This window comes from Azospirillum picis (assembly GCF_017876115.1).
Classification (GTDB): Bacteria; Pseudomonadota; Alphaproteobacteria; order Azospirillales; family Azospirillaceae; genus Azospirillum; species Azospirillum picis.
Map to the genome: position 1 here is coordinate 1 of NZ_JAGINO010000016.1, position 53564 is coordinate 53564.

General features: G+C 68.2%; 69 protein-coding genes and 1 pseudogene (1 of these 70 running past the window's edge). 54 read left to right on the forward strand and 16 right to left on the reverse strand.

Features of this window, described 5'->3' with window-relative positions:
* The 3 genes and pseudogenes from J2850_RS31830 to J2850_RS19700 all read right to left on the reverse strand — a co-directional run.
* Positions 1–122: pseudogene (locus tag J2850_RS31830) on the reverse strand (electron transfer flavoprotein subunit beta/FixA family protein); the annotation flags it as partial.
* Between the two features lie 155 nt (positions 123–277).
* Positions 278–847, reverse strand: a complete 570-nt coding sequence (locus J2850_RS19695; RefSeq protein ID WP_209985072.1) for a cob(I)yrinic acid a,c-diamide adenosyltransferase — start codon at positions 845–847, stop codon at positions 278–280.
* A 7-nt stretch (positions 848–854) separates the two neighbouring features.
* A complete protein-coding gene (locus J2850_RS19700) occupies positions 855–1049 on the reverse strand; it encodes a twin transmembrane helix small protein (RefSeq protein ID WP_209985075.1) in 195 nt (64 codons plus the stop codon).
* 184 nt (positions 1050–1233) lie between these two features.
* On the opposite strand from J2850_RS19700, the gene J2850_RS19705 reads away from it, so the two are divergent.
* Both J2850_RS19705 and J2850_RS19710 read left to right on the forward strand, forming a co-directional pair.
* Positions 1234–2694 carry a GH1 family beta-glucosidase gene (locus tag J2850_RS19705; protein ID WP_209985078.1) on the forward strand — a complete coding sequence of 487 codons (1461 nt, stop codon included), beginning with the start codon at positions 1234–1236 and terminating at the stop codon, positions 2692–2694.
* 164 nt (positions 2695–2858) lie between these two features.
* A complete protein-coding gene (locus J2850_RS19710) occupies positions 2859–3272 on the forward strand; it encodes a hypothetical protein (protein ID WP_209985081.1) in 414 nt (137 codons plus the stop codon).
* A 3-nt stretch (positions 3273–3275) separates the two neighbouring features.
* On the opposite strand, the gene J2850_RS19715 is transcribed toward J2850_RS19710, so the two are convergent.
* Positions 3276–3545, reverse strand: a complete 270-nt coding sequence (locus tag J2850_RS19715) for a hypothetical protein (protein WP_209985083.1) — start codon at positions 3543–3545, stop codon at positions 3276–3278.
* 251 nt (positions 3546–3796) lie between these two features.
* Between J2850_RS19715 and J2850_RS19720 the strand changes: the two genes are divergently transcribed.
* Positions 3797–4741 carry a peptidoglycan-binding domain-containing protein gene (locus J2850_RS19720; RefSeq protein ID WP_209985086.1) on the forward strand — a complete coding sequence of 315 codons (945 nt, stop codon included), beginning with the start codon at positions 3797–3799 and terminating at the stop codon, positions 4739–4741.
* Between the two features lie 86 nt (positions 4742–4827).
* On the opposite strand, the gene J2850_RS19725 is transcribed toward J2850_RS19720, so the two are convergent.
* The 7 genes from J2850_RS19725 to J2850_RS19755 form a co-directional block, all read right to left on the reverse strand.
* Complete coding sequence (locus tag J2850_RS19725; RefSeq protein ID WP_209985089.1) at positions 4828–5076, reverse strand: DUF1178 family protein; 249 nt, start codon at positions 5074–5076, stop codon at positions 4828–4830.
* Between the two features lie 80 nt (positions 5077–5156).
* A complete protein-coding gene (locus J2850_RS19730; protein ID WP_246513265.1) occupies positions 5157–5837 on the reverse strand; it encodes an endonuclease III domain-containing protein in 681 nt (226 codons plus the stop codon).
* 144 nt (positions 5838–5981) lie between these two features.
* Complete coding sequence (locus J2850_RS19735; RefSeq protein WP_209985092.1) at positions 5982–6770, reverse strand: ABC transporter ATP-binding protein; 789 nt, start codon at positions 6768–6770, stop codon at positions 5982–5984.
* Positions 6771–6781: 11 nt separating this feature from the next.
* Positions 6782–7558: an MlaE family ABC transporter permease gene (locus tag J2850_RS19740; RefSeq protein ID WP_209985095.1), complete on the reverse strand. Its 777-nt coding sequence runs from the start codon at positions 7556–7558 to the stop codon at positions 6782–6784.
* Between the two features lie 156 nt (positions 7559–7714).
* The gene (gene alr, locus J2850_RS19745; protein WP_307354493.1) at positions 7715–8848 is read right to left on the reverse strand and encodes an alanine racemase; all 1134 of its coding nucleotides are present in this window, start codon (positions 8846–8848) and stop codon (positions 7715–7717) included.
* A 13-nt stretch (positions 8849–8861) separates the two neighbouring features.
* Positions 8862–10367, reverse strand: coding sequence for a replicative DNA helicase (locus J2850_RS19750; RefSeq protein WP_209985101.1), 1506 nt, complete (start codon positions 10365–10367; stop codon positions 8862–8864).
* Between the two features lie 121 nt (positions 10368–10488).
* Positions 10489–11073 (reverse strand): LOG family protein, encoded by a 585-nt coding sequence (locus J2850_RS19755; RefSeq protein ID WP_209985104.1) that lies wholly within the window; start codon positions 11071–11073, stop codon positions 10489–10491.
* A 147-nt stretch (positions 11074–11220) separates the two neighbouring features.
* Here J2850_RS19755 and J2850_RS19760 point away from each other — a divergent pair, with 147 nt between their 5' ends.
* The 3 genes from J2850_RS19760 to J2850_RS19770 all read left to right on the forward strand — a co-directional run bounded on the left by J2850_RS19760 (position 11221) and on the right by J2850_RS19770 (position 13882).
* Positions 11221–11706: a c-type cytochrome gene (locus J2850_RS19760; RefSeq protein ID WP_209985107.1), complete on the forward strand. Its 486-nt coding sequence runs from the start codon at positions 11221–11223 to the stop codon at positions 11704–11706.
* A 2-nt stretch (positions 11707–11708) separates the two neighbouring features.
* Entirely contained in the window at positions 11709–12617 is a 909-nt protein-coding gene (locus tag J2850_RS19765; protein WP_246513267.1) for a cytochrome c, read from the forward strand.
* A gap of 155 nt (positions 12618–12772) precedes the next feature.
* Positions 12773–13882: a LysM peptidoglycan-binding domain-containing protein gene (locus J2850_RS19770; protein WP_307354494.1), complete on the forward strand. Its 1110-nt coding sequence runs from the start codon at positions 12773–12775 to the stop codon at positions 13880–13882.
* A 98-nt stretch (positions 13883–13980) separates the two neighbouring features.
* Here J2850_RS19770 and J2850_RS19775 read toward each other — a convergent pair whose 3' ends face one another.
* From J2850_RS19775 to J2850_RS19790, 4 genes are all read right to left on the reverse strand, one after another.
* Positions 13981–14400 carry a hypothetical protein gene (locus J2850_RS19775; RefSeq protein ID WP_209985112.1) on the reverse strand — a complete coding sequence of 140 codons (420 nt, stop codon included), beginning with the start codon at positions 14398–14400 and terminating at the stop codon, positions 13981–13983.
* Between the two features lie 29 nt (positions 14401–14429).
* On the reverse strand, positions 14430–15458 hold the full coding sequence (gene corA / locus J2850_RS19780; RefSeq protein ID WP_209985115.1) for a magnesium/cobalt transporter CorA: 1029 nt from the start codon (positions 15456–15458) through the stop codon (positions 14430–14432).
* A 163-nt stretch (positions 15459–15621) separates the two neighbouring features.
* Positions 15622–16032, reverse strand: coding sequence for a hypothetical protein (locus J2850_RS19785; RefSeq protein ID WP_209985118.1), 411 nt, complete (start codon positions 16030–16032; stop codon positions 15622–15624).
* Positions 16033–16417: 385 nt separating this feature from the next.
* A complete protein-coding gene (locus tag J2850_RS19790) occupies positions 16418–16975 on the reverse strand; it encodes a helix-turn-helix domain-containing protein (protein ID WP_209985121.1) in 558 nt (185 codons plus the stop codon).
* Positions 16976–17084: 109 nt separating this feature from the next.
* Between J2850_RS19790 and J2850_RS19795 the strand changes: the two genes are divergently transcribed.
* Complete coding sequence (locus J2850_RS19795; protein WP_209985124.1) at positions 17085–17384, forward strand: helix-turn-helix domain-containing protein; 300 nt, start codon at positions 17085–17087, stop codon at positions 17382–17384.
* Here the strand turns inward: J2850_RS19795 and J2850_RS19800 are convergent.
* Positions 17381–17575, reverse strand: coding sequence for a hypothetical protein (locus J2850_RS19800; RefSeq protein ID WP_209985127.1), 195 nt, complete (start codon positions 17573–17575; stop codon positions 17381–17383). The genes J2850_RS19795 and J2850_RS19800 overlap by 4 nt on opposite strands.
* Before the next feature lie 64 nt (positions 17576–17639).
* On the opposite strand from J2850_RS19800, the gene J2850_RS19805 reads away from it, so the two are divergent.
* From J2850_RS19805 to J2850_RS20030, 47 genes are all read left to right on the forward strand, one after another.
* Positions 17640–18113 (forward strand): phage regulatory CII family protein, encoded by a 474-nt coding sequence (locus J2850_RS19805; protein ID WP_209985130.1) that lies wholly within the window; start codon positions 17640–17642, stop codon positions 18111–18113.
* A 5-nt stretch (positions 18114–18118) separates the two neighbouring features.
* Entirely contained in the window at positions 18119–20305 is a 2187-nt protein-coding gene (locus J2850_RS19810) for a Mu transposase C-terminal domain-containing protein (protein WP_209985132.1), read from the forward strand.
* A gap of 77 nt (positions 20306–20382) precedes the next feature.
* Positions 20383–21147, forward strand: coding sequence for an AAA family ATPase (locus tag J2850_RS19815; protein WP_209985135.1), 765 nt, complete (start codon positions 20383–20385; stop codon positions 21145–21147).
* A 53-nt stretch (positions 21148–21200) separates the two neighbouring features.
* Positions 21201–21719, forward strand: coding sequence for a hypothetical protein (locus J2850_RS19820; protein ID WP_209985138.1), 519 nt, complete (start codon positions 21201–21203; stop codon positions 21717–21719).
* The gene (locus J2850_RS19825; RefSeq protein WP_209985141.1) at positions 21716–22066 is read left to right on the forward strand and encodes a hypothetical protein; all 351 of its coding nucleotides are present in this window, start codon (positions 21716–21718) and stop codon (positions 22064–22066) included. The genes J2850_RS19820 and J2850_RS19825 overlap by 4 nt, the downstream gene beginning before the upstream one ends.
* On the forward strand, positions 22063–22413 hold the full coding sequence (locus tag J2850_RS19830; protein WP_209985145.1) for a hypothetical protein: 351 nt from the start codon (positions 22063–22065) through the stop codon (positions 22411–22413). The genes J2850_RS19825 and J2850_RS19830 overlap by 4 nt, the downstream gene beginning before the upstream one ends.
* Positions 22410–22805 carry a hypothetical protein gene (locus tag J2850_RS19835; protein WP_209985148.1) on the forward strand — a complete coding sequence of 132 codons (396 nt, stop codon included), beginning with the start codon at positions 22410–22412 and terminating at the stop codon, positions 22803–22805. The genes J2850_RS19830 and J2850_RS19835 overlap by 4 nt, the downstream gene beginning before the upstream one ends.
* On the forward strand, positions 22802–22975 hold the full coding sequence (locus tag J2850_RS19840; RefSeq protein WP_209985151.1) for a hypothetical protein: 174 nt from the start codon (positions 22802–22804) through the stop codon (positions 22973–22975). The genes J2850_RS19835 and J2850_RS19840 overlap by 4 nt, the downstream gene beginning before the upstream one ends.
* A gap of 5 nt (positions 22976–22980) precedes the next feature.
* A complete protein-coding gene (locus J2850_RS19845) occupies positions 22981–23628 on the forward strand; it encodes a DUF3164 family protein (protein WP_209985155.1) in 648 nt (215 codons plus the stop codon).
* Between the two features lie 9 nt (positions 23629–23637).
* Complete coding sequence (locus tag J2850_RS19850; RefSeq protein ID WP_209985157.1) at positions 23638–24012, forward strand: hypothetical protein; 375 nt, start codon at positions 23638–23640, stop codon at positions 24010–24012.
* A complete protein-coding gene (locus J2850_RS19855) occupies positions 24002–24379 on the forward strand; it encodes a hypothetical protein (protein ID WP_209985160.1) in 378 nt (125 codons plus the stop codon). The genes J2850_RS19850 and J2850_RS19855 overlap by 11 nt, the downstream gene beginning before the upstream one ends.
* Positions 24376–24708, forward strand: a complete 333-nt coding sequence (locus tag J2850_RS19860) for a hypothetical protein (RefSeq protein WP_209985162.1) — start codon at positions 24376–24378, stop codon at positions 24706–24708. Before J2850_RS19855 ends, J2850_RS19860 begins: the two co-directional genes overlap by 4 nt.
* Positions 24705–24986, forward strand: a complete 282-nt coding sequence (locus tag J2850_RS19865) for a hypothetical protein (RefSeq protein ID WP_209985165.1) — start codon at positions 24705–24707, stop codon at positions 24984–24986. Before J2850_RS19860 ends, J2850_RS19865 begins: the two co-directional genes overlap by 4 nt.
* A 275-nt stretch (positions 24987–25261) precedes the next feature.
* Positions 25262–26104 (forward strand): DUF6551 family protein, encoded by an 843-nt coding sequence (locus J2850_RS19870; protein ID WP_209985168.1) that lies wholly within the window; start codon positions 25262–25264, stop codon positions 26102–26104.
* Positions 26104–26382: a hypothetical protein gene (locus tag J2850_RS19875; protein ID WP_209985171.1), complete on the forward strand. Its 279-nt coding sequence runs from the start codon at positions 26104–26106 to the stop codon at positions 26380–26382. Before J2850_RS19870 ends, J2850_RS19875 begins: the two co-directional genes overlap by 1 nt.
* Positions 26382–26648, forward strand: a complete 267-nt coding sequence (locus J2850_RS19880) for a hypothetical protein (protein WP_209985174.1) — start codon at positions 26382–26384, stop codon at positions 26646–26648. Before J2850_RS19875 ends, J2850_RS19880 begins: the two co-directional genes overlap by 1 nt.
* Positions 26645–27097, forward strand: coding sequence for a regulatory protein GemA (locus J2850_RS19885; protein ID WP_209985177.1), 453 nt, complete (start codon positions 26645–26647; stop codon positions 27095–27097). Before J2850_RS19880 ends, J2850_RS19885 begins: the two co-directional genes overlap by 4 nt.
* A complete protein-coding gene (locus J2850_RS19890) occupies positions 27094–27657 on the forward strand; it encodes a hypothetical protein (RefSeq protein ID WP_209985179.1) in 564 nt (187 codons plus the stop codon). The genes J2850_RS19885 and J2850_RS19890 overlap by 4 nt, the downstream gene beginning before the upstream one ends.
* A gap of 148 nt (positions 27658–27805) precedes the next feature.
* Positions 27806–28342 carry a hypothetical protein gene (locus J2850_RS19895; protein ID WP_209985182.1) on the forward strand — a complete coding sequence of 179 codons (537 nt, stop codon included), beginning with the start codon at positions 27806–27808 and terminating at the stop codon, positions 28340–28342.
* Between the two features lie 13 nt (positions 28343–28355).
* Complete coding sequence (locus J2850_RS19900) at positions 28356–28838, forward strand: hypothetical protein (protein WP_209985185.1); 483 nt, start codon at positions 28356–28358, stop codon at positions 28836–28838.
* Between the two features lie 9 nt (positions 28839–28847).
* Positions 28848–29051, forward strand: a complete 204-nt coding sequence (locus J2850_RS32345) for a TraR/DksA C4-type zinc finger protein (protein WP_209985188.1) — start codon at positions 28848–28850, stop codon at positions 29049–29051.
* Entirely contained in the window at positions 29051–29350 is a 300-nt protein-coding gene (locus J2850_RS19910; RefSeq protein WP_209985191.1) for a DUF2730 family protein, read from the forward strand. The genes J2850_RS32345 and J2850_RS19910 overlap by 1 nt, the downstream gene beginning before the upstream one ends.
* Complete coding sequence (locus tag J2850_RS19915; RefSeq protein ID WP_209985193.1) at positions 29347–29643, forward strand: VpaChn25_0724 family phage protein; 297 nt, start codon at positions 29347–29349, stop codon at positions 29641–29643. The genes J2850_RS19910 and J2850_RS19915 overlap by 4 nt, the downstream gene beginning before the upstream one ends.
* A 2-nt stretch (positions 29644–29645) precedes the next feature.
* Positions 29646–30221, forward strand: coding sequence for a DUF3486 family protein (locus J2850_RS19920; RefSeq protein ID WP_209985197.1), 576 nt, complete (start codon positions 29646–29648; stop codon positions 30219–30221).
* A complete protein-coding gene (locus tag J2850_RS19925) occupies positions 30218–31822 on the forward strand; it encodes a hypothetical protein (RefSeq protein WP_209985200.1) in 1605 nt (534 codons plus the stop codon). The genes J2850_RS19920 and J2850_RS19925 overlap by 4 nt, the downstream gene beginning before the upstream one ends.
* Positions 31823–31836: 14 nt before the next feature.
* Positions 31837–33426 carry a DUF935 domain-containing protein gene (locus J2850_RS19930; protein ID WP_209985202.1) on the forward strand — a complete coding sequence of 530 codons (1590 nt, stop codon included), beginning with the start codon at positions 31837–31839 and terminating at the stop codon, positions 33424–33426.
* Between the two features lie 146 nt (positions 33427–33572).
* A complete protein-coding gene (locus tag J2850_RS32350; RefSeq protein WP_209985207.1) occupies positions 33573–33749 on the forward strand; it encodes a Com family DNA-binding transcriptional regulator in 177 nt (58 codons plus the stop codon).
* Positions 33742–34500 (forward strand): DNA-methyltransferase, encoded by a 759-nt coding sequence (locus J2850_RS19940; RefSeq protein ID WP_246513281.1) that lies wholly within the window; start codon positions 33742–33744, stop codon positions 34498–34500. Before J2850_RS32350 ends, J2850_RS19940 begins: the two co-directional genes overlap by 8 nt.
* Before the next feature lie 3 nt (positions 34501–34503).
* Positions 34504–35787 carry a phage head morphogenesis protein gene (locus J2850_RS19945; protein WP_209985214.1) on the forward strand — a complete coding sequence of 428 codons (1284 nt, stop codon included), beginning with the start codon at positions 34504–34506 and terminating at the stop codon, positions 35785–35787.
* 360 nt (positions 35788–36147) lie between these two features.
* Positions 36148–37296: a phage protease gene (locus J2850_RS19950; RefSeq protein WP_209985216.1), complete on the forward strand. Its 1149-nt coding sequence runs from the start codon at positions 36148–36150 to the stop codon at positions 37294–37296.
* 3 nt (positions 37297–37299) lie between these two features.
* A complete protein-coding gene (locus tag J2850_RS19955; protein ID WP_209985219.1) occupies positions 37300–37710 on the forward strand; it encodes a hypothetical protein in 411 nt (136 codons plus the stop codon).
* A 13-nt stretch (positions 37711–37723) separates the two neighbouring features.
* The gene (locus J2850_RS19960; protein WP_209985222.1) at positions 37724–38617 is read left to right on the forward strand and encodes a Mu-like prophage major head subunit gpT family protein; all 894 of its coding nucleotides are present in this window, start codon (positions 37724–37726) and stop codon (positions 38615–38617) included.
* A 26-nt stretch (positions 38618–38643) separates the two neighbouring features.
* On the forward strand, positions 38644–38898 hold the full coding sequence (locus J2850_RS19965) for an HI1506-related protein (RefSeq protein ID WP_209985225.1): 255 nt from the start codon (positions 38644–38646) through the stop codon (positions 38896–38898).
* 67 nt (positions 38899–38965) lie between these two features.
* Positions 38966–39391 carry a gp436 family protein gene (locus tag J2850_RS19970; protein ID WP_209985227.1) on the forward strand — a complete coding sequence of 142 codons (426 nt, stop codon included), beginning with the start codon at positions 38966–38968 and terminating at the stop codon, positions 39389–39391.
* Entirely contained in the window at positions 39391–39990 is a 600-nt protein-coding gene (locus J2850_RS19975; RefSeq protein WP_209985230.1) for a phage virion morphogenesis protein, read from the forward strand. Before J2850_RS19970 ends, J2850_RS19975 begins: the two co-directional genes overlap by 1 nt.
* A complete protein-coding gene (locus tag J2850_RS19980) occupies positions 39987–40463 on the forward strand; it encodes a phage tail terminator protein (RefSeq protein WP_209985234.1) in 477 nt (158 codons plus the stop codon). Before J2850_RS19975 ends, J2850_RS19980 begins: the two co-directional genes overlap by 4 nt.
* Complete coding sequence (locus tag J2850_RS19985; protein ID WP_209985238.1) at positions 40460–40642, forward strand: hypothetical protein; 183 nt, start codon at positions 40460–40462, stop codon at positions 40640–40642. Before J2850_RS19980 ends, J2850_RS19985 begins: the two co-directional genes overlap by 4 nt.
* Positions 40643–40648: 6 nt before the next feature.
* Positions 40649–41950, forward strand: a complete 1302-nt coding sequence (locus J2850_RS19990; RefSeq protein WP_209985241.1) for a hypothetical protein — start codon at positions 40649–40651, stop codon at positions 41948–41950.
* A 32-nt stretch (positions 41951–41982) separates the two neighbouring features.
* Positions 41983–42486, forward strand: a complete 504-nt coding sequence (locus J2850_RS19995) for a hypothetical protein (protein WP_209985243.1) — start codon at positions 41983–41985, stop codon at positions 42484–42486.
* Positions 42487–42575: 89 nt separating this feature from the next.
* Positions 42576–42932, forward strand: a complete 357-nt coding sequence (locus J2850_RS20000) for a DUF1799 domain-containing protein (protein WP_209985246.1) — start codon at positions 42576–42578, stop codon at positions 42930–42932.
* Entirely contained in the window at positions 42932–48763 is a 5832-nt protein-coding gene (locus tag J2850_RS20005) for a tape measure protein (RefSeq protein WP_209985248.1), read from the forward strand. The genes J2850_RS20000 and J2850_RS20005 overlap by 1 nt, the downstream gene beginning before the upstream one ends.
* Positions 48760–50328 (forward strand): hypothetical protein, encoded by a 1569-nt coding sequence (locus tag J2850_RS20010; RefSeq protein WP_209985251.1) that lies wholly within the window; start codon positions 48760–48762, stop codon positions 50326–50328. Before J2850_RS20005 ends, J2850_RS20010 begins: the two co-directional genes overlap by 4 nt.
* On the forward strand, positions 50325–51185 hold the full coding sequence (locus tag J2850_RS20015) for a hypothetical protein (RefSeq protein ID WP_209985254.1): 861 nt from the start codon (positions 50325–50327) through the stop codon (positions 51183–51185). The genes J2850_RS20010 and J2850_RS20015 overlap by 4 nt, the downstream gene beginning before the upstream one ends.
* Positions 51182–52438 (forward strand): hypothetical protein, encoded by a 1257-nt coding sequence (locus J2850_RS20020; protein WP_209985256.1) that lies wholly within the window; start codon positions 51182–51184, stop codon positions 52436–52438. The genes J2850_RS20015 and J2850_RS20020 overlap by 4 nt, the downstream gene beginning before the upstream one ends.
* An 83-nt stretch (positions 52439–52521) precedes the next feature.
* Positions 52522–52878 (forward strand): hypothetical protein, encoded by a 357-nt coding sequence (locus J2850_RS20025; RefSeq protein WP_209985259.1) that lies wholly within the window; start codon positions 52522–52524, stop codon positions 52876–52878.
* 8 nt (positions 52879–52886) lie between these two features.
* Positions 52887–53510: a glycine-rich domain-containing protein gene (locus J2850_RS32355; RefSeq protein ID WP_370878955.1), complete on the forward strand. Its 624-nt coding sequence runs from the start codon at positions 52887–52889 to the stop codon at positions 53508–53510.
* Positions 53510–53564: the beginning of a hypothetical protein gene (locus J2850_RS20030; RefSeq protein WP_209985262.1), read on the forward strand. 524 nt of this gene lie beyond the right edge of the window; the window shows 55 of its 579 coding nt (coding positions 1–55); the start codon lies at positions 53510–53512; its stop codon lies off the right edge, out of view. The genes J2850_RS32355 and J2850_RS20030 overlap by 1 nt, the downstream gene beginning before the upstream one ends.

A 53564-nucleotide genomic window follows, 5' to 3' on the forward strand; every position in this document is an offset into this window, starting at 1 on the left:
ATCTCGTCGAAGGGGTTCATGCTCATCTTCACGTTGGCGGTCTCGACGCCGCTGCCGTCCGCCTTCACGCGGACCTTCACGTTGTAGTCGACCACTCGCTTAACGGGGACGAGGACTTTCATAACTCACCCTGGCTGCTGGACGTGCGCCTGTTACGGCGAACACCGCGAAAATTGCTGTGGTTGCGAACGGACCATAGGATCTGGCATTACCACTGTCAATGACGCCCCGACATGCCGCCGACCCGTTCCGGTCGCTCTCTTTGCGGCAGCTTTCGTCAGCGATTGGCCCCCGGAACCCATAGCACGTCATCGGCACCATTCCGGTTCGCGACGCGACTCAGCACGAACAGGTGGTCGGACAGCCGGTTGACGTATTTCAGCGCCGCCGGGTTCACCGGCTCGTGCCGTGCCAGGTCGGTCATCAGCCGTTCCGCCCGGCGGGCGACGGTGCGGGCGAGGTGCAGGTGGGCGGCGGCCGGCGAGCCGCCGGGCAGGATGAAGGAGGTCAGCGGCGCCAGGTCGGCGTTCATCGCGTCGATCTCCGCCTCCAGCCGGTCGACCTGGGCCTGGACGATGCGCAGCGGCGGGTATTTCGGCGCCTCCTCCTCCGGGGTGCACAGGTCGGCGCCGAGATCGAACAGGTCGTTCTGGATGCGCCCGAGCATGGCGTCGGCGTCGGGCAGGTCGCGGGTATGCAGGCGGGCCAGCCCGACGGCGGCGTTCGCCTCGTCCACGGTGCCGTAGGCGGCGACGCGGCGGTCGTGCTTGGGCACCCGGCTGCCGTCGCCGAGCGAGGTTTCGCCGGCGTCGCCGCCGCGCGTGTAGATCTTGGTCAGCTTCACCATGGTCGCGTCAGCCCTGGGTCAGGATGGCGAGGACGAACAGCAGCAGGGCGGCGCCCTGCAGCATGACGCGCAATCGCATCGCCTTGTTGGAGCGGCGGGGATCGCCCTGGCCGCCGCGGGCCATGAAGAAGAGGCCGACGAACAGCGAGCCGACCACCGCCAGCATCGCCAGGACCAACAGGAAGGGGAATAGCTCGTGCATGCCGCCATCATAGCCCAGCGGCTGTGCGTTCGCCTATGGCGATGCCGGCGCCTTCGCGGCTGTCGGCGACGATTCCGGCGAGGTGAAGCCCATAAGAATCACGACACTGGGGAAACCCGCCGTTGCCAAAGCCGCCGGACCGCATAGAGTGCGCCTCCGGGATTTGGAGCGATGGGGCGAGGCGATGAAGCGGCGGGCTTTCCTGAAGGCGGCCATGAAGGGTGCGGCGGCGGCGACGCTCGGCGGCGGCACGCTGGCGGCGCTGACCCGCGGCGGCGTCCAGGCGGCGCCCGGCGGCCCCGCGGTGGAGCGGGTCGCCTTTCCACAGGGCTTCCTGTGGGGCGTCTCAACCTCCTCCTACCAGATCGAGGGGGCGGTGGCCGAGGATGGGCGCGGCCCCAGCGTCTGGGACAGCTTCAGCCACTCCTTCGGCCGCATCGCCAACGGCGACACCGGCGACGTCGCCTGCGACCACTACCATCGCTACGCGGAGGATGTGGAACTGATGGCGCGGGCCGGGATGCAGGCCTACCGCTTCTCCATCGCCTGGCCGCGGGTGCTGCCGCAGGGGACAGGCTCGGTCAACGCCAAGGGCCTCGACTTCTACGACCGGCTGACCGACGCGCTGCTGGCCCGCGGCATCCAGCCCTGGCCCTGCCTCTTCCACTGGGACCTGCCGCAGGCGCTGCAGGACAAGGGCGGCTGGACCAACCGCGACATCGCCGGCTGGTTCACCGACTACGCCCTGGCGGTGACGGCGCGGCTGGGCGACCGCGCCAAGCACTGGGTGATGCTGAACGAGCCGTCGGTGGTCGCCATCTTCGGCCACGGCACCGGCGGGCATGCGCCGGGCATGACCGGGCGCACGACCTGCCTGAAGGCGATCCACCACCAGAACCTCGCCCAGGGAACGGCGCTGGCGGCGCTGCGGCAGGCAGGCGGCAAGGGGTGGCAGCTCGGCACCGTGCTGTCGCTGCAGCCCTCCTGGCCGGTCGGCGGCCTCGACTCGAACTATCCGGCTTCGCTGATGTGGGACGCGGTGTGGAACCGCTCCTGCCTCGACCCGCTGTTCAAGGGCAGCTTCCCGGAACTGCTGGCCGCCGAGTTCGGCGCCATCGCCCGCGCCGGCGACCTGGAGCGGATCCGCCAGCCGGTCGACTTCCTCGGCGTCAACTACTACAGCCGCATGCACCAGCAGCCCGATCCTGGCGGGCTGTTCGGCACCGGCTACGGCTCGCCGCCGGAAGGCACGCGCAAGACCGGCATGGACTGGCCGGTGGAGCCGGACGGGCTGTCCGAGATCCTGTCCGATCTGCAGGAGAGCTACGGCAATCCGCCGGTCTATGTGACGGAGAACGGCGCCGACTATCCCGACACGCCCGGCCCGAACGGTCAGGTGGATGACGGCGACCGCATCGCCTATCTGCGCGGCCATTTGCTGGCCGCCGCCAAGTCGATCGACGAGGGCTGCAACCTGAAGGGTTACATGGCCTGGACGCTGCTGGACAACTTCGAGTGGGCGGAGGGCTACCGCCGCCATTTCGGTCTGGTCGAGGTCGACCGCAAGACGCTGGCCCGTCGGCCGAAGGCAAGTTACGACTGGTACGCGTCGGTCATCCGCAACAACGCGGTTCCGGTGGCCTGAGCGGGATTTCCGAACAGCGCCCCCTTGTGGGCGGGTCCGGGAGCGCTGCATGACCATCGGGTCCGCAGGCTTTTCGGGGCTTGGCCACGAGTGGCGCGATCCGGGCAAACCTTCCCGGGGGCCGGGTGTGGTACCCTGCGGCCGATTTCCAGACCGTGTGAGCCATGCCGCCTCCCCGCCCGCCCCAGCCGACCCGCTACGCCATCCAGAAGGCGCGCGGCCAGGGCTGGAAGACGCTCGAGGTCGGAGAGGACCTGCCGCAGGCCAGGGCACGGTTCCAGCAGATGGTCGGCGTCAACCCACGCGCCTATTTCCGGCTGATCCAGCTCGATTACAATGCCGACTCCGCCTATGACGGGATGGAGTTCACCTGGACGCTGATCGAGCTGCACGACCCGACGAGGGGCCGGCCGCCGGCCAAGGCCGCGCCGGCGGCGGTGCCGCGCCGGACGAGGGCTGCCCGCCCGCGCAAGGCGAAGGAAACCGTGGCGCTGCCGCTGCGCATCTATCTGGCAGTGATCCTGGTCGGCACGCTGGCCGGGGCGCTGGCCTACCTGCATTTCGCCGGCGGGCGGTAGGCGTCAATTCTCCTGGCTGTAGCCCTTGCGCCGCATGCACTGGGCGAAGATCGCCCTGCGGTACTGGAATTGCGGCGTCTCCGGCAGCGGGCGCAGCGGATAACCGCGCAGGCGCATGCTGTCGTCCACCTGTTCGTTGCATTCGTCGAACGCGATGGTCGGCACCTGCTCGCCGGCCGCCCAATCGCGATAGGCCGGCGGGCCGCCGCAGCCGGACAGTAGGGTGACTGCGGCCAGCGCAGCCAGGGGGCAAGCGATCCTGAACCCGGTCATGCTCCTCGGCCTCCTCCCGCTACCCCGGATTTGTCTCCGAAATGACGGTAGCACGTGGCGGCCCGGCCGATCCATTTTCGCAGGCGATTTCGGCAGCGCGCCTTTTCGGCAACGCTGCACGGGGGACAACACAGACTCACCAAAATCGCCAGCGGAAAAGTGCCGCAATCTGGTAACACGGTCGTTGCCCCGGCGAGCGGGGCATGTCGTGGCTCTGTGGTCGGTGTGGTGTCACGGACGGAGGAATGGGCATGTCTGGGATTGCGCGGCGGATGCAAGGTGGCGCCGCGGTTGCTGTGGTGATCGCATCGGCTCTGGCACTGGGCACGCCGGCAACCGCAAGGGCGGAGCCGGGGGCGGCCGACATCCAGTGGGCGCAGATCATCCTGAAGGAGAAGGGGTTCGACATCGGCGGCCGGCCCAAGGGCCAGATGACGCCGGAAACCCGCGCCGCCCTCAGCGCCTACCAGAAGTCGGTCGGCCTGCCGGCCACCGGCAACCTCGACCAGGCCACCGTCGGCAAGATGATGGCGGAGCGCGAGAAGAAGGCGACGCCGACCATGGGCAGCCTGTCGAAGAGCCAGGTCGGCCAGACCCACCGTGACAAGGAGGTGGCACCGCGCGCCGCCCCCACCGGCCGGGTTTCCGCCGGAAACGAGACGGTCGGCGGCATGGCGCAGTTCGGCGGCGCTCCGGTGTCCTCCTCTTCGTCCTCTTCCTCTTCCTCTGCGTCCTCCTCCGCCAGCCGCACCGAACCGGCCGCCCCGGCGGCGCGTCCGGCACCATCCGCCGTGGCATCCTCTGCCGCTCCCGCTGCGGGTACCGGTGCCGCCCCGGCGGCCCACACCGCCGCCGACGGGCCGGTGCCGCAGGCGGCGCCCCGTGGGGCCGTGTCTGCGACCACGCCGGACGGGCGGCCGGCGGTGGTGGAAGAGGCGCCCGCGATCGGCAGCGGCACGCCGATCTGGCAGTCCAACGCCGCACGCTACGGTGTCGCCGGGTTGGTTGCCGCGACGCTGGGCGGCATCGGCTTTGCCTGGTGGCGCAGTGGCCGTGGTGCCGATCCGCTGCGCGGCGCCCCGGCCGGCGACGACCGGCCGCGCGACACCCGCGTCGAGCCGAGCTTCGGAGGCCCCCGCCGCCGCGAGGAACTGACGACGGGACCGCGCCTGACGGCCGACGCCCGGCGGCGCTGACGGCCGAGCCTTCCGGCTTTCAGACCTCTGCCCCTTCCCTGACCCTTCGCCGCTTCACGGGAGAGGATCAGGGAAGGGGCGCCCCATCACATCATCGACATCACCGGGCACCCGCCGCCGCCGCAACCGCCGGGGGCGCAGGCCGGCGTGCAGGCGGGAGCCGGGGCGGGTTGCGCCTTGCCGACGCGGGGCGCCATGATCGCCTTGGCAACGTCGGTGCCGCCGCAGGACGGGCAGGGAAGGCCGGCGGACTTCTTGGCATCATAGTCGGCCATATTGTCGAACCAGCGGTCGAACTCGTGGCCGCAGGCGCAGCGCAGGGCATAGACGATCATCGCGGAGCCTCAGGAGGGATGGAAGACGGCGCCCTTCTACCGGCCAGCCGGCACCTCCGCCAGGATCTGCATCAATCGGTTCAGCGGGAACCGGTGACGCCCACCCGTGCGCACATCGACAACAGCGGGCAGGTCGAGCAGCGCGGACGCTCGCCGGTGCAGATCCATTTGCCGAAAGGCACCAGCCGCTCGTTGATCTCCACCCAATACCGCTTGGGCAGCACCGCCAGAAGGGCGGTCATCGTCTTCTCTGGCGTGCGCGCGGCGACATAGCCCCAGCGGTTGGTGACGCGGTGGACATGGACATCGACCGCCAATGCGGGGATGTCGAAGCCGACCGCCAGCGTCAGCGCCGCGATCTTCGGCCCGACACCGTGGAAGCTCATCAGCGCGTCTGGCGTGTCGGGGACCTCGCCGTCATGCTCCTCGACGATGCGGCGCGACAGTTCGCGGATGTCGCGGGCCTTGGGCTCGGGAAAGGTGGCGCCGTGCAGGAGCTCCACCAGCCGCTCCTCCGGCAGCGCAGCCATCGCCGCCGGGGTATCGGCGATGGCGAACAGGCGCTCCGACACCTCCAGCGTCGTCTCGTCGCGCGTGCGGGCGGAGATCAGGCTTGCCACGAGCTGCTCGAAGGGAGAGGCACGGCCGCGGTCGCGCAGCTCGAACATCGCCGCCTTCGGGTAGGGGGCGACGGCGACGCGCAGGCGGCGGAACGCCTCGTCGATGTCGAAATCCGGAGCGGTCGCCGGGTGCAGACTCAAGGATGGAGCCCTTCGGGGAAACGGGAGGTCCGTGGTGAACAACTCCCGAAACCCCGGTGCGTTCCCTGCGGGTGCGGCTCGCGCGGGTATGCCGGCATGTGCGGGCGCAGCCGGGGCAGCGGCCGGCAGCGGCGACCGCCGCCGTTACAGGGCGCGCACCTGCATCTTGATCGGCCCCTCGGCCCGGCCATGGACGAACTGGTCGACATGGGCGTTGCCGGAATGGTCGATGTCGCCGGCATGGCCGGTCCAGATGATCCGGCCCTCGTAGATCATGGCGACGCGGTCGGCGATCTTGCGGGCCGAGGCCATGTCGTGGGTGATGGTGACCGCGGTGGCGCCGAGGTCCTTCACGCACTGAACGATCAGCTCGTTGATGACGTCGGCCATGATCGGGTCGAGGCCGGTCGTCGGCTCGTCGAAGAAGATGATCTCCGGCTCGTCGGCGATGGCGCGGGCCAGGCCGACGCGCTTCTGCATGCCGCCCGACAGCTCGGCCGGCGACAGCTCGGCCACGTCGGGGCTGAGGCCGACGGCGCCGAGCTTGGCGATGGCGATCTCCTTGGCCTGGGCGCGCGGCATGTGCTCGCCCTGGATCAGGCCGAAGGCGACGTTCTCCCATACCTTCAGGCTGTCGAACAGGGCGGCACCCTGGAACAGCATGCCGAACTTGTGCAGCAGCTTCTCGCGCTCACGCGTGCGCAGCTTCGTCGTCTCGACGCCGTCGACCATGATCGAGCCGGCATCCGGCGCCAGCAGGCCGAGAATGCATTTCAGCATCACCGACTTGCCGGTGCCCGAGCCGCCGATCACCACCAGCGACTCGCCCTTGCCGACCTCCAGGTCGATGCCGTTCAGCACCTTCTTCGGGCCGAACTGCTTCCTGACGCCCTTCAGCGCGATTTTCGGGAGCGCGATCTTGGGATCGGTCATGGCTTCAGCGCTCACTTCGTCGAGAAGAAGATGCCGGTGATCAGGTAGTTCCACACCAGGATCAGGATGGAGGCCGACACCACCGCGTTGGTGGTGGCCGCGCCGACGCCCTGGGCGCCGCCCTTGGAGTGGTAGCCGTGGTAGCAGCCCATCAGCGCGATCAGGAAGCCGAAGATCGCCGCCTTCACCAGGCCGGAGATGACGTCGACCGGCTGCAGGAACTCCCAGGTGCGGTTGATGTAGCTGGCGGCGTTGAAGTCCAGCCGGTAGACGCCGACCAGGAAGCCGCCGAACACGCCGATGACGTCGGCGACGATCACCAGCAGCGGCAGCATGGTCAGGCCGGCGATCAGGCGCGGGGCGACCAGGTACTTGTGCGGGTTGGTCGACAGGGTGGACAGCGCGTCGATCTGCTCGGTCACCCGCATGGTGCCGATCTCCGCCGCCATCGCGGCGCCGATGCGCCCCGCGACCATCAGGCCGGCCAGCACCGGTCCCAGCTCGCGCGTCACCGACAGCACCACCACCGTGGCGATGGCGCCCTCCGCCTGGAAGCGGGAGAAGCCGCTGTAGCTCTGCAGCGCCAGCACCATGCCGGTGAACAGCGCCGTCAGCCCGACCACCGGCAGCGAATAATAGCCGATGTCGATCATCTGGCGCAGGATCTGCCGCGGGTAGAGCGGCGGGCGCACGCAGTGCGACAGGGCCGAACCGGTGAACAGAGCAAGACGGCCGGTCGCTTCCAGGAAGATCAGGAAGGCCCGGCCGGTGGCGGCGAGGAAACCCATCAGTCGGCCCGCATCCTTGTTGAGGTTCGTTGGGGCGATGCGGTCATAGCACCGATGTGCGCTGCGGTCATCCTTGGACTTCGCATTGGTGCAGCGACATCCTCGCCGCGGCGTGGGCGCCCGCGTGCGATCCATGCCGGTCCTGCCGCCGGTGCCTCAGGCGCCGGTATGGACCCGGTGGTAGCGGCGGCCGAGCGAGGTCAGGATCTCGTAGCCGATGGTGCCGGCTTCGGCGGCCACCTGATCGACCGGGCGGCTCGGGCCGATCAGTTCGACCATTCGCCCGGGCCGGGCCGCCGGTTCGGGCAGCCCGGTGACGTCGATGGTGATCAGGTCCATGGAGATGCGGCCGACGATCGGGGCTGGAGTCCCATCGACATGCACATGGCCCTTGCCGCCGAGCGTGCGCAGGTAGCCGTCGGCATAGCCGACGCCGATGGTGGCGATCCGCGCCGGTCCGGCAACCGCGTGGGCGGCGCCGTAGCCGACCGTCATCGGCGGCGCGCAGTCGCGCACCTGCAGGATGCGGGCGTCCAGCCGCATCACGCCGCCCATCGGGTTGGGCAGATGCGGGGTCGGGTTGATGCCGTACAGCGCGCAGCCCGGCCGGGCGAGGTCGAAATGATGGTCCCGGCCGTGGAAGATGCCCGACGAGTTGGCAAAGCTGGCCCGCGCCTTGGGCAGGCGCGCCAGCGCCGCGCGGAAGCGCTCGCGCTGCGCTCCGGTCATGGGGTTGTCGAACTCGTCGGCGCAGGCGAGATGGGTCATCCAATAGCGGACGTCGATGCCGTCCAGCCGCTCCGGGTGCCCGGCCAGGTCGTCCAGTTCGTCCGGGCCGAGCCCGAGGCGGTTCATGCCGGTGTCGATGTGGATGATCGCCGGCAGCCTTTCGCCGCGGCTGCGGGCGAAGGCGCTCCAGGCGGCGATCTCGCCGGCGTGGTTCAGCACCGGCAGGATGCGGGCGGCCAGGAAGTCGGCCTCGCAGCCGGCCGGCAGGCCGCCGAGCGAGGCCACCTCCGCCTGCGCCGCCACGGTGCCGCCGGTGCCGTCGAGCGCCCGGCGCACGGCCAGGGCTTCCGAGAACTGGGCGACGAAGAAGCTGCGGCAGCCGGCCGCCGCCAGGGCGGGCACGATGCGTGCAGCGCCCAGCCCATAGGCGTCGGCCTTGACCACGGCCGAACACTCGGCCGGCGCCACCCGGTCGCGGAGTTGCATCCAGTTGGCGACGACCGCCCCCACGTCGACGGTGAGGATGGCGCCGGCGCTGGCGGAAGGATCGGTCGCGGACACGTCTGTCGTCCTGTTATTCGTCGTCGTGATTGCGCTGGTCGAGGTCGCCGAACTTGGTGAACTGGCCGTCGAAGTAGAGGCGCACGGTGCCGATCGGACCATGGCGCTGCTTGGCGATGATCACCTCGGCGGTGTTGTGCACCTCGCCCAGGCGCTGCTGCCAGCGCTGGTAGCGGTCGTTGAACTTGTCGTCGCTCTCGTCCGGCCGGCGCGACGGCTCGGCGCGCTCCAGGTAGTACTGCTCGCGGAACACGAACATGACCACGTCGGCGTCCTGCTCGATCGAGCCCGACTCGCGCAGGTCGGCGAGCTGGGGCCGTTTGTCCTCGCGCAGTTCCACCGCACGGCTGAGCTGCGACAGCGCCACCACCGGCACGTCGAGTTCCTTGGCGATGGCCTTCAGGCCGCGGGTGATCTCGGAGATTTCCTGCACCCGGTTCTCGGACCCGCGGCTCGACGAGCCGCGCAGGAGCTGCAGGTAGTCGACCACCACCATGCTGAGGCCCGAGGTGCGCTTCAGCCGGCGGCAGCGGGTGCGAACGGCGGCGACCGACAGGGCCGGCGTGTCGTCGACGTAGAAGGGGCAGCGCGCCAGATCCTGGCTGGCCTGGACGAATTTCGGGAAATCGGTGTCGCGGATCTCGCCGCGGCGGATCTTGTCGCCCGGCACCTGCACCTCGTCGGCGAGGATACGGGTGGCGAGCTGCTCCGCCGACATTTCCAGCGAGAAGAAGCCGACGACGCCGCCTTCCTGCCCGCTGGAGCGCATGTGCGCCTTGGCGGCGTTGAAGGCGATGTTGGTGGCGAGCGCCGTCTTGCCCATCGACGGCCGGCCGGCCAGGATGATCAGGTCCGACGGGTGCAGGCCGCCCAGCTTGCGGTCGATGTCGATCAGGCCGGTGGTGACGCCGGTGACGTGGCTGGAGCGGCGGAAGGCCACCTCGGCCGTGGCGATGGCGTGCTTCACCGACTCGCCGAAGGCGACGAAGCCGCCCTGGACGTCGCCGGTGGAGGCGAGGTCGAAGAGCTGCTTCTCCGCCTCGCCGATCTGGTCGAGCGCGGTGATGTCGAGGTCGTGGCGGTACGCCTCGTTCACCATGTCGGTGCCGACCTCGATCAACTGCCGGCGGATGAACAGGTCGTGGATGGTGCGGCCGTAGTCGCCGGCGTTCACCACCGTGACGACGTTGGCCGCCAGCTCCGCCAAGTAGGCGGCGCCGCCGTCGACCGCCAGGTCCGGGTCGTTGTCGAACACCGCCTTCAGCGTGACCGGGTTCGCGATCTGGCCGCGGTCGATCATCTTGGTGATGGCGCCGAAGATCCGCTGGTGCGCCGGATCGTAGAAATGCTCCGGCCGCAGGAACTCGCCGACCTTCTCGTAGGCCTTGTTGTTGACCAGGATGGCGCCCAGCAGCGCCTGCTCCGCCTCCTCGTTGTTGGGGGGCGTTCGGTACTCCGCCGTCGGCTTGACCGCGGCGGAGGGGCGGGGATCGAACAGCGAGGAGGTCTGGTTGCTCATGGCGGCTACAATAGCAGAAACATAACGCGAACGCTCTGCGAAGGGCGGGGTACCCTCCACAAAAGCTGTGCACAGAAGTTATCCACAGGATGGGAAGTCCGGGGATAACCGCGGGAAGCCGTTACAGCTTGCGGGGCTGGACCGGGTGGGACGGCTGGGGCATCCCCTCCAGCGCCTCGAACACTCCGTCGACATGGTCGGCGACGCGGTAGAGGGCGGAACGGTCGATGCGGGCGAAGCCCTGGGCGACCATATGGTCGATCAGCCCGAGCAGCGGGCGCCAGTAGCCGTCGACGTCGGCGACGACGATCGGCTTGTCGTGCAGCCGGAGCTGCTTCCAGGTCAGGATCTCGAAGGCCTCGTCGAGCGTGCCGAGCCCGCCCGGCAGGATGACGAAGGCGTCGGCGCGCTCCACCATCATCCGCTTGCGGGTGTGCATGCTGTCGACGACGTGGAGTTCGGTCAGGCCGGTGTGCTCGACCTCGGCCGACTGGATGTGCTCCGGGATGATGCCGACCACCTCGCCGCCGGCGGCCAGCGCGGCGTCGGCGCAGATGCCCATCAGCCCGACCCGGCCGCCGCCGTAGATCATCCGGATGCCGCGCCGCGCCAGCCCGTCGCCCAGCGCATGGGCGGCTTCCTTGTGGACATCGGCGACGCGGCTGGAGGCGCCGCAATAGACGCAGACGGACGACAGGCTCTTCATCGCGGGTCAACCTTTCCCACCCCCGCCTCATCCTGAAGAGGGAGCGTCAAAAATCCTGGTGAGCACCATGGAATATCGGGTGAGGGCGCCGCGTCAACCACGGCACAGCCACCGTTTCAGGGCCATGGCTTCATCGGGAGGGACCACATGAACAACCGCGTCGTCAACGTCCTTGCTGCGACATCCGTCGCCGGCCTGCTTTTCGCCCTGTTCGGCTTGTCGTCGGGCACGGCCGGCGCGGCCGATCCGGCCGCGCAGGTGAAGGAGCGCCAGCAGACGATGAAGGCGATGGGCGGCGGACTGGGCGCCGTCGCCAAATACGTGAAGGGCGAGGGGGCAACCGCCGAGGACGCGTCCAAGGGGGTCGCGGCCCTGGTGGCGGCGTCGGGCAAGGATCCCAAGGCGGTCTTCCCCGAAGGCACCGAGGTCGGGGTCGGCGACAGTGCCGCCAAGCCCGAGCTGTGGAAGAACTGGAGCAAGGCGCAAAGCGACTGGGGCGCCGTGCAGCCGGCGGCGCAGAAGCTGCAGGCGGCGCTGCAGGGAGGCGACCGTGCGCAGGTCGCCCAGGCGCTCGCCGCCACCTCGAAGACCTGCGGCGGCTGCCACGAGGACTTCCGCATCAAGAAGAACTGACGATGGGTCGCACACTTCCGGTCGTGGTCCTGGCGCTGCCGCTCGCGTTCGCGGGCGGCGCCGCAGCCGATGACGGAGCGCCCGGCGGAGCGGTCGCCAGCATGCCCGCCACCACGGCCGGCAGCGCGGCTGAGCGCGGCGCCTACCTCTTCCATGCCGCCGGCTGCCAGGGCTGCCACACCGCCTCCGAGGGCGGCGGGGAGCCGCTGGCCGGCGGACGGGCGCTGAAGACGCCCTTCGGCACCTTCTACACCCCGAACATCACCCCAGATCCGGCCAACGGAATCGGCCGCTGGAGCGATGCCGACTTCATCCGCGCCTTCCGCGAGGGGGTGCGGCCGGACGGCACCGCCCTCTACCCGGCCTTTCCCTACGCCAGCTACACGCTGATGACCGACGGCGACCTGCTGGACCTGAAGGCCTACCTGTTCGCCCAGACGGCGGCGGCGGCCCCCAACAAGCCGCACGACCTGTCGCCGCCCTTCTCCTGGCGGTTCCTGCTGCCGGCCTGGCAATGGATGTACCTGACCCCCGGGCCGCGGCCCGACGAGCCTGCGCGGCCGGCGGCCTGGAACCGCGGGCGCTACCTCGTCGACGCGTTGGGCCATTGCGGCGAATGCCATACGCCGCGTAACCTCCTCGGCGCCATGGAGGCCGACCGCTATCTGGCCGGCAATCCCGACGGTCCCGACGGCGACAAGGTGCCGAACGTCACCGGCGCGACCGGCAAGGGGATCGGCGGCTGGTCGGACGGCGACCTCACCTTGCTGCTGGAAACCGGCCTGACCCCGGAAGGCGACGTCGTCGGCGGCGCCATGGGCGAGGTGGTGCGCAACAGCACCTCGAAGCTCACGGCCGAGGACCGGGCGGCCATCGCCGCCTACCTCAAGACGGTTCCGGCGGTGGAGTAAGCTGCCGGAACCCGTGCATGCATCCTGCTTTGGTAGGGGCAATCCGCCTCTTCAGGCGGACGCACGTGCTCCAACGGCACCATTCTTTTGCGCCCTTGAGTTCTGCTATGATCGGCCATCCGCCTCTGTTGGCGGGCCGCCGGATGGGTGCTCAGGTGAAACGAAACGCGCTGTTCGCAGTTGTGGGCGTGGCTCTGCTCGGCGGAGCCGCGGCGGTGGCCCTGTGGCCGGTGGCCAATCCGGTGCCCGGAGCGCAGCCGGCGGAGCGAGGCCTGACGTCGGCCGCTCCGGCGGTCCAAGGCGTGGCGGCGCGGATCCCGGCGGACGCGCGGAAGGAACAGCTCAAGGAGCGGCCCGGGGACCCGGCAAGGGATCAGGCGGCCGGCACGCCGCCGGCGCCCAGCTTCGACGTGGTGCGGGTGGCTCCCGATGGAGCGACGGTGATGGCCGGACGGGCGGCTCCCGGCTCCGAAGTCGCGGTTAGCGAGGGCGGTGTCGCCATCGCCACCGCCAAGGCCGACCAGCGCGGTGAATGGGTCATGCTGCCGGACAGGCCGCTGGTTTCCGGCACCCGCGAGTTGAGCCTCTCGGCGACGGCCCCCGGTGCCGGTGCGCCTGTTCCTGCCGACAAGGTGGTGGTGGTGACGATCCCGGAGGCCCAGAGCGCCGGTTCGGCCGCGGCCGCGCAGGCGGAGGAGCGGACGGCGGTCGCGGTGGCGGTGCCGCGCGACGGTCTGGCCGGCGTCGTCCCGTCAGCCGGCGGCAGCTCGGTCCTGCAGGCGCCACCGGTGCCGGACCGCGGGGCGCCCGCCCCTCCCGGTGGCGTGACGGTCGAGACGCTCGACTATGATCCGGCGGGGCGGGTCGCCCTCGGCGGCCGGGCGACGCCGAACAGCGCGGTGCAGCTCTATCTCGACAATATCCTGGTCGGCAGCGCCCACACCGATCCCAAGGGCAACTGGCGCCTGTCGCCGGAGAAGCTGATCGACCCCGGCCTCTACACGTTGCGTGCCGACCAGGTCGCGCAAAGCGGCAAGGTGATCGCCCGCGCCGAACTGCCTGTCCAGGTCTCGGCCATGCCGGCGGACCTCACCGACGGGCGCAAGCTCGTCGTCCAGCCCGGCAACAGCCTGTGGCGCCTGGCCCGCCGCACCTACGGCGACGGCATGCTCTACACCACCATCTACACCGCCAACCGCGACCAGATCCGCGATCCCGACCTGATCTATCCCGGCCAGATCTTCGCTCTGCCGCAGGTGAACTGACCCCGATCCTGGGCGCCGGCGGCGGCCCGCTTCCGCTCCACCACCATAGGGCTCACCGAGGCATACCCGCAGCGCCCGGCGCCGCCGGGCGGCGATGATCACGCCGGCGGTGCCTTCCCCAGCGCCGCCCAGCCGAGCGGGGTCAGGCGCAGCAGCTCCGGCCCCTTGCCGGCGGGGTTCGGCTCCAGGCTCACCAGTTCGCGGTTCTCGAACCAGGCCCAGCGCTTCACGTCGGCGGTGGTGCCCATCCAGCCCTCGGCCAGCCTCGACAGCACCTCGATGTCTGCAGCGGCGATCGGGAACTTCGGCCTGTCCACCGCAGGCTTGGCGGGAGGAGCCGCCGGGGCCGGGGCCAGGGCGGGGGCGGGAAGCGGCGGCGCCTCGTCCCCGGCGCGGGCGCGGATCCACTCCGTCTGGTAGCTGCGGAGCGCCTGCTCCAGGTCGCTGCGGGCGGCCTCCACCGGGCAGCGCAGATAGGCGTCCAGCAGGACGTGCAGTGTATCCCTAGACTCTTTCATCGTCCCACCCCTCGCACCACGATCCACTGTCACAGCCAGCCCGCCCGCTTGAAGCGGACATACAGGGCGACGCAGCTCACGGCGATCACCGCCAGCACCGCCGGGTAGCCGTAGCGCCAGTGAAGCTCCGGCATATGCTCGAAGTTCATGCCGTAGAGGCCGGCGATCGCCGTTGGCACGGCGAGGATGGCAGCCCAGGCGGCCAGTTTGCGCGTCACGTCGTTCTGCCGCCCCGCGGCCAGGATCATACTGGTTTCGAAGGCGAAGGACAGCACCTCGCGCAGCGAACCGATCTGGTCGTTGACGCGGATCACATGGTCCTGGACGTCGCGGTAATAGGGCCGCATCACCGGATCGATGATCGGCAGGTCGAAGCGCTCCAGCCGCGAGCACACCTCCAGCAGCGGCGAGGCGTTGCGGCGGAGCCGCTCCATGTCGCGTCGGAGCTGGTGGATGCACTCGACGTCGTTCATGCCGGGGGGGCGCGAGATCAGGCGGGTATCCAGGTCGTCGACCGTCGCGGCCAACTGGTCGAGCACCGGGAAATAACAGTCCACGACATGGTCCATGATGGCGTAGACGACGAAATCCTCCCCATGCTTCAGCAGGCTCGGCGCGCTTTCGACCCGCGCCCGCACCGTTGCGTAGCTGCTGGACGCGCCATGGCGGACCGTGACGACATAGCCCTTGCCGGCGAAGACATGGGTTTCGCCCAGCATCAGTTCGTTGTTCTCCAGGCGTGCGGTGCGCAGGACCATGAACAGGCTGTCGCCGTAGACCTCCACCTTCGGGCGCTGGTGGGCGTGCAGGGCGTCCTCCACCGCCAGCTCGTGCAGGCCGAACTGGTGCTTCACCTCGTCGAGCAGTCCCTCCTCCGGCTCCAGCAGGCCGATCCAGACGAAGGTGTCCGGCATCTTCGCCCAATTGCCGGCCTCGGCAATCGGGACGTCGGCGATGCGGCAGCCGGCACGGTAGGCGGCGCTGGCCACCACGCCGTTCCGGGTGGCGGGAGGTTCGATGGGGTGGGCGGTCGGTTCCGGGGGAGGGAGCGGCGTCATCGTCGGTGAAAACCCTATGGGGGTGTGACAGGACCAATGGTTTGACGTAGTTGGACACCGGGATCCGGTGGGATTTGCCGGGACCGCGTGGGACGGACGCCTTGCAACAGTTGGGATTTGTGCGCCTCAAATCCCGGTCACGTCAAACCATCCGTCGCCGGCCTCACCCGTCCATCTGCGCAGTATGGTTTGACGTCACCGGTTTGGCCGCCGCCCGTAGTTCGAAGATGACGTCGCCCAGCGCCTTCCGGAGGCTGCCGAGAGCGAACACGATCAGGCCACCGATGATCACACTCAGGCCGGCGAACATATCGCCTCGTGGGTCGAGTGCCAGCAGTGCGCCGACCAGCACCACAAGCGCGCCAAGCACCCGAAGGAAAGTGGCGGCGGCCGACGGGTACCGCAGTGCGTCCTCGCGTAGGTCTTTCATCTTGCCTCTCAGTATAAAAATGCTGACCCAAAATGGGAATGACGACGCGACCGGCTTAAAGCCGCCCATTGTCGTTGATTGCAGCCGGCGCTTGAATATCACGAACTGAGAGTTGAGAAGAAGGGAAAGAACCAGTTCGCTCACACGCGATGGTGAACATTTTACTTTGCCGGCGCCTGTCTCGATCGGCCATGGCTATCGCGAAGATTTGGCGAACTTCAGCGGCTTCGGGAAAACCGTCAGCCGCGGGGTAACGACACATTGGCACACTCCGTGCTATCCCACTCTTGCCGCGTGGCCGGTGGGGGGAGGGGTCTCATCGAGACCGGGTCGATGTTGCTCCTCAGACGGGTTGTGCCATCATCCCGCGACCAGGGTCACCAGCCCTGGCCCCCGCTGCTGGCGGCATACGTCGGTATGCCGTTGAGGTTGCAGCGGTGAAGCCAATATGCCACCTAAGGCATTAAGCGCGCAAGATTTGCGCGACCAAATGATTCAATGTTTCGCGCCTGCAACGAAACGTAATCGGTTACTGAACCAAGCGCACAATGTCGGCAAGGTCCGGATCGGCGGCGATGTCGATGGGGTGACCGGCCGTCGAGAGTTCCGGCGGCACATCCAGTCCGTCCGCAAGCATCTTCGCGCGGCGCCGATCGAGCAATCGCCGGAATAGGACGACCACCCGCGCCTTGTGGCGCGGATGCAAACGCAGGTCTTCGGCTAGCAGATAGCTTTCCAAGCCCTCAATCAGGTTGCCGAGAAGCGCCTCGTCCGACGCTGTCGGCAAGGCCGGCGCATGGTCGCCATCCCCCAGTCGCATTGGGCCTTCACCGAACGCCAACCATTGCAGGGACACGCCGTGCGGGTCCGCCAGTCGAACCGCGACCTCGAATGGCAGCCGATGCACCCCCTGGACATACCGTGCGAGCATCTCAGGCGTCGTTTTGGCGACCTTCGCCGCCGATCTCTTCGTGTCGAACAGGCCGACGACGAGGGAAAGGCGCTGTCCAACTTGGATATCCGAAGCTGGACGTTCATCCCTGACCTCGTCGCCGCTGCCGCTTGTTGGCTTAGTTGTTGATTTCATTGAAAAACCCGCTTTACGGCACCCGGTCAAGCGTCTGCCGAAGACGGACAGCGTCCAAGATCCATAATTCGACTGGTGCGCGTCGAAAAAGACGTGTATGACAGTAGAAATGTCGATTGAAGCAAACGTGATGACACGACAAAACGACGTCCCCTCCGACCCGCTTGCTCGCCGCGAATGGGTGTTGGCCCGTTTGAAGCGGCGAGGAACCAGCCTCCGGAAGATCGCCTTGGAACTGGGGGTTTCGCCTCAGGCTGCCGCACAGGCCCTGATGCTGCCCTCCGTCCGGCTCGAAGAGGCTTTGGCCGGCGCCCTGGAGATCGAAGTCCATCGCCTCTTCCCCGAACGCTACCGCGCCGACGGAACGCGGATCGCCCGCACCCGTCCACCGGATCGCAGGGTGGCTTAGAAGCGGCGGCGGTAGAGCCGCCCGATCGCCAGCGAGGACGCAGCCCACCCCAAATGTGCGTCCGCGATGTCGAGCAGGACACCGGCAAACGGCCGGGCGACGTCGATCAAAGCCACCGCCATCGCTGCCGTAGCCAAGTCCAGATGACGCAGCGCTGCAGCCGAAAAGACCTCTTCATTCAGTTTCATCATCAACCTCAAGCGTCGCTGTAAACGACGGTCGCAGAGCACTGATACAGCCACAACGGGAACATCAATGCCCAAATCTCCCTACATGCAACGGCGCCCCGGAACGCTGAAGGCTGCGGTAGCCGATCTGATCGAGCGCTGCGGCGGGTTCGCGCGGTCGGCCGAACTCGCCCGTGTCAGCCGTTCGCAGCTATTCCGCTATTCGAACGACTCCGAAGATGACGCGAGCACGCATATGCCCGCGGACATCGTTGCGGCATTGGAACGCTACTGCTCCACCCCCGTCGTCACGGAATGGTTGGCAGCCGAAGCCACATGCACGCTGCTGCGCGTCGAGATCGACGCGTCGGAAGAGACGATCCCGCAGAACGTCGCAGAGATCGCGCAGCATGCCAGCAAGCTCTTTGCGGAGTTCGCCGCCGCCTTCACGGACGGCCTGATCGACGGTCCCGAAGCGGCCAGGATGTTGGCCGCCGGCGATGCCATGATCCGGGAATACATGCACTTGCGGCCGGCGCTGACCGGCCGGACTCGGGCCTGACCGCCATGGCGGAGGACTGGTTCACCGCTGCGCAACTTGCAGACCTCGCTCTGCCGGAGTTGCCCAGCAGTCAACGCCAGATCAAGCGCCGCGCAGAGGCCGATGGCTGGCGTAGCCGCACACGCGATGCGCGTGGAGGCGGTACAGAGTACCACGTCTCTTCCCTGCCCGAGGCGGCCCGCCTGGAACTCGGGCGCCGGGCGGCAGCCGATGCCGTCATCGCCCCTATTCCGGCTTTGCCGGCACCGAAGGCAGCCGTTCCCGTCCTGCCGGAGACGATAGAGGCCCAGTTGCGCCAGGACTACAAGCTGGCGATCCTGGCCGTCTTCGACGGCTTCCATGCCGCCAGCGGCGACAGCCTTACGCCCGCCCGCCACAAATTCGTCGGTTTCTACAACGCCCGCCAAATCGACTTGCCTGATTGGGTGCGGTCCGCCTGCCCCACCATCAGCATGTCGTCGCTCGAACGTTGGGCGCGGGCGCGGGCAGCCGGTGACGCAATGGCCCTTGCCGGCCGCTATGGCAACCGCAAGGGCGCCGGCGTGCTCGACACCGCGGTCGCGGACGTCAAAGGCTACATGGTCGCCTTGATGGTCGAGAACCCGCACCTCGCCATGCATCAGGTGCGCCGGCTGCTGGTGCAGCGCTTCGGCGACGATGTCGAACTCTTCGATGGTACGACCCGCCCGATCCCGACCGAACGCCGCCTGCTCGATGCGTGGCAGGACTGGAAGGCGAAGAACCGGCAACTCCACCTCGCACTCACCAACCCCGACGACTGGAAGAACAAGCACCGCGCCGCCGTGGGCAGCTACAGCGAGGGCATCGAGCGTCCGAACCAACTATGGGAGATCGACGCCAGCCCGTCGGATGTCATGCTGACCGACGGTCGCCACAGCATCTATGTCGTGGTCGACGTCTACACCCGCCGGATCATGATCCTGGTGACGCGCGTACCGCGCACCTCGGCCGTCCTGCTGCTGATCCGCCGCGCCGTGCTGGCGTGGGGAATGCCGGAGGCGATCAAGACGGACAACGGGTCGGACTTCACGTCCCGCGAGGCCGAGCGCGCCTATTTCCTCCTCGGCACCGCTCACCCGACCTGCACGCCCTACAGCCCGGAGCAAAAGCCCCACGTCGAGCGCGCGATAGGCACGGTCCAGCATGGCCTCATGCCGCTATTGCCCGGTTACACCGGCCATAACGTCGCCACCCGGCAGGCGATCCGGTCACGAGAGACGTTCGCCGCCCGTATGGGTGAGAGCGACGCCGACATCTTCAAGGCGGCCCTGACCGGCGACGTGCTGCAGCAATTGGCCGACGATTGGGTCGCCAACGTCTACATGCACAGCCCGCATGAGGGATTGGGCGATCGCACCCCCTACGCCCTGGCGGAAAGCTGCGCCGGCCGGGAAGCCCGCCTGACCAACGAACGCCATCTGGACCTGCTGCTGATGCCGGCTCCCGAGGGTGGCACGCGCACCGTCAGCAAGAAGGGCATACGGGTCGAGAACGCAGATTTTTGGGCACCCGACCTGATCCCCTATATCGGCACCGGCGACCGCTTCGACGTCCGTCTGGACCCGGAGGATATGGGGCGGGTGTGGGTCTACCACTCCGAACCCTTTGCGTTCCTGTGTGTGGCCGAGAACCCGGAGCGCGCCGGCTTGTCGCGCGCCGCCCTGGCCGCCGAGGCGGCGGAGCTGCAGAAGCGCTTCGTCCAAGCCGGCAAGGCGGCGATCCGCGCGGCCAAGTCGCGTTTCCGGCCGCACGATCTGGCCGACGCGCTGATCGGCAAGCCGGCTGCCACCGTCACCGCCCTTCCCACCGCCGCTCCGCCGCCGGCTTTGCCCGCACCGTCACCGTCGGGGCTGCAGCCGTCGGTCGGTCTGGTCGCGGCGCAGCGGGCGATAACCGCGGTCACCCCCTCGGCACCACGCCCGCGGGACGCCAACGAGCAAGCCCGCACGGCTGACATCGCCCGTCGCATTGCGGCGCCGGTGCCGGCCACCGAGAAGCCGGAAGACCGCTGGTGGCGCCGCGCACAGGACATCGAGGCGCGGATCGCCGCCGACGCCGAGGTCGGTGCGGACGAGCTGGAATGGCTGCAGTCGATCGAAAGCTCGGCTTGGTACTGCGCCCGCAAGAACGACGCCGCCCGCCGGGCGGCCTTCGCCCGCGTCGTTGAGTGACCTGACGAACACCAAAAAGAACGGCCCGGCGCGTGGGGCGCACCAGGCCGCTCAGAACAGAACCGAAGGACGACACCATGTCAAAAGTGAACCGCTCTCGCAAGTCCGCATCCTTCGCACCGCTGCGGAACCTGACGCTGCTGGAAGAGCTGGTGATCAAGCTGAAAGACCGCTCTCCCGACGTGCCCGGCCTCGGCGTCTTCCATGGCCGCTCCGGCGACGGCAAGAGCCGCGCCGCCGCGTGGGTCGGCGCCAGTGACCACATGGCCTATTACGTCGAGGCCAACGACTTCTGGACCCCGCGCGCGATGTTGTGCGCGATCGTCGATGCCATGGGGCTGGCGCTGCCCCCGCACGCAACGAGCAATGAGCTTGCGGGAAAGATCGCCGAAGAACTCGAAACCAGCCGTCGGCCGCTGATCATCGACGAGGCCGACCACTTGGCCAAGAAGGACATGATCGACAAGGTGCGCGCCTTGCACGACATGGCCGCGCCCGGTGCCGCGTCCATCGTCCTGATCGGCGAGGAGGGGTTGCCGCAGAAGCTGCAGCGGTATGAGCGGTTCCACCGCAGGATCCTGGACTTCGTGCAGGCCGAGCCTTGCGACATGGACGACGCCCGCCAGTTGGCGACCCTCTACTGCCCGCGTGTCGCGGTGGCCGACGATCTGCTGCAGCAGTTGCTCGACCAGACCTACCGGTCGACCGGCCGGGTTGCCGTCAACTTGGTGACGATCGCCGACTACGCCGCCGGTGAGGGATTGCGGGTGATCGACGCTGCGGGCTATGCGGGCCAGCGGATCAACACGGGTGCGGCCCCCGCGGTCCGGAGGTTCGCCTGATGCCGCGGAAGTACCGCATCCGGCAGGCGGGACCCCGTCGGTGTTGGCAGCTAATGAGAAGCCTGCGGCACTTCAAGGCGCGCGACCTCATGGGCAATGGCGTGTCGAAGAAGTGCGTCTTCGATTTCTTGAAAAACACCATCACCGCCGGCCTGGTCGCGGTGAAGATACCAAAAGGCCAGGACAGCGTCTTCGACGCCGCCGAGTACGAGTTGGTCAAAGACGTCGGCCGCCGCTGCCCACGCTTTCGGAAAGGGCAACTGGACCCCGTTCCGCTTCCCCATGAGCGGATGTGGGCGGCAATGAAACCGCTGCGGAGCGGCTTCACTGTCCGCGAACTGGCCTCTCTGACCAGGTCGGGGGAAAGCAACACCTGGAACTACGTGGCGGCCTTGCGCCGTCACGGGTACCTGGAAACCCTGACCGAGGCAGTCGGCGGCGCGTATCCGACCGAAGGGCGGTACCGCCTCAGGAAGTTGATGGTTACCGGTCCTGACGCCCCCCAACTGCTGCGGGGCGGTGCGGTTTGGGACCCCAACCGCAACGTCGTTGCCGAAGAGGTGTCTGAATGACCGGCCACCTCGACAAGGCTCGTGCCGCTTGGAGCGGGAGGCCGCCGGCCTTCGTGGTGGCGCTTGCCGAGCGGGCCGACCGTGACGGCCTGGCCGCCGCAGGTGCTGCGATCGGCTACGGCAAGGCCACCGTCAGCCTCGTGCTGTCCGCCCGGTATGGCGCCAACCTCGACCGTGTCGAGGCCGCCGTGGCGCAAAGGCTGGGCGTCTCCCAGCCCTGCCCGGTGCTGGGCGCCATCGACGACACCCGCTGCGGCCGGGAACAGCAGGCCGCCAAGCGCAACCGCTCCCTACTCGCCGGCATGCTGCGCAACGCCTGCCGGTCCTGCCCCCGGAGGATGGAATGACCCACATTTCACCGGCCGCCGTGGCGTCGTCGCTCGACGCCTTGGCCGGCCAGTTGAGCCACCTGGCCAAGAACCCGTCGCAGCAGGCGCCGGCACAGGCCGCCACCCTGGCCGACCGCTTCGACGATCTGGCCCGCATGCTCCGCCTGGTCGACTTCCGGGGCGGAGTGCGCTTGGCCCAACACGCCGAGAAGGTCCGCGGCCGGGCCGTCGCCCGTCCTTTCATGGCCTACAACTCCTCGGAGCTGGCAGAGCTGGTCGCGACGCTGCAGACGGCGGCGGCCCTTGCCCGCGAGGCTGCCCGCCGGCCCCACGGCGCTGTGACCGGTGGCGGTGACGCGGCATGACGTACCGGGCCATGCCCCAGCCGGACGGGCTGGTCGAGATCGACATCCCCGCCGTTGCCGGCGCCGCCATCCATACCATCACCCGCCGGGTGGTGACGGTCCGGGATCACGGCGACGGGCGTTACACCTGCCTGCTGTCCGATACTGCCGGCGGGGCTTTGTCCACCATGACCATCGCCCCGGCCGAGAGCGGCGGGTGGGTCGGCGTGCAGCCCCCGATCTCCATCGACGGCGCCGTCCATGTCGCTCAAAGCGTCCTGGCCGGGGTCACCCTGCATCGCTCCATCAACGAACAGATGCGCCTGCTGTCGGAGGCCGTCCTGCTGCTGACCGGGCAACAGCGCGCCGTCGGTCGCCCGGTCGCCGCCCGCTTGGCCAGGGGCGCCCGGTGACGGCCGACCGCATCCATCAGGCGCTCTACGCCGCTTTTGGCATCGCAGCGCCCACCACCCCGCCGCCGGCCGATCCCAGCCGGTTCCCGATCTTCTCCCGACCGGCGCCGGTCACCCTCCATCCCCAACGTCTCGCCGCCGGCGGGACGATCACCACCGCGAAAAGGTAAGCCTGATGGAAGTCGTCACCAACACCGACACCCCGGCCACCGCCCCGGCGATCCCCGCCGGCTACATGGCCGACGCGAAGGGGCGCCTCGTGCCCGAGGCTCTGGTCAAACCGACCGACAAGCTGCAGGACCAGCTAGTGCGCAAGCTGATGGGCTACGCCGACGACCTGTCCGCGCAGGTCGCCCGCTTCAAGGCGCACACCTTCGACGACGTCGGCGCCTTCCTTGCCCTGCTGGCCGAGCAGTATCAGGACACGCGCGGCGGCCAGAAGGGCAACATGACCCTGACCAGCTTCGACGGCACCATGAAGGTGCAGGTGGCCGTCGCCGACCACATGACATTCGGGCCCGAGCTGCAGATCGCCAAGAACCTGATCGACGCCTGCATCGCCGACTGGTCGACCGGCGCCAACGACAACATCAGGGCCTTGGTCGAGCATGCCTTCAGGGTCGACCAGGAGGGGCAGGTCAGCCGCGACGCCATCTTCGCCCTGCGTCGCGTCGCCATCGAGGACGAACGCTGGAAGCAGGCAATGGCTGCCATCGCCGACAGCGTCCGGATCGAAGGCACGAAGAGCTATGTCCGCTTCTACCGCCGTCCGTCCCCTGACGCGGCGTGGAAGGCGGTCACCATCGACCTCGCCAGCGCGTGAGGCGAAGTCATGGCGCACCTCATCGCATTCCACGAAACGGAAGCCCTCCTTTTCAACCCATTCGAAGGGGGCGACGGCGAACAGGCGATCGTCAACGAGATCGTCACCGTCCCGGAACCGCCCCGTTGCCACACCTGCGGCGGCAGGCTGACCCCCGGCACCCGTTGCCGCCATCTGGTCGAGCAGACCGGCGACAAGGCCGAGGGCGACGTCCCCGAGAGCATCCAGCGCAAGGAATACTGGTTCTGCCAGCACTGCTGCGCGGCGATGGCGAAGGACGTCAACGACGGCGGCGACCGCCTCGGGAGCCGCACCGCCCGCATGATCGCCAACCGGGAACGGGTTGCCACCCCCCATGCAGAAAGCACCTGCCATGTCCTCTAAGAAGGTTAAAGCCTCTCTCGTCGTCGAGATCGTCCAGGCCACCGGCCTTCGCCTGACCGACGAGGGTGCGGTCAAGCTCGAAAAGCTGCTGGGCGAAATCGGCGCCTGCGTCATCCGCCAGTACCCGGCGCCGGTCGCCGGCAACGGGCCGGCCATCTTCGACCGGGTCGAAGTCGGGTTCGCTGCCTTGATCGGGCAGCTTGAACGGGCTTCGTCCGGTGCGCCGGCACGCAAGGAGATCGTCGAAGCGGCGGCCTGTCTGCTGGCTTGGGTCTGTGCCCTCGACCTGCAGCCGGCCGACCAACAGCGGCCCGAAAACGCCCTCCCGGCCCTGACCGCGACGAGTGCGACGGAGGGCATGGCATGACCAGGATCATCGACCTGATCCACCGCAGCGGGCTGGACGTGCCGGGCGTGCGTCCGGAGGTGTCGGCCACCCTCGCCGGGCTGGTGGAGGTGGAGCGGCAGCACGGGACCGAGAAGGCGGTGGAGGCGACGCTGTCGGTCTACATGACCGTCGTCGCCACCTTGGCGGCTCGCCACGACAACTCCGCTTATGACCACGGCGCCACATTGCTGGAGACGGCCGCCAAGCAGTTGCGCGAAGCCAAGGCAAGCATGGCGGCCGGCCGTGTGCCGGCGGGCGCCGTCATCAAGCTGGGCGCCTCCACCGGTCACAGGGAGGGCCGGGCATGACCTCTTGCCCCGTTCCCGGTTGCGCCGGCACGCAGAAGACCGGGAAGCTCATGTGCCTGCGCCACTGGCGGTTCGTCTCCGACGGCACGCAGAAGGAGGTCTATCGCAGTTGGCGAGCCTTCAACCGGGCCGCCATGTCGGATCGCTCCGGGAAGCTTGCCGCCTACCGTGTGGCCCGCGACAAGGCGATCGCGGAGGCGACGCGGGAGCAGCAACTGCATGACGGCACCGACCCACTGGACCGAATGGTGAAAGCCGCGGAAGGGCTGATGCCATGAGCCTGCTTCAGCGTCTTCGGAAAGGCGGTGTCACGTGACCACCGCCCCACTGCCTCTCTCCATCACCCTGTTCGACGGCGGCATCGTGCCCGTCCTCCTGGTGGCCGGCCTCCCCGGCCATCCGGAGGAGGTGGAGTTCCTGGTCGACGGATCGCACGTCCGGACCCTCCGGCGGGTGCGCGGGGTCCCCGCGCGCCTCCCCGAGGCTCCCATGGCGCCCGGTCTGCCCAGCCTCTCAACACTGCTCCGTCAGGCCATTCCTCAGGAGAACCCCCTTGTCTCTCCATAGCGACTTCCAGCCCTCACAAACCATAGGACAGCGCCCTGACCTCCGATGGCTGCCGGTCGGCATCCTGGTCAGCGATCCAATGTATCAACGCCCCACCAATACCCTGCGGTCGGGTCGCCTAATCCGCGCAATCGCCGAGGGCTTCGCTTGGCATCGCTTGAAGGCGCCCACCGTCTCGGATCGAGGCGACGGGAGCTTCGCCATCATCGATGGGCAGCACACGATCGAAGCCGCGAAGCTTCATGGCGGCATTCCGGAGCTGCCTTGTCTTGTCGTCGTCGTTCCAGGCTCACGTTCCGAGGCGGACGGCTTCGTGGCATGCAACGAGCAACGTATCAAGGTCAACGAGTTTCAGCTCTATCACGCGAAACTGGCGGCTGGTGACCCGGATGCTCTGCAGATCGATGCCATCTGCCGGGCGGCGGCTGTGTCCATACCCCGCTTTCCTATCCCGGCGGACAAGATGGCGCCACGCCAGACCTTGGCAATCAAGGCCATCGACATCGCCATGCGAAAGCATGGCGACGGCCCGGTCATCCGAGCATTGTCGGCTCTGGCGGATGCGCATGGTGATAGCGGCGGCGAGCTGCGGGCGCAGGTCATCCGTGCCCTGATTGACTTGATTGTAGCCTGTGGCGAGCAGCACGCGATTGATCGTGACCGACTGGTAAAGGTGCTATCCGAAACGACGTCGGAAGAGCTGATCGAGGCTGCCCGCACTGACCGCCGGCACAACCGGCGACCGACCGAGACCAACGTTCAGGCGGCGATCGTCGCCCGTTACAATCAACGCCTTCCAGAGGACCGGCGCCTGCCGGCTCCATTCTGATGACCGGCGCCGACACCACCAGGCTGGCGATCGCCGCCGGCGCCGCCGTCCGACGCCTGCGCCGGGGCGATGCCGTCGTCGGTGCCTTCCGCGCCGATCTGATCGCGCTGCTGACGGGCATGGTTGTTGTCGGCGCCGGCCGGACGGCCTCGCCGGCGATCGCCACCAACCCGGCGGAGCTGGTCGACCTCGTGATTGACCTCTGTCGGGCGTCGGGCATGTCCGGCCTCGACATGGCCGCTCACTTCAATGCGGCCGTTGAGCGGAGGCCGCGGTGATGCAACTGGACCTCTTTCGCAAAGCCCGCAGGCCAGCGCGGCGCAACCCCAGGACCCTGACCGTCATCGACGCGGGCCACGTGGGCGGCGACAGCCGCCATGGGGCCGTCAGCATGGAGTGCGGCGTCTGTGGCCATCGCACCGGCTGGCTGAAGTCGCGCGGCGTGGAGGCCGAGAGGGCGGGCCGCGTCTGCCCGATCTGCAAGGGCGACCCCGACAACGTCAAACCATCCGACGCCAGCGGCAAGGAGGCCACCGCGTCATGACTTCAACCGTCAAACCATCTGACGCCCGCCGGTCGGCCGACCTGAAGGCGATCCACGCCATGCGTCGCGAACTGTCTCTGACGGAGGACTGCTACCGCGCCCGCGTCTCGCAGGTCGCGGGTGGTCGGACCGACAGCGCAGCCGACTTGACGGCGCGGGAGCGCTCCACCCTGATCGAGCAGTTGAAGGGCTTGGGCGCGGGCAAGAAGCTCCGCGGTCGCCCGTTGCGGCCGGCGCTGACGCCTCAGCAGCGCAAGGTGCGCGCCATGTGGCTGGACCTCGCCGACAAAGGCGTCATTGGTGACCGCAGCGAAGCCGCCCTCGCCGCGTGGTTGAAAAGCCGCATTGGCGTCGATGCCCTGCAATGGCTGCAGCCGGCCGATGCCGGCCGCGCCATCGAGCAGTTGAAGCGCTGGACCGATCGTGTCGAGGAGGTGCCTCAGCCATGAGTCTGCGCCTGCCCATCCGCAATCTGCCGGGCGTCCTGGCCGACATCCAGCGCCTGTGCGGCGACGACACCGCGGTTCGCTTCGCCGCTCATTTCGGCGACCGGACACTCCATATCCCGAGCTTGGCGCGTCTGCGGGACGATCATCCCCTTGTGATGGCACTTGGTCGGCGGGCGGCACGGCTTATCGCCTCCCAACTGGGCGGGCAGGAATATTCGGTTCCGACCGGCCGGTGGAGCATGAGCCATCACAATGCCCGCGTCCTCAGGCTGAACGGCTGGCAACCGCGGCCGATCGCCCGTGCCCTGGCCCTGCACAAGGGCACCGTCGATCGGCTGACCGCCGACCTCCAGCCGGCCGTTGCCGCTCCCCAGCCGGTGACGCTGACCTGTCCCTGCTGTGGCCGGGCTTACAAGCTGACCCCGCCGCCGGAGAAAGGGCAGACGGCAGAAGACGACATTGCCTTTCTTGCCGCCCAGCCCCCGCTGTTGCGGGCGGCGGTTGCGGCCGGCGAACTGACTGTCGAGGATCTGAAAAGGTTGGAGGGCAGGCGCGGGTAGCGCCGAGCCATGCGCGGGTTGTGCGTTACGAGGATCCTGTAACGCGTTATTCGGTCGGATCCCAGCGGCGCCTCCAAGGGCGCCGCTGCCGTATCCGGTGAGATCTCGCTCCCTGAAACTAAAGGGGCAGGGTCTGCACAATAGGGTTATGACGAACGCCCTCACTACCCCGCCCGGACTTTCCCCGCGCCACCTCGCCCTGTTCGTGGTGCGCCCCACGCTCTCGATGTTGAGTGGCCCTGACGTGCCGGGCATCGCGTCCGACGCCTCGGTGGAGCTGCTGCTCGGCACCATCGCGCAGGAGTCTGGTTTCCGCGCGCTGGACCAGATCACCGGTCCTGCCGACCGCACGATCGGCCCGGCTTATGGCCTGTACCAGATCGAGCCGGCGACGCTCGACGACCTGCACGACAATTTCCTGCGCTTCCGCCCGACCCTGGCCGCCCGGCTGGCCGGCCTCGCCGCCAGTTGGCCGTCCCCGGCCATGCAGCTTGCCACCAACCTCGCCTATGCGACCGCGGTGGCTCGCCTGCTCTACTACCGCTCGCCGGTCCGCCTCGCCGCCCCCGGCGACGTCGAAGGGCACGCCCGCACCTGGAAGCAGGTCTTCAACACCCCCAAGGGCAAGGGCCGGCCGGAGGACTTCGTCGCCAACTACCAGCGCCTCGTGGCGCCGTACCTCTGAAGGAACTCCGACCTTGCGCATGACCCGATGGGCGTTGATGACGCTCTGTGCCGCCATCACCTTCGCCACTCCCGCCCTTGCGGACACCATCCGGATCCCGGTGCCGCCGGAACTCGTATCTACGCTCGTCGACTATGCCTTCCTCGGCCTCTCCGGCCTGCTCGGCTGGGCGATCAAGCGCGGCGCCGCCCTGCTGCACATCCGTCGGGAAAGCCTGCTGGTTGAACGGCTGGAGCAGGGCATGGGCTATGCCCTGATGTATGCCCGCGAGAAGGCACTGCAGCAGGGTGCCTCGCTGACGGACATCAACACGCGGTCGGAACTGGTGGCCATCGCGGCCGGCTACCTCGCGCCCAAGATGCCGGGCGTGCTGAAGGAACTGGGCATCGATCCCGAAGGACTGCGCGAGCGCCTGCTGGGGCGGGTCGACCTGGTGGCACCCGTGACGCCGCCCGGCTCGTTGCCGGCGGCCATGCAGCCCACCAGCGCCCTATAGGGGCGGGGAATGGCGGACATCGGCGACGACGGGGAGGCGTGCAGCGCCTTCCTCACCGCAGCGGCGGTATCCGTCGTCCGCGGACGTCTGACGCAGGTCGGCTCGGCCGCCTGCGTCGACTGTGACACGGCGATCCCGCCGGCCCGCCGGGTGGCACTGCCCTCGGCGACCCGCTGCGTGGACTGTCAGGACCGACACGAGCGGGGACTGTGATGGATGAGCTGTGGAAGTGGGGCTGGGCGATCGTCCTGGCCATCAATGTCCTGCTGGCGTGGGTGGTCTGGACACTCCGCGCCGGCTTTGTGCCTCGGGCCGAGTTCGCGCGGCTCGACACCCGCGTCGCACTGATCGAGCAGGAGGTGAAGCACCTGCCGACACAGAGCGACATCGCCGCCGTGCGTGACGTCCTCGCGCAGGTGAAGGCGCAGGGCGAAGCCCAGCAGCAGACGATGACCGGCATCTCCAACAGCGTCCGGCGCATCGAGGACTACATGATGAGGGCCACCGCATGAGCTGGACTGAGCACCTGACGGAAGACCTGCGCCTTGTCATCCTCCGGATCCTGTCGGAGGCGCCGGGCCACCGTGCCAACAGCAGCATCATCCAGACCGCCGCCAACGCGTTGGGGCACCATGTCACCCGTGCGCAGGTCGAGCAGCAGATCGGCTATCTGGGAGACTTGGCGGCCGTCACCACCGACAAGGTCGGCGCCGTCCTGGTCGTGACGCTGGGCCAGCCCGGCGATGATCACCTCCGCCGCCTCGGCACGCCCCTGCCGGGCGTCAAGCTGCCGTCGCTGGGCTGACCATGGCCCGCTCGACCCTTGACCGCCTGCCCAAGGAAATCCGTGAGGAGCTGGGGCGCCTGCGGGAAGACGGATGGACCATCGACGAACTGCTGCACAAGCTGCAGGAGCTGCGCGCCGCCGGTCGCCATGACCTCGACGTGTCGCGGTCGGCGGTCGGCCGCTATGTGCAGGGCATGGACAAGGTCGGCGAGCAGCTTCGCCAATCCCGCGCCATGGCGGAAGCCCTGGTGCGCCAACTCGGCGACGAACCCGATACCAAGGTCGCCCGGCTCAACATCGAGCTGGGCCACTCGTTGATCATGAACCTGATGACCGGCATGGCCGGCGGCGGCACGGAAGGTGACGACGGCCAGCCCGTCCAGTTGGACCCCGAGCAGGTCATGTTCCTGACGTCCAGCATCCAGAAGCTGGCATCGGCGCGCAAGACGGACGCCGAGTTGATCCTGCGTCTGCAGACCGAGGCGGACAAGCGGGCGATCGCCGCCATGGAGGCAACGGCCAAGCGCAAGGGCCTGTCGGCCGACACCATCGCCGACATCAAGAAGGACTTCCTCGGCATCCGGAAAGCGTCATGAAGCTCCGGCCTGCCGTTGCCGAGGACTTCGGCCGTCTCCCCACCGAAATCCCGTCGTTCGGTCATAACGGCGGCCCGCCGCTCGACCTGCTGCTGCTTTACCAGAAGCGGCTACTGGAAACGACAGCGGTGTGCGCCGTCGTTGTCGTCGAGAAGTCCCGTCGCATCGGCTACACGTGGGCGATCGCCGCCGACGCCGTCCTGACCTCGGCCGCCGAGAAATCGGCTAAGGGCATGGACACGCTGTATATCGGCTACAACCTCGACATGGCGCGGGAGTTCATCGACACCTGCGGCGCGTGGGCGCGGCTGTTCGATCGTGCCTGCTCGGCCATGTCGGAGGAGCTGTTCGACGACGGGTCGGACGACGGCATTAAGGCATTCCGCATCACCTTCGCCAGCGGGTTCGAGATCGTCGCCCTGGCTTCGCGCCCGCGCAGCCTGCGCGGCCGGCAGGGCTACGTCATCATCGACGAGGCGGCGTTCCACGACGATCTGGCCGAGCTGCTGAAATCGGCCATGGCGCTGCTGATCTGGGGCGGCAAGGTCGCCGTCATCAGCACTCACAACGGCACCGCCCATCCCTTCAACGGATTGGTCGAGGAGTGCCGCGCCGGCAAGAAACCCTATGCCGTGCTGCGCGTCACCTTCGACGATGCGCTGAAGGATGGGCTCTACAAGCGCATCTGCCTGGTCAAGGGCGAGGAGTGGACGGCCGAGAAGGAAGCCGCCTGGCGGGCCGAGATCGTCGGCAGCTACGGCGACGCGGCCGACGAGGAGCTGCACGTCATCCCCAAGAACAAGGGCGGCGTCTGGCTGCCGCGCGAGCTGGTGCTGGCGCGCATGTCGGCCGACATCCCGGTCTTGCGCTGGGAGTGCGAACCGGGCTTCGTCGATCTGCCGGACTATGCCCGTCGCGCTGTCGCGTCGGCTTGGTGCGATGAGACGCTGCTCCCGCACCTGCAGCGGCTCGACCCATCCCGCATGTCGGTCTACGGCCACGACTATGCCCGCCTGCGCGACGCCTCTATCGGCATGCCGGCGCAGATCATGTCGGACCTGACTCTGCGCGCGGCCTTCATGCTGGAACTGCGCAACGTGCCGGACGAAGAGCAGAAGCTGATCGTCCGCTTCGTGCTGGATCGGCTGCCACGCTTCGTTAAGGGCGCACTCGATGCCGGCGGCAACGGCGCCAGTCTGGCCGAGCGCATGCGCCAGCTATTCGGTCCCGCCCGGATCGAGGAGGTGAAGTTCTCGACCGAGTGGTATCGGGTCAACATGCCTCCCTTCAAGGCGGCGCTGGAAGGCGCGTCCATACTGCTGCCGAAGGATCCGGACGTCCTGGTCGACTTCGGGCAGTTGGAGATGCGGGACGGCGTCGCGCAGCTAAAGCGCCAGCAAGCCCGCACCACCGGCGCTGACGGTAACAAGCGCCACGGCGACGCGGCGATCGCCGCCGTCCTCGCCCATTACGCCAGCCGTCTGCCCTTCGCCGAATACGACTACACCCCGGCCCGGACGGCCGAGGCGGCCCATCGCCGCGGCCTGCCCGACCACTCCGAAGACGATGACCGCGGCCTGTTCGGCGCCGGCGGCTACTGACCAAAGGCCAACCTATGCCCGCGATCCGTGTGACCTCTCCGATCCTCGACCCCAACACCGGCAAACCCATCGTCCGCGAGGTGTTGACCGAGGAGCTGTCCGGCCCCACCGTGACCGGTGTGCGCCAGGTGCTGGCCGAGCATCCGTCACAGGGGCTGACGCCACGCCAGCTCGGCGCCATCCTCGCCGAGGCCGAGCAGGGCGACCCCACCGCGTACCTGGCTCTTGCGGAGGACATCGAGGAGCGGTTCATCCACTACCGGTCCGTGCTGGGCACCCGCCGCCTGTCGGTCTCCCAACTGGACGTCACCGTGGAGGCGGCCAGCGACCAGCCCGACGATGTCGAGGCTGCCGACCTGGTGCGGCTGGCGATTGCCGACGAAGCCTTCGCTGACGTGCTCTATGACCTGCTCGACGGCATCGGCAAGGGCTACGCGGTCGCTGAGATCATCTGGGACACCTCGGGGCGGCAGTGGATGCCGGCCCGGATCGTCTGGCGCGATCCGCGTTGGTTCACCTTCGACCGGATCGACGGCACCACCTTGCGCCTGCGGGACGGCGGCACCGTCGACGGCGTCGACCTCGCCCCCTTCAAGTACATCGTCCACCGGCCCAAGACCAAGTCCGGGATCCCGATCCGTGGCGGCTTGGCGCGGCCGGCCTGCTGGGCTTGGTTGTTCACCGCCTTCGGCACCAAGGACTGGCTGTCCTTCGTCGAGACCTACGGCCAGCCGATCCGCGTCGGCCGATATGGTCCGGAGGCGTCGAAGGAGGATCACGCCGCCCTACTGCGCGCCGTGCGCAACATCGCCAGCGACGCCGCCGCCATCATCCCGGCCAGCATGCAGTTGGAATTCGTCGAGGCCAGCAAGGCCGCCGCGAACGCCGCCGTCTTCCAAGGCTTGGTGGAGTTCTTCGAACGGCAGACCAGCAAGCTGGTGTTGGGCCAGACCGCAACCACGGACGCGATCGCCGGCGGCCATGCGGTTGGCCAGGAACACCGGCAGGTCCAGGAGGACATCGAGCGCGCCGATGCCCGCCAGCTAATGGTGACGCTGAAGCGTGACTTGGCCGTGCCGCTGGTCACGCTGAACCTCGGTCCGCGCGCCGCCTATCCGACCATCCGGATTGGCCGGCCGGCGCAGGATGATCTGAAGCTGCAGTTGGATGCCCTCAAAGGGCTGGTGCCGCTGGGGCTTCAGGTCAGCATGTCCGAGGTGCGCGACAAGTTCGGCTTTGCCGACCCGAACGCCGAGGACGAACTGCTGGGCGCTGTATCCGCGCCGTCATCAGCACCGCTGCCGCCCCCTGCAGCGCCGGAGCCGCCGCCGGCCGAAGCGCAGGCCCTTGCCGCGCAGAGCGTCGGCCAAGCGGACGCCATCGACGGGATGGTGGACGAGCTGCTAGCCGACTGGAGGCCGCTGGCGGCCCCGCTGGTAACTGCGATCCTGGCGGCTGCCGAGGATGCCGCCAGCGCTGAAGACTTTGTGTCCCGCCTGGTCGCGGTCGCTGCCGATGATCACGGCGCCACGTTGCGCGATGCCCTGGCCCGAGGTCAGTTCATGGCGCGGGTTGCAGCGCGTGCGGGCGCCACCGGTGCCTGATTCCGTTCCCCGCCGGCGGCCGGCAGGGGCCGGGCTGCGTCAACAGCCCGAGCCGCGAGGTGATGTCTCGCACGACCGCAATAGGCCGTCTCACGGCCGTCCCGCCACCCCAGCGCTGGGGACGGGCACCATAGGCAGTAACTCCAATGGAGGAAATCCGTTGCGGGAAATGCGCCAAGCTTTTGGCGCGCGGAACCGCGGAAATACTGGAGATCAAGTGCCACCGCTGCGGCACGTTGAACCTTTTGAGGGTCCAGAACCCCCCATCAGAACGCCCGAGAGCGTCCGACTCGATAGAGAGTAATCGTGGACACTATGATTGATCGTTTCGCTCCCGTCGTTCTCGGCAATGGGGCGGCAGTGCTGTTCCGCGGTGACATCCTGCACATCCTTCCAGCCCTGGATGCCGGCAGCGTCGACCATGTTGTTACCGACCCCCCTTATTCTAGTGGAGGGCAGTCCCGCGGCACCCGAATGGCGACCACAAGCCAGAAGTACATCGTCACCAACAAGAACGGGGGTAAGTATTCGGACTTCCTTGGGGATAACAGGGACCAGCGCGGTTACACCTACTGGTTCTCGCTGTGGGCATCGTTCTGTTATCGGCTTCTCAGACCTGGCGGCTTGTTCCTTAGCTTCACCGACTGGCGTCAGTTTCCAGCGACCTCTGACGCCATTCAGGCCGCTGGCTTCGTCTGGCGTGGCGCTGTTGTCTGGGATAAGACAGAGGGTAGCCGGCCGGACAAGGGGCGGTTCCGGCATCAGGCGGAGTACCTGCTGTGGGGCAGCCATGGACCACACCGCCCCCGCCCTAACGCGCCCTGTCTTCCTGGGGTCTACCGCCATGCGGTTCGTGCTGTCGACAAGCACCACATGGCCGGGAAACCAACTGCGCTCATGGCCGATCTGCTGCGCATTACAAATCCTGGAGACGTCATCCTTGATCCGTTCATGGGGAGCGGAACCACCGGTGTTGCTGCGATCCAGTCTGGTCGGCGGTTCGTCGGGGTCGAACAGTCGCCAGCGATCTTTGACGTGGCCGTATCTCGCATCAATGCAGCCCTATCCGAGTAAGGCATGCCGATCTCGTCTCTGACGCCCCTGCCACCCGAGCAGGCCATCACCTTCCTGGAAGCCAAAGGCTATCGGGTCGGCTTCGCCTGGCAGGACGTGTGGGAGGCCGAACACGCGGTCGCCTTCACGGTCGCCAAGATGATGGAGGTCGACCTGCTGGCCGACGTCCATCAGTCGCTGGTGACGGCGCTGCAGGACGGCCAGTCCTTCGCCGAGTGGCGCAAGGGGCTGGAGCCGCTGCTCCAGGCCCGCGGCTGGTGGGGCAAGGCGATCGACACTGACCCGCTGACCGGCGAGGAGAAGGTGGTGCAGTTGGGCAGCCCGCGCCGGCTGAAGACCATCTTCGACACCAATGTCCGGATGAGCATGGCCGCCGGCCAGTGGGAGCGGATCGAGCGACTGGCGCCGGCGCGGCCCTTCCTGCGCTATGTCGCCGTCAAGGATGACCGGACGCGGCCGGAACATCTCGCTTGGTCCGGGACCGTCCTGAAGGTGGGTGACCCATGGTGGGATACCCACAGCCCGCCTTGCGGCTGGGGCTGCCGCTGCACCCTGCAGCAACTGTCCGCGAAGGACCTGGAGCGCAACGGCTGGACCGAGGCCGCCGCACCGCCGCCGCTCGACCCGCGCCCGTGGATGAACAGCCGTACCGGCGAGACGATCGAGGTGCCGGCCGGTATCGATCCAGGCTTCGCGTACCACAAGGGCAAGGCGGCCCGCACCGCGTCGGCCGCCCGCCAGTTGCTGGAGAAGATGGCCGCCCTGCCGCCCGAACTGGCGGCGACGGTGGCCGACCCCAAGACTCTAGCCCGGCAGATCGGACCGGAGTTCAGCCGGTGGGTCGACGGCCTCGACCTCGCCCGGCCACGCGGCGAGATGCGGCCGGTTGGGACGCTGACACCGGACGTGGTCCACTGGCTAGCCGACAACAAGCCGGACATGATGCCGGACAGCGGCGCCCTGATGGTCACCGACAAGGGGCTGGCGCATCTGATGCGAGATGCCAAGAAGGAGACGCAGCGGCTGTTGCCGGCCGACGTGAAGGCCCTGCCGGCGATCTTGGCCGAGCCACAGGCGGTCTATTTCGACACTCAGGATCCGGCGCTGCTCTACGTCTTCGACCCGCCCGGCCGGGACGACAAGCTGGGCAAGATCGTGGTGCGGGTGAACTTCGCCACCAAGGAACCGGGCACACGCGTCTCGTTCCGGGGCAACTTCGTCACCACCGGCGGCCTGTTGAAGCCCTCCGACATCGAGGGCCATCCGCGCTACAGCAAGATCATGTGATGCGGGCCTGAGGTCAGGGGGGCACGCCACTTTCCCCGTGACAGTCGGCGCTTCCGCGCCCACCGAACCGGACCGGCGGTTTCCCGGTTGTCACTGGCCTCAGGCTCGCCCCTATAGATAAGCCTGCCGGCCCATCGGGTAAAGACCCGCCAGATGGCCGCTGATGCGTTTCGCCGCTGTCCGACGCACGACGGCTGCGGCGGACCCCTTGACCGGTTTAAAACCTCGTTTAAACGGCCGGCACGAGCCCACCGCATCGGATGGGGTGCCGCGCACGGAGCGTTTACCTCTAAATCGACCGCAAACCCCCTCGTAACTCGCACGGGTCACATCGCCTGTCGGCACCGTCAGAATGGCGGTATGACGATCCAGCGCTCCCCGAACTTGCCCACCATCGCCGGCGAAGCGGTCGCAACCTGCGCCTTCTTCGCGGACTTGACCACGGCCGACGGCATCGTGCCACGCCGCATCCGGTTGCTGCCCACTGGCGCCGTCACGCCCAACGATGGCCGGGAGCCTTGGACGGTCACGGATGCGGCGGCGGTGGTCGCGGCGTCGCTGGCGACGGCTCCGCATGGTCTGCTCGCCATCGACTACGACCATGCCGCCGATCTGGCCGCACCGAAGGGCGGCCCTGCGCCGGCGGCGGGCTGGATCACCTCCCTGCAGGTCACCGCCGAAGGCATCCAGGCCGACGTCGACTGGACCGAAGCCGGCGCCCGCGCCATCGCCGCCAAGGAGTACCGGTTCATCTCGCCGTCCTTCCGACACGGACCCGATCGCCAAGTCACCCGCATCATCGGCGCCGGCCTCACCAACCGGCCGGCGCTGTCCGACCTCCCCGCACTTGCTCACCAACACGGAACGTCCATGGATCCGATCCTCGCCGCGTTGCTGGAGGCGCTTGGCCTGCCCAAGACCGCCGACCAGACAACGGCTCTTGCGGCGGTCACCGGCCTGAAGGCCACCGCCGCCTCCACCACCGCGCTCTGTGCCGCCGCCGGTCTCAATGCCGGCGCGACGGCCGACCAGGTCGCCACAGCCGTTGCATCGCTGCAGGCCACCGCCGGCCAAGTCAAGGCGATCGCCTCGGCCGCCGGCTTGGCGGAGAGTGCCACGCCCTTGGAGATCGCCACCGCCGTTGCGTCGCTGAAGGCGAACGCCACCGCGGTCACCCTGCTCGAAACGCAGGTCGCCACCCTGTCCGGCCGCCTGCAGGCGCTGGAAGGCGACAAACTGGCGGGCGAGGTCGACGCGGCGATCGCCGCCGGCAAGTTCGTCCCCGCCCAGCGGGCCGAGCTGGTTGCCCTCGCATCGGCCAACAAACCCATCTTCGACCGCTTGGTCGCGGGTGCGGTGCCGGTGCTGCTGCCGGGCGAGCAACTGGGCGGCGGTGCGCCGGCCGGTGGCGGGCTGACCGCCGAGCAGAAGGCGGTCTGCGCCGCCATGGGCCTTTCGGAAGACGACTTCAAGAAGTCGCTGGGCACCAGCGCCGGCAAGGAGGGTTGAGCGATGGCGGCCCTGACCAACGATCGCAACACGCCGGCCTATTCCGGCGGCTTCCACGCGATGGAGCGAAACCTCGCCGCCTCCACCACCGTCCATGCCGGCTCCATGGTGGCCCAGTCCGCCGCCGGCGACGCCGTGCCGGCGGCGGCGTCCAACACGCTGACCGTGCTCGGCCGGGCTGCGAACCGGGCATCCACCGCGGCCGGCTCCACCCTGCCGGACAAGGTGCGCATCGAGCGGGGCGTGTTCCGCTTCGCCAACTCCGCGTCCGACGCCATCACCATCGCCGACTACGGCAGGCCCTGCTACGCGGTCGACGACCAGACGGTCGCCAAGACCGACGGTTCGGGCGCGCGGCCGAAGGCCGGCATCATCCGCGACGTGGACGCCCAAGGCGTCTGGGTCGAGTTCTAAGGGGACCGCCCGCATGCTCATCACCCCGGCAAGTCTGCTTGCCCTCTACACCGGCTTCCAGACCTCGTTCCAGCAGGGGTTCGGCGCCGTCCAGTCCCAATGGAACCTGGTCGCGATGGAAACGCCGTCGACCACGTCGGAGGAAAACTACGGCTGGATGAAGGACATCCCCGGTTTCCGCGAGTGGATCGGCCCGCGCGTCGTCCACAACCTGGAAGCCGCCGGCTACACCATCCGCAACAAGTCGTGGGAACTGACCGTTGGTGTCGAACGTGACGACATCGACGACGACAAGTTCGGCGTCTATGCGCCGCTGTTCGGCGAGATGGGACGCCAGACCGCGTCCTTCCCCGACCGGCTGGTGTTCCCGTTCCTGAAATCGGGCTTCAGCACGCCCTGCTATGACGGTCAGTATTTCTTCGATACCGATCATCCGGTCATCAATGAGTACGGCGATCTCGCGTCGGTTTCCAATGTGCAGGCTGGCAGCGGTCAGCCTTGGTTCCTGATGGACCTCAGCCGGATGATCAAGCCGGTGGTCTACCAGAAGCGCCGCCCCTTCGACTTCAAGCGGATGGACGCGCCGACCAACCAGGTGGTGTTCGACCAGAAGAAATACGTCTACGGCGTCGACGGCCGCGCCAACGTCGGCTTCGGGTTCTGGCAGTTGGCCCATGGGTCCAAGGCGGACCTGACCCACGACAACTATTCCGCCGCCCGTGCGGCCATGCAGGCGTTCAAGCGCGACCATGGCGAGCCGCTGGGCGTCAACCCGACCCACCTGGTCGTGCCCCCGGCGCTGGAGGGGAAAGGCCGCCAGATCCTCGAAAACCAGCGCAAGGCCAACGGCGAGGACAACGAGTGGCGGGGCACCGCCCAACTCGTCGTCGTGCCCTGGCTCGCATGATGGCTCGCATGATGGAAGACCCGTCGATGAAAGACCTGCTGATCGCCGCCCGCCCCACCAACGGTTTCCGCCGCTGCGGTGTGCATCATCCGCCGGCCGAGGTGCGCCACCGCGCCGGCGCGTTCACCAAGGAAGAGGTGCTGGCGCTGAAGGCGGAGCCCAACCTGATCGTCATCGAGGCCGATCCGGAAACCAGCGACGAGGCCGGCGAGGAGGGCGCCGGCAGGGTCTCCCGGTCCGGCAGGGGCGGTGGCCCCAAGGCCACCGGCACCGGTGCGTGACGGCAGGGCGGCGGGCCGCAAGGCCCCCGCCTCAGGTGCCGACGTCAAACCATCCTGCGAGCCCGGCATGCCCTACGTCACGAAATCGGACCTTGTCCTCCGCTACAGTCAAACCAAGCTGCGCGAGCTGACCGACCGCGAGGCGCCCTATCAGGACGCCATCGTTGATACGGTGCTCGACCAGGCGATCGCGTCGGCCGCCAGCGTGATCGACGGGTACCTGTCCGGCCGCTACACCCTGCCGCTGGCGCAGGTGCCGGCCATGCTGACCGACGTCGCCGCGCGTCTGGCCTATGCGGCCCTCCACCTCGACACGGCGCCCGAGAAGGTGACCGCCGACTATCAGGCGGCCATGCGGACCCTGCGGGACATCGCCGGCGGCACCGTCCGGCTCGACGTCGGCGGCACCGCCGCGCCGGCGGCGCCGGCCGACGGGATAGAGGTCGTGGCCTCCGACCGCGTCTTCGGGCGCGTCGGGCTGCGGGGCTGGTGATGGCCGATCCCACCGGCGCCAGCATCCAGATCGACGACGCGGACCTGCGCAAGCTGCTCGGCCGGCTGGACGCGTCGGCGCGGGACATGACCGGGCTGATGGAGCAACTGGCGGCACAGGTCGAGTTCGACACACAGCGCCGGTTCGAGACGCAAACGGATCCGGACGGCAACCCCTGGCCGCCGTCAGCCCGTGCCCTGGCGGAGAATGGCGAGACGCTGACCGACACCGCCCGGCTACGCCAGTCCATCACCAGCCGCGCCGGCCGGACCGAGTTCTCAGTCGGCACCAACGTCGTCTATGCCGCCATCCACCAGTTCGGCGGCACCATCCACCAGCAGACCCGGCAACAGACGCTCTACTGGCACCACGCCGGCGACACCGGGTCGGCCGCTTGGCGGGCGTCGCGCACCTTCGGCGACTGGCGGTTCGCCAAGCGGTCGCGGGCGAACTACAGCGAGGTTCACACCGTGCAGGCCCACGATGTCACCATGCCCGCCCGGCCGTTCCTCGGCGTGTCGGAGAGCGGCATGGCCGTGCTGGGCGAGATCGCCCGCGATTGGCTGGCCGTCGCCGGCGGGCTGGGCGCCGCGCCATGACCGTGCCGCTCGACCTGGCGGCGGCGGTACAGGATCGCCTCCGCGACAAAATTCCAGCGTTCTCACTGCCGGACATCAAGGGCGAAACCGACTTCGCCAAGCTGGTGGCCGAGAAGCGGCTGCCCCAGCGTCTGCCGGCCGCCTTCGTGCTGTCGACCGGCTGGAACGCCACGTACCAGCGACGGGTCGGTGCCGTCAGCCATGACATTGCGCAGGGCGTCGCCGTGGTGCTGGTGCAGAGCCACGCCGGCGACGCCTCGGGGGACAAGGCCCGCGCGTCTGTCTGGCCGCTGGAGCTGGCGGTGGTCACGGCACTTGCCGGCTGGTCGCCGGCGACCGGCTATGCCGCTTTCGCTGCCACCGAAAGCCGCCTGCAGGGGCTGGGCAGCGCCGGTGCCGCCGGCGCGGTCGCCAGCACCTTGTCTTTCGTCACCGAATGGAAACTGCACGCCCACGCCAAGGAAAGTCCATGAAGCGCGCCATCGACACCATCGTCCACGACCAGGCCGACGGCCCGGTGCCCGCCGGCACCCTGCCTCGGTCCGCTGCCGGCATCGATCCCGCCCCGGTGGCCGACACGGCCGAGCCGGCCCCGCCGACCACCGAACCGCCCACCACCAGACGTCGCCGGACCACCGGCGGCGAGGAGTAAGCCAACATGGCGACCCTGCCCAGCTATCCGGTCCACTGGGACCACAAGACGGTCCTGGCCGCCGTCGAGACGGCCTTCGGCGCCGGCGCCGGCGGCCTGACCGGTGCTGATGCCGTACGCCTATGGGACGTCAATTGGACGCCGCTGGAGGCGGACACCAAGGAGCTGCCCTACGTCAAACCATTCAACGGCGCGAACGCCGCAATCCTGCTGAACAGGCGGTCGAAGCTGGCCGGCAAAGTGGCGCTGGTCGGCGCCGGCACCGGCGGGACTGGGGTGCCCTGCTGGGATCGCATCATGCGGGCCGGCGGCACGGTCCGCGCGCAGGTCGCAGCCACCCCGGCCGCCACCATCGCCGCCACTGCGACGAAGACGTCGGGCGCCGGTGCCTTCACCTACGACCGCACCACCGCGTTCGGCGGCGTCATGGCCCGCGTCGCGACCCTGACCTGCACCACGGGCGGCGGCAGCGGCGTCGCAACCTTCACCGTGTCGGCGCCGGCGGCCGGCACAGCGGCAGCCTACAACCAGACGGGCGTCAAGATGACGACAGGCACGCCCTTCCTGCTGCCGGACGGGGCGACCATCACCCCCACGGCGATCGGCACGCCCATGGTCGTCGGCGACATCATCACCATCGCCCTGACGCCGGCCGGCTGCACCTACACCCCATCGAGTGACCGGGCCGGGCACAAGAGCCTGGAGGTGCTGCTGACACTGCCCGACCCGGAGGATGCCACCAAGGCGCAACGGTGGCGCATGCTGGGCGGGCGCTGCACGATCAAGGCGACGGGTGCCGCCGACGATTACCCGTATTTCGAGTTCGAGATCACCGCCGACTATGCGGCGCCGGCGCTGGGTATCGAGATCGATCCTGTCTACACCGCCTGGCCCGATCCGCTGGTGGTCAGCACCGAAAACACGCCGATCGCCCGTCTGTTCGGTCAGGACGTGGTGTTGGAAACCTTCGGCTGGGATGCCGGTAACACGGTGGAGTATGTGAGCCGTGTCGGCCGCAAGGGCGCCCGCATCAATGACGCCAAGGCCAGCCTCTCCGCCAAGATCGAGGCGCCGTCCATGTCCTCGGTCGACTTCTTCGACCTCTGCACCTCGCGTGCCTTCGGCGAGTTCGTGTTGCAGCACGGCGTCGCCGCCGGTGATGCCGTCATCCTGCGCAGCGACCGGTGGCAGCTCGACCCGCCCAAGCCGGGCGAGAGCAAGTCGGATTTCATGCTCGACTTGAGCGGCAAGGCGGTGCCGATCGCCGAGGGCACCGACTGGTCAATCTTCGCATCGGCCGCCGCCTGATTCATCGCTCGCTCTTCTTCTGGGGAACCCACATGAGCAAACCGGTATTCGTGCTTGACGGCGACCTGACTGTCGACGCGCCCGTTCTGATCCAGGTACCGACGTCGGCCCGGACGACTGGCGGTGTCGCCCGCCAGTCGTTCAAAACCAGCACCGCCTACGTCACCTTCCGCGTCCCGACCGAAGACGAGCTGGACACGACGCTGGAGGAGGTGGCGAGCCACAACGAGCGTCTGACCCGCCAGATTAACGAGGCGGACAAGGAGCGGACCGACGCGGCCGACGATGAAACCCGCGCCGCTGTCGACCGCAAGCTCACGGAGCTGCGCCGCGATGTCCGAACCGCCCAGATCGAACAGCTAAAGGCGTTCATCGTCGCCCTGCCATCGGGCCATGGCTTTGCCGAAAAGGACGGTACGCCGTGTGAGTTCTCGCCGGAGCTGATCGGCCGGCTGTGCCAATACCGGGCCGTCCGCAACGCCCTGTGGGCTGCCTTCCTGCTGGTCCTGAACGGAGACCCCAAGAAGGGAAACTGATCGCCGCCGTCCGCCGTTGGGCGGGCGGCGACGCTCCGGCCCGTCAACGCAACGTCTCTCCCCGGCCGACCGCGTCCGACTGGGAGGAGTTGACCGGCCAGCCGGCGGCATCCGACATCGAGGAGCGGTCGCCCGCGCCGGTGCCGGAAGTGGTGCGGGTCTGGTCGGGTGTCTGGCCCGTGTTTGAACTCTTCGTTGCGGCCGAGCGGGTCTGGCGCTATCCGCCCTTGGGCGGGCCGCCGATGGGGCTGGACTGGGGGCAGGTGCGGGCATTGGCGGACGGCTACGGGGTGCCGTGGAGCCGGGAAACGCTGACCCTGTTACAGGCTGCAGAGGCCGAGGCCGCCCGCATATGGACGGCCGAGTGGAAGCGCCGAAATCCGCCCACAGGTGGTCGGTCACGCCATATCCGGCGGCAACTCGGGGGGGCGTATGGAGAGGCGTGATGGTCGAAAATGACCATCACGCTTTTCTTTTGCGATGGCTCCCCGTGTCCAACACCATGAAGGTCGCCTTTCAGTTCGTCGCCGACGCCGGCGGCCTCGTCGGCGGCATCCGCGTGGCGCGCGATGAACTGGACCGGTTGGGCAAGGCAGCCGAGGCCGCTGCGAATGACACCGGCAGTGCCCTTCGTAGGGTCGGCGACGCCGGCGCCCCAGTCGTGCCGCTCGAAGCGCAGCGCCGCGCGACGCAGGGATTGTCGGCGGACATGGGCGAAGCCTCCGTGCGCGCCCGCGCCCTGCAACAGGCTGCCGCCGCCAGTGTCTCGCCCCATCGCAATGCCGCCGATGCCATCGCCGGGGCCGCCAATGCCGCACGCGGTTATGGTGGTGCGACGGAGCAGGCCGCGAAGGGCGCCTCAGGATTTGCGGGCACGCTTGGCACCGTGGCGACCGGTCTGCGGACGATGGTGGCAGCCCTGGCAGTCGACCGGGTGCTGGACATCGGAGCAGCTTTCATCAATGCCGCTGCAGCCTCCCAGCAGATGGAGCGCCGCCTTGCCGGCTTGGTCGGCAGCGGCGACGCCCTCGCCGAGAACCAGGAATGGCTATCGCGGACGGCTGATCGCCTTGGGCAGAGCACGTCGGTCCTTAGCGACAGCTACACCCGGTTGCTCAACCTGCAGCGATCCGGCCTCGTCAGCATGGACCAGGCGCGCGGCCTCACCGAAGGCTTGGCAAATGCGCAAGTCAAATACGCTGCGGATGCCGGCCGGATGGGTGACGTCATGTATGGCCTGTCGCAGGCCCTGGCGTCACCAACACTCCACATGGAGGAACTGAACCAGGTCACGGAACCACTGCCGGGGCTGCTGCTCGACCTCGACAAGGCGGCCGGGCAACCGACCGGTGGTTTCCGCAAGCTGGTTACCGAGGGCCGCGTCACGTCGGAGATGTTCCGCGACACGCTGCTGAAGGCGCTGAAGGGCTATGCCGGCGAGGCGGAGCGCGCGTCGGGCTCGGTCGAGGCGGCCTATCAGCGGATGGAGAACGCCCGCAACCGGTTCCTGGCCAACGGTGGCAAGCTGCTGGTCGACGGATGGACCAATCTGGTCAATGCCGGCACCGCCGGCATCAACCTCGCCGATCGTGGCCTGTCCTGGGCGCAGCGGCGGTCGACGGAAGGCGATCTCGCGGTCGAGCGCATCCAACTCGACAAGCTTCTGGCGCAGCGCCAGGAGTTGGAAGCGGCCCGGTCACGCTATGCATCTGGCGCCGGCGGGGTCTATGCCCGGCGCAACGTCGAGATGACCGACAAGGAGCTGGCGGGCGTCGAGGGCGAGATAGACAAGGTGCTGGCCAAGATCCGCCAGTTGGAAGGCAAGCTCGGCGACGCCAAGGACGGCTGGGCGCAAATGTGGGGCAGCGCCACGACCGGCGGGCGCACCGTGGTCGACGAGCTTGCGCCCAAGCTGGCCGACGTCGCCGGCGGCCTCGACCTGGTCGTGACCAGGGCCGGTCTGCTCACGAAATCCGAAGTCGAACTGCGCACACAAACCGATGTTCTGACGCGCGTGCTGGCCCTGCCGCCTGCGGAGCTGAAAAAGCTCGGCATCACGGCCGCCGACGCCAGCTTCATGCTCGACCAGCTAGCCGAGAAAAGCAGCGTGGTCGCCGCCGCGATCGCGGACTTGAACCGCGCCACGGCCACGGTGGGGGTCAGTCCGAAATGGCGTGACCTCTATTCCACCCTCGACAAAGCCGCGCAGGACAAAGGGCGTCCGCTGACCGATGACGAGAGCGCCGACCTGACGTCGGCATGGCGTAGGAAGCGCAATGCCGACAGTGCCGAGCAGGTGCGCCTAGCCAACGAGGCGGCAGCGGCGGCAACCAAACTGGCGCAGGCACAGGCGAGCGGCAGCCCTGCGACCGTGGCGGCGGCTCGGGCCGACCTGCAGGTGGCCGAGGCGCTGCGCGATGGTGTGATCGTCCAGGCCGACGCGGCCAGCTATCGGGCCGGCAAGCTGCGGGAGAACATGGCGGGGCTGGCCGGCCAAGCCGGCGAGGCCGCGACCGCGTCCAGCCGGCAGGCGCGCCAGCTACTGGAGATGGCCGCCGCCACCGAGCGGGGTGGCGCTGCCGTCGCCGTCACCACCCTGAAGCAGCAGATCGAGAACGAGACGCTGAAGGTCGGCGCCGGCGCCCACGGCGACCTGGCGAAGCGCCTGACCGAGGAAGACGCGGCGCGGCGCAAGCTGGCGGCTGCGCAGTGGGACCGCGACATGGATCTCCAGATCCAGGCGGCGCAGTCGCTGGCCGATGCCGAAGGCCGTGGCGTGCGGGCCGTCGCCGATGCGACGGCGGCAAACCAAGTTGCGGCACAGGTCGAGAAAGAGGGCGTTGCGGTCGACGGCGAGCGGGCCAAGGCGATCGGCGTCAAGACGGCCGAACTGGCCAAGTGGCAGGAACGGCAGACCTACCGCCGCTCGCTCCACGACGCCGACGACGACATCGCCCTGCTGCAGCGCGAGCTATCGCTGCAGGGAGAAGGGGAGACCATCCGCACCCGCACCCTGGAGCTGGCGCGGGCCGAGCTGGACATCCGCCGCCAGTTTCCCAACGCGACCGAGGACGAGATCGCTGCCCTGCTGCGCAAGCATGAGACGGCGATCAAGCTGCGAGAGGAGATCGCCCAGCAGCGGGGCATCTGGGACGAGCTGGGGCAGCTCGGCGAGCGTGCATTCGACCGGATCGGCAGCGCCATCACCGAAGCCTTCGCGCAGGGCACGGCCAGCACCATCAGTTGGGGATCGATCGCCAAAGCCGTCATCTCCGAGGTGGTGCAGGCGGCGCTGCAACTGGCGATCCTCAACCCGGCGAAGAACCTGGTGACCGGTGGCAATGCGCCGTCGATCTGGTCGGCATTCGGCGGCCAGCAGCAGTCCTCCGGCGGCGTATCCGGCGCGCTGACCAACACGGCGCTGTCCAAAGGCGCCGGTTGGGCGATGGACAAGGTCGGGTTGTCCGCGGGCATGGACACGCCGCTGTGGGGATCGGCGGTGTCGATGTCGTCGGTCGGCGGAGGCTCCACGGTCATCGCGACGGCCAACCCGATCATCGGGCAAGCGACGGGCGCGGTGCAGGCCGGCAGCCTCAACGCCGCCAATGGCGTCGTGAATGCCGGCAACACGGCGGCGCTTAATGCCAGCTACAGCGGCACCGCCAGCGGTGCGGCCGGGACGGCGGGCGCCACGCTGGGCAGCGTGCTGGGCACCGCTGGCATCGGCGCCGGAGTGGGCGGGCTGCTGGGCGGCTGGCTTGGAACGAACAGCAACAGCAAAGTTGTGGGCGGCGCGGCGGGTGCCGCCAGCGGCGCCGCTGCGGGCGCACTGGCCGGTACGTTCATCTTCCCCGGTGTCGGCACGTTGCTCGGCGCACTGATCGGCGGCGGCGGCGGCTTACTGGGCGGCCTGCTGGGCACGCAGAAAATGTCGGTCGGTCCCAACAGCTCCGCTGAGCTGCACTACTCGCGAACCGGTGTGTCGGCCGACACCGCCCTCGCCGACAATGGGGCCGACGCCTCGGGCATCCAATCGGTGGCGCAGGGCATCGCCACGTCGGTCAACACCATCATCAGCGGCATCGGTGCTCAGTTTGCTGCGTCCACCCGACAGACTGACCTTGCCGCCGTGCGCTGGTTCCAGCAGGGCGGCAAGTGGTACGTCGATCCGCGGGACGGCAGTGGTGGTCGCCAGGAGTACGGGTCGCAGGAAGCGGCGATTGCCGGCCTGATCAAGTGGACCATCCAGCGCCTCGACCAGTCTGGCGCCGTCTCCGGTGTGTCCGGCGATGTCCGTACAGCCCTGAAGAACACCAAGGCCACAAATGCCGAGGACTTGGCGAACGACCTTCAGTTCGCGTCCACCTTCCGGAACCAGATCGACGCGATGAATGCGTCGATGGATCCTGTCAGCAATCAGCTTAAAACGTTCACGGAACAGGCGAAGACCCTCGGCGACCAGATCAAGACGAATATTACCGACTGGAGGACTAAGGCCGCCGAGTTGGGCTTGGCGACCGAAGATGAACTGACGGTGGCGGCGCGGCGCGGCATCGAGGCGCTGATGGGGATCACCCCCGCGGCGCAATCGCTGACCGGCCTTGCCGCCGTCTCGAAGCAAGCGGAGATCAACGTCGAGGCATTCCGGCCGGCCTTGGCATCGCTCGGCTACACCGCCGAGGAACAGGCGTCGCTGATCGCCCGCTATACCCAGAAGCTGACGGACGATTACACCAGCTCCGTCCAGCTTGTGCAGCGGCAGGGTATGGCGGCGGTATCGGCTTTGACCGATCCTACTGCGACGTTGGCCATAGCCGACCGGTTCCGGACGTCCCTTGGTCTGGACCCGACGACCTCGGCCGTGAAGGGGCTGGTGACCACCTTCGACAGCGTCGAGCAGTCCGCCCGAACCGGCACATTGTCCATGGCGCAATTGAAGGCGGCATTGTCGCAGGTCGATACGGCGCTGATGGACGGCACGGTGTCGGCCGAGCAGTACACCAACCTGGTCACGAGCCTCACCGCCGCCTGGACTACGGCGCAGGCCGTGCTGTCGGCCCAGCGCCAGGGGCGGATCGCCGTTGAGCAGGCCATCGACCCGACCTGGCGGCCGGACCTCACCACGCGCTTTGCGGAGGCTGGACTGTCCGATGCCGTCGCGGCTGCCCTGCGCCCGACCTTTGCCGCCCTGGTCGACGCCGCAGGACGTGGCGAGGCCACGGCCGGCCAGATGCGATCCGCCCTGGTCGCGCTGGATGGGCAGTTGTCGGCCGGCACCATCACGGCCGACCAGCACCGTTCGACGATCAACCTGCTGACGGCGGCATGGGCCGACAGTGCGGCGGCGGCCACGGCGGTGACGGAAGCGGAGAAGACAAAGGCGGAAGCGGAGATCTCGACGCAGACTGCGATCGTCACCAGTTGGACCCGCATTCGCGACCAGGCGCGCTCCGCCATCAACTCCCTACAGATGGACAACAGCCTGTCGACGCTGGGCACGAAGGCAAAACTCGACTTCGCTGAAAGCCAGATGAACGACGCATACAACCGCGTCCTGACGGCGGCCAACGACAACGACCGGTCCTCGGCAGCGGATGAGTTTGGTTCGTTGTGGCGCCCGTACCTGGAGCAGGCCCGGTCCTACTATGCCAGTCAGCCGGAGTACGAGGCGCGCGAGCAGAAGGTGCTGTCCCTGCAGACCACGATCGCCGGACGGGCCAGCGATCAGGTCGACACCGCCACCCGCGCGTTGGGCGTCGCCGAGAAGCAGCGTGACTATCTGGCTTCGATCGACGGGCGGCTTGCCTCCGGTGCCTCGTCGGCCGGTCCCAGCGTGCCGGCGAGCAACAGCGGACCGGGCACCTACTTGGGAGAGGCGGGCCACAATTATCGTTGGATCCAGCACCCCGACGGTAACTGGAGCATCGAGCAGTACGCCACCGGCGCCGCCGCATTGGGCCAGGGTGTCTACCACCGCCCGACCCGGTTCCGGGAACTCGGGGAAGCCGGGCCGGAAGCGATCATGCCGCTGGCCAATGTCGGCGGGCGGTTGGGCATCCATGCCGTCCTGCCCGGCTCGTCCGCCGCGTCGGTCGACCTGGTGCCTGTGGTGGCTGCGGTCGGCGGCACGACGGGCGCCGTGCTGGAGATCGGCAGCATGATCGCCGACCGGCTCGACACCATGATCGGCTTGTCCGGAGCCATCCTGCGCGAACTGGCAGATAGCCGCCGCGTCACGCGCGACCTAGTCACGCTGCTGGAACGGCGGGCCGCATGACCGAGGAAATCGCCTGGATTGCCGAGTTCGACTACCAGCGCCCATCGGGTGTTGCGGAGACGCTGCACCTGTCGCGCGGCGCGGTCCGGCCGATGCCTGCATCCGACCCGGACCGGCCGAACCAGAAGTACCGTAACAGGCTGGTCGAGGTGCCGAGCTATCAGACTCGCGCGCTGTCCGACCCCAGCACCTTGGGCGGTTCCATCGGGACGGGCAACCTGACGGTCAGCAATGCCGACGGGGCGTTGAGCTATCTGCGTGACTGCCGGCCGGTGGCCGTGCGCGTCTGGCGTGGCGTCTCCGGCCGGCCGCTGGTCGCCTGGCGGCAGATTGCCGCCGCCCGTCCCGGCCCGCTGCGCTGGGAGATCGGCAGCGGCGACCAGGCCGGCCGGGTGTCGATCCCGATCCTGGATGCCCGCGCCGACCTGGAGGACGCGATCCTGGATGCCACCTATGCCGGCACGAACAGCGGCGCCACCGGCTATGAGGGCGAGGTGGGCGGCATCAAGGGGCAGACCAAGCCGATCGCCTTGGGTGACCTGACCGATGCCCATGTCCCCGGTGTGTGGGTCAACCAGCCCGCCAGCGTAGCGCAACTCCACGATGGCGCAGATGCGGGTCCTATGGCGGCGGTAACGGCCATCTGGGATCGGGGCGGGAATGCTCAGTTGACGGCATTGTCGGATCGCACCGGTAGTGCCTTCGACACCGCGGCGCTGACGTCGACGCAGTACGTGACCGACCTTGTCCGCGGGTACTGCAGGATCGGCGGGACCTTGGGAGCGCAGCCGACTTTCGGCCTGCGCGGTGCGGCTGCCGCCGGCGACACCGCACCGTCGATCCTGCGGTGGTTGCTGACGCGTCGCGGCCACGGCACCCGTATCGGCGCCAGCCTGGCGGCGTGGGCAGCTCCCGCCAAGGTCGGAGTGTGGCTGGAGCAGCCGTCGAGCTACCGTGAGGCTTGGGACCCGATCGCCGCCTCGGCCGCCGCGTGGGTGCTGCCGGACGCCACCGGCCAATGGCAAGTCGGCACCTTGGCCGCCCCGCTGGGAGCGCCGGTGCTGTCGTTGTCGGAGCGCAAGATCAAGGAGCTGTCGGTCGCCGACGCCACGATCGCGCAGCCGGTTTGGAAGGTGACGGTTCGCTGGGGCCGCATCTACCGCACCTTTGCCCGCAATGACTTGGCCGCCGTGGTGATCGGCACCGCCGCCGAAACACGGTTGGCCGAGGAATGGCGGTCGGCAGTCGCCAAGTCGCAAGCGGTCAAGACCCTCTGGGGTGACCAGGCGCGCGAGATCACCATCGACACGGCCCTGCGGTCGGAGGCCGACGCCGAGGCTTTGGCGGCGCAACTGCTCGCCCTGTTCGGTCCGCGCCCCGACGGCAGTCCCCGGCAGTTGCTGCGCGTTGCGACGGAGATGACGGACCCGCTGCTCGACCTCGCCCACGGCCAGGAGGTTGCCCTGTCCTACCCGTTGGAAGGGTTGACGGGAAGCTGGGCCGTGTGGGGCAAGCGGCCGGCCGCCCCTGATGACCACCTGATCGAGTTGGAGTTGTTCGGATGAGCGGGCAAGATCGCGGCGCCCTGTGCCGTATCCTCGACCGCAATTTGGCCCTTGAAGGGACGTTGCGCGGCAACGGTTGGGTGCATCTGGACGACGTGCTGATGCCGACCGTGATCGAGGACGTGGCGCGTTGGACGTCGAGCGGCATTGCCACGCTCGACATCGTGACGCCGGCGCGCGATCCGGTTACCGCCCTGATGGTGTCGGGCACCACCCTGCGGCGGGATGTCCGGGTGAGGATCACCTATGCCCTCGACAACAACGCGCAGGTTCTGGCGCCGGGGGCGCCGGCACCGGTCTGGCGACGTGCACTCGGCCGGGCATGGCAGCGTAAGAGCCTCGACTGGTCGGCACGCAACTGGTGGATGGGACGTCCCAGCGCTCGCGACATGGCCGGCTATGCGGTGCCCATCATTGACCTGCCGCCGCGCTGCCGGCCGGCCGTGACGCGGATTGAAATCGACAATGGCGGCGACCCGTTCGACCTCGGTCACCTCTTCCTCGCCGCCGCGCTGGTGCCTGAGTGGGGGTTCGACTGGGGCCGCGATATCACACCGCAATCCCGATCCAAGCTGGACGTCACTCCTGGTGGCGGACGGATCGTCGCCTATCAACGCCCCCAGCGCGTGCAGACGCTCACCTTCGAGGATCTGACGGACGACGAGGCCGCCGCCTTCCAGGATCTGAGCATGCGCTTGGACAAGGTCGGCCCGGTTGCCGTGATCCCGGAGCCTAAGAAGACCCGCCACGTCTGGCGTGAGGCATACGTGGGCTTTTTGGCCGAGAGCGTGACCCGGCGCCAAGTCGCCAACGATCTGTGGCGGGCGTCGCTGAAGGTTGAGGAGATGGTGGGATGACGATTGGTTGGGCCGATGCAGTCCAGAAGTTGGTGAATGGGTACTGGAACAGCGATCCTGTCGGGCCGGACAATCTTGGGGGCTTCGATGAGGCTGTGGACGGCAGCCGCGCTGGCCACGAGGAGAACTTTCCGGCAGCGCTGGAAGCGGTTGGGGTAGCTGCACAGTATGTCGGTCAAACGGCGCAACAGGCGCAGGAGGCGGTGAACACAATCGCGGCGTCGCAGTCCACACTCTCCCTGAATTGGGATGCCGGCACGGCCGATGCTGATCCAGGGGCTGGAGAGGTGCGAGCCTCCATCGCCAGCCTGACCGCCGGCAACTACACCCTCTATGTCAGCGTCACCAATGCGGATGGCGGCGATGCGACCAATGTGCTCGCCGGCTATGCCGCCAGCACGTCGGCGACCAAAGGCCGGCTCCGGCTGGTCACGGTTGGGAACAGCAGCCGCTATGTCGACGTCAATGTTACCGGGATTGCGACGGCGACGGGCTATCGCAAAGTGTCGGTGGCTTATGTAGCCGGCCCTGGCGGCTTTGTGGCGGGTGATCGGCTTGCACTCGGCTTTGCGCGGACGGGCGACAAGGGTGATATCGGCAATACCGGCCCGACCGGTCCCGCGCCCACCATCGTTTCGACCTCCACCACCAGCTTAGCGATCGGCACCGGGTCCAAGACGCTTGTGACCGCGGTCGGCCTCGGCCTCGGTGTCGGCGCCAACATTCTGGTAGCGAGTACGGCCAACGCCGCAAACTGGATGTACGGCCCCATCACGGCGATCGCCGGCACCAGCATCACATTCAACTGCACCCTCACCGGCGGGTCCGGCACTCTGGCGAGTTGGAACGTCAGCCAAAGCGGCGTGCAGGGACCAACCGGTGCAACTGGCCCGGCGGGAGCGGCTGGCGCTGGGTCCGTCTGGTACGGCACCTCTGCGGGGACCGCAAATGCGCAGACTCTTTCCGGCCCGCTGGCGGCTCTGACGGGCCATCCCTCGATCGAATTCATCGCCGGCTACACGAACACCGCGGGCCTGATCCTGACCGTCGGCACGACAGCGGCAACAGCCGTGCGCACCGCTGCCGGCGCCGTGCTGACCGGCGGCGAGGTGGTGGCCGGCACGAAATACGAGGCGACCTATGACGGCAGCTATTGGCGCCTCGACGGCTCGGCCGGTGCTGCCGGCGGCTTTGACTTCGCAATGCTGATGGCAATCGGCGGCGGCGTCAATATCCCCTATCTCGGCAAGTAAAGGACTAGATAATGGCTACGAACACTTCCCCTGTTTTTGCGGGTGCGCCGCGGAGCTTCACGATTACGCTACCCCCTGGAGTAATGGCAAACACCGCCGGCAATACTCCAACGGGCGTGACCACGCTCGGGACCATCGGCGCGGCCGGTGGTCAAGGCGGGTGGTGTCGGATCACTCCGCTCGCCACAAATACGGCCGCCGTCGTATGCGTCCTCAAACGCAAGGCCGGCGAAGCCGCGAACATCTGGCACCTGATCGCTGCTCAGTATGTCGGTGCGACCACGATCAACGCCACCACCGCCCCGGTTCCCCAAAGCATCGCCAGCATCGCTGGAATGGACTTCGAGGCGGGTGACGTGCTCGGCATCGGCTCGTGGGCCACGCTGACCGCCTCCTGTGAGGTGGACCTCGGCTGGTACGACCTGACCAAGCCCGCGTGAGGTGAGCCATGAGTATTCGTGATCCTCTCGGAAGCAGACTGAGTGTGCGCCGACGCTTTGTCGGTAGCACTTTCTTTTGCAGCACTTCACTTACCGGCACGATTAGCTGCCCCGTCCCTGCCGGGGTGGATAGCTGCGATATTATTGCAGTCGGCGGCGGCGGTGGATGCTGGGGCGGTCGTGGTGGATCGGCTGGTGGCATGGCCATACGCAGGAATAAGGCAGTTGTTCCGGGTCAGATCATTCCGGGAACAATTGGGCAAGGTAGTGCCGCACAAACTGAACCAGATGTGAAAGCGGGTTCTACCACGGTAGATGGCATGACGGCGGAGGGCGGTCTAGGCTGCACCACATATGGCCTTGGAGGCGCCGCCTACGGTGGGGATATCAATCTTAACGGAGGCATGACGTTTAATGGTAACGGAGGCGGCCTGCCTTCCCCAGCCTGGATCGTAACTGACCCCGCTGCAACTTTCAACGACTCCGGCGGCCCATATATTCACCCCAGCTTCAAAGGCCGTTCAGGGGGACCACCAGAACTTCCAGGTGCTGGGGCAAGATACGCCAGTTTCAATTCTGCAGGAGCCAACGGCGGTATCTTCTTCTTCTGGTACGTGACGGAGGCGGTGTGATGGGTTTCCTCGGACAAGGGCTTCAGCGCACACGGCGCGATGCGCCCGGAACGC

Bases quoted from the DNA above. Each gene is read 5' to 3' on its own strand.
- J2850_RS19865 (WP_209985165.1), top strand. From the start codon at position 24,705: ATGACCTCTTGCCCCGTTCCCGGTTGCGCCGGCACGCAGAAGACCGGG.
- J2850_RS19720 (WP_209985086.1), top strand. From the start codon at position 3,797: ATGTCTGGGATTGCGCGGCGGATGCAAGGTGGCGCCGCGGTTGCTGTG.
- J2850_RS19830 (WP_209985145.1), top strand. From the start codon at position 22,063: ATGACCCACATTTCACCGGCCGCCGTGGCGTCGTCGCTCGACGCCTTG.
- J2850_RS19975 (WP_209985230.1), top strand. From the start codon at position 39,391: ATGGCCGATCCCACCGGCGCCAGCATCCAGATCGACGACGCGGACCTG.
- J2850_RS19715 (WP_209985083.1), bottom strand. From the start codon at position 3,545: ATGACCGGGTTCAGGATCGCTTGCCCCCTGGCTGCGCTGGCCGCAGTC.
- J2850_RS19925 (WP_209985200.1), top strand. From the start codon at position 30,218: ATGAAGCTCCGGCCTGCCGTTGCCGAGGACTTCGGCCGTCTCCCCACC.
- J2850_RS19885 (WP_209985177.1), top strand. From the start codon at position 26,645: ATGACTTCAACCGTCAAACCATCTGACGCCCGCCGGTCGGCCGACCTG.
- J2850_RS19945 (WP_209985214.1), top strand. From the start codon at position 34,504: ATGCCGATCTCGTCTCTGACGCCCCTGCCACCCGAGCAGGCCATCACC.
- J2850_RS19790 (WP_209985121.1), bottom strand. From the start codon at position 16,975: ATGAAATCAACAACTAAGCCAACAAGCGGCAGCGGCGACGAGGTCAGG.
- J2850_RS19750 (WP_209985101.1), bottom strand. From the start codon at position 10,367: ATGAGCAACCAGACCTCCTCGCTGTTCGATCCCCGCCCCTCCGCCGCG.
- J2850_RS19775 (WP_209985112.1), bottom strand. From the start codon at position 14,400: ATGAAAGAGTCTAGGGATACACTGCACGTCCTGCTGGACGCCTATCTG.
- J2850_RS19740 (WP_209985095.1), bottom strand. From the start codon at position 7,558: ATGGGTTTCCTCGCCGCCACCGGCCGGGCCTTCCTGATCTTCCTGGAA.
- J2850_RS19880 (WP_209985174.1), top strand. From the start codon at position 26,382: ATGCAACTGGACCTCTTTCGCAAAGCCCGCAGGCCAGCGCGGCGCAAC.
- J2850_RS19960 (WP_209985222.1), top strand. From the start codon at position 37,724: ATGCTCATCACCCCGGCAAGTCTGCTTGCCCTCTACACCGGCTTCCAG.
- J2850_RS19980 (WP_209985234.1), top strand. From the start codon at position 39,987: ATGACCGTGCCGCTCGACCTGGCGGCGGCGGTACAGGATCGCCTCCGC.
- J2850_RS19955 (WP_209985219.1), top strand. From the start codon at position 37,300: ATGGCGGCCCTGACCAACGATCGCAACACGCCGGCCTATTCCGGCGGC.
- J2850_RS19845 (WP_209985155.1), top strand. From the start codon at position 22,981: ATGGAAGTCGTCACCAACACCGACACCCCGGCCACCGCCCCGGCGATC.
- J2850_RS19695 (WP_209985072.1), bottom strand. From the start codon at position 847: ATGGTGAAGCTGACCAAGATCTACACGCGCGGCGGCGACGCCGGCGAA.
- J2850_RS19810 (WP_209985132.1), top strand. From the start codon at position 18,119: ATGGCGGAGGACTGGTTCACCGCTGCGCAACTTGCAGACCTCGCTCTG.
- J2850_RS19950 (WP_209985216.1), top strand. From the start codon at position 36,148: ATGACGATCCAGCGCTCCCCGAACTTGCCCACCATCGCCGGCGAAGCG.
- J2850_RS19825 (WP_209985141.1), top strand. From the start codon at position 21,716: ATGACCGGCCACCTCGACAAGGCTCGTGCCGCTTGGAGCGGGAGGCCG.
- J2850_RS20005 (WP_209985248.1), top strand. From the start codon at position 42,932: ATGGTCGAAAATGACCATCACGCTTTTCTTTTGCGATGGCTCCCCGTG.
- J2850_RS19920 (WP_209985197.1), top strand. From the start codon at position 29,646: ATGGCCCGCTCGACCCTTGACCGCCTGCCCAAGGAAATCCGTGAGGAG.
- J2850_RS19760 (WP_209985107.1), top strand. From the start codon at position 11,221: ATGAACAACCGCGTCGTCAACGTCCTTGCTGCGACATCCGTCGCCGGC.
- J2850_RS32355 (WP_370878955.1), top strand. From the start codon at position 52,887: ATGAGTATTCGTGATCCTCTCGGAAGCAGACTGAGTGTGCGCCGACGC.
- J2850_RS19835 (WP_209985148.1), top strand. From the start codon at position 22,410: ATGACGTACCGGGCCATGCCCCAGCCGGACGGGCTGGTCGAGATCGAC.
- J2850_RS19860 (WP_209985162.1), top strand. From the start codon at position 24,376: ATGACCAGGATCATCGACCTGATCCACCGCAGCGGGCTGGACGTGCCG.
- J2850_RS19855 (WP_209985160.1), top strand. From the start codon at position 24,002: ATGTCCTCTAAGAAGGTTAAAGCCTCTCTCGTCGTCGAGATCGTCCAG.
- J2850_RS32345 (WP_209985188.1), top strand. From the start codon at position 28,848: ATGGCGGACATCGGCGACGACGGGGAGGCGTGCAGCGCCTTCCTCACC.
- J2850_RS20025 (WP_209985259.1), top strand. From the start codon at position 52,522: ATGGCAAACACCGCCGGCAATACTCCAACGGGCGTGACCACGCTCGGG.
- J2850_RS19710 (WP_209985081.1), top strand. From the start codon at position 2,859: ATGCCGCCTCCCCGCCCGCCCCAGCCGACCCGCTACGCCATCCAGAAG.
- J2850_RS19990 (WP_209985241.1), top strand. From the start codon at position 40,649: ATGGCGACCCTGCCCAGCTATCCGGTCCACTGGGACCACAAGACGGTC.
- J2850_RS19890 (WP_209985179.1), top strand. From the start codon at position 27,094: ATGAGTCTGCGCCTGCCCATCCGCAATCTGCCGGGCGTCCTGGCCGAC.
- J2850_RS19795 (WP_209985124.1), top strand. From the start codon at position 17,085: ATGTCGATTGAAGCAAACGTGATGACACGACAAAACGACGTCCCCTCC.
- J2850_RS19815 (WP_209985135.1), top strand. From the start codon at position 20,383: ATGTCAAAAGTGAACCGCTCTCGCAAGTCCGCATCCTTCGCACCGCTG.
- J2850_RS19820 (WP_209985138.1), top strand. From the start codon at position 21,201: ATGAGAAGCCTGCGGCACTTCAAGGCGCGCGACCTCATGGGCAATGGC.
- J2850_RS19895 (WP_209985182.1), top strand. From the start codon at position 27,806: ATGACGAACGCCCTCACTACCCCGCCCGGACTTTCCCCGCGCCACCTC.
- J2850_RS19755 (WP_209985104.1), bottom strand. From the start codon at position 11,073: ATGAAGAGCCTGTCGTCCGTCTGCGTCTATTGCGGCGCCTCCAGCCGC.
- corA (WP_209985115.1), bottom strand. From the start codon at position 15,458: ATGACGCCGCTCCCTCCCCCGGAACCGACCGCCCACCCCATCGAACCT.
- J2850_RS20015 (WP_209985254.1), top strand. From the start codon at position 50,325: ATGAGCGGGCAAGATCGCGGCGCCCTGTGCCGTATCCTCGACCGCAAT.
- J2850_RS19965 (WP_209985225.1), top strand. From the start codon at position 38,644: ATGAAAGACCTGCTGATCGCCGCCCGCCCCACCAACGGTTTCCGCCGC.
- J2850_RS19765 (WP_246513267.1), top strand. From the start codon at position 11,709: ATGGGTCGCACACTTCCGGTCGTGGTCCTGGCGCTGCCGCTCGCGTTC.
- J2850_RS19735 (WP_209985092.1), bottom strand. From the start codon at position 6,770: ATGACCGATCCCAAGATCGCGCTCCCGAAAATCGCGCTGAAGGGCGTC.
- J2850_RS19985 (WP_209985238.1), top strand. From the start codon at position 40,460: ATGAAGCGCGCCATCGACACCATCGTCCACGACCAGGCCGACGGCCCG.
- J2850_RS32350 (WP_209985207.1), top strand. From the start codon at position 33,573: ATGGAGGAAATCCGTTGCGGGAAATGCGCCAAGCTTTTGGCGCGCGGA.
- J2850_RS19915 (WP_209985193.1), top strand. From the start codon at position 29,347: ATGAGCTGGACTGAGCACCTGACGGAAGACCTGCGCCTTGTCATCCTC.
- J2850_RS19930 (WP_209985202.1), top strand. From the start codon at position 31,837: ATGCCCGCGATCCGTGTGACCTCTCCGATCCTCGACCCCAACACCGGC.
- J2850_RS19805 (WP_209985130.1), top strand. From the start codon at position 17,640: ATGCCCAAATCTCCCTACATGCAACGGCGCCCCGGAACGCTGAAGGCT.
- J2850_RS19725 (WP_209985089.1), bottom strand. From the start codon at position 5,076: ATGATCGTCTATGCCCTGCGCTGCGCCTGCGGCCACGAGTTCGACCGC.
- J2850_RS19700 (WP_209985075.1), bottom strand. From the start codon at position 1,049: ATGCACGAGCTATTCCCCTTCCTGTTGGTCCTGGCGATGCTGGCGGTG.
- J2850_RS19705 (WP_209985078.1), top strand. From the start codon at position 1,234: ATGAAGCGGCGGGCTTTCCTGAAGGCGGCCATGAAGGGTGCGGCGGCG.
- J2850_RS20010 (WP_209985251.1), top strand. From the start codon at position 48,760: ATGACCGAGGAAATCGCCTGGATTGCCGAGTTCGACTACCAGCGCCCA.
- J2850_RS19875 (WP_209985171.1), top strand. From the start codon at position 26,104: ATGACCGGCGCCGACACCACCAGGCTGGCGATCGCCGCCGGCGCCGCC.
- J2850_RS19910 (WP_209985191.1), top strand. From the start codon at position 29,051: ATGGATGAGCTGTGGAAGTGGGGCTGGGCGATCGTCCTGGCCATCAAT.
- J2850_RS19995 (WP_209985243.1), top strand. From the start codon at position 41,983: ATGAGCAAACCGGTATTCGTGCTTGACGGCGACCTGACTGTCGACGCG.
- J2850_RS19850 (WP_209985157.1), top strand. From the start codon at position 23,638: ATGGCGCACCTCATCGCATTCCACGAAACGGAAGCCCTCCTTTTCAAC.
- J2850_RS20020 (WP_209985256.1), top strand. From the start codon at position 51,182: ATGACGATTGGTTGGGCCGATGCAGTCCAGAAGTTGGTGAATGGGTAC.
- J2850_RS19940 (WP_246513281.1), top strand. From the start codon at position 33,742: ATGATTGATCGTTTCGCTCCCGTCGTTCTCGGCAATGGGGCGGCAGTG.
- J2850_RS19800 (WP_209985127.1), bottom strand. From the start codon at position 17,575: ATGATGAAACTGAATGAAGAGGTCTTTTCGGCTGCAGCGCTGCGTCAT.
- J2850_RS19970 (WP_209985227.1), top strand. From the start codon at position 38,966: ATGCCCTACGTCACGAAATCGGACCTTGTCCTCCGCTACAGTCAAACC.